Origin of the sequence: Clostridium sp. AM43-3BH (assembly GCF_003479985.1) — a bacterium.
Lineage (GTDB): Bacteria > Bacillota > Clostridia > Lachnospirales > Lachnospiraceae > Otoolea > Otoolea fessa.
The window spans coordinates 57,672-115,342 of the sequence record NZ_QUIH01000009.1 but is presented as its reverse complement, the minus strand read 5'-3'; the positions used below and the strand labels follow the sequence as shown (position 1 = coordinate 115,342).

Annotated in this window: 48 protein-coding genes, 1 pseudogene, 1 riboswitch and 1 other annotated feature (2 of these 51 cut by a window edge); of the genes and pseudogenes, 44 read left to right on the top strand and 5 right to left on the bottom strand. The window is 45.6% G+C overall.

The annotated features are described in order from the left end of the window. Together DW931_RS14100 and DW931_RS14095 are read left to right on the top strand one after the other, a co-directional pair. On the top strand, positions 1–661 hold the end of the coding sequence (locus DW931_RS14100) for an FtsW/RodA/SpoVE family cell cycle protein (RefSeq protein ID WP_118467334.1). The gene continues 680 nt to the left of window position 1, outside the view; the window shows 661 of its 1,341 coding nt (coding positions 681–1,341); the start codon falls outside the window, past its left edge; its stop codon occupies positions 659–661. Further along, positions 645–2,105 (top strand): penicillin-binding transpeptidase domain-containing protein, encoded by a 1,461-nt coding sequence (locus tag DW931_RS14095; RefSeq protein WP_118467336.1) that lies wholly within the window; start codon positions 645–647, stop codon positions 2,103–2,105. Before DW931_RS14100 ends, DW931_RS14095 begins: the two co-directional genes overlap by 17 nt. Before the next feature lie 74 nt (positions 2,106–2,179). Here the strand turns inward: DW931_RS14095 and aroA are convergent, their stop codons facing one another. Continuing rightward, the gene (gene aroA, locus DW931_RS14090; protein ID WP_118467767.1) at positions 2,180–3,457 is read right to left on the bottom strand and encodes a 3-phosphoshikimate 1-carboxyvinyltransferase; all 1,278 of its coding nucleotides are present in this window, start codon (positions 3,455–3,457) and stop codon (positions 2,180–2,182) included. Between the two features lie 66 nt (positions 3,458–3,523). After that, positions 3,524–4,630: a prephenate dehydrogenase gene (locus DW931_RS14085; protein ID WP_118467338.1), complete on the bottom strand. Its 1,107-nt coding sequence runs from the start codon at positions 4,628–4,630 to the stop codon at positions 3,524–3,526. A gap of 334 nt (positions 4,631–4,964) precedes the next feature. Here DW931_RS14085 and DW931_RS14080 point away from each other — a divergent pair, with 334 nt between their 5' ends. The 3 genes from DW931_RS14080 to DW931_RS14070 all read left to right on the top strand — a co-directional run bounded on the left by DW931_RS14080 (position 4,965) and on the right by DW931_RS14070 (position 9,084). Then, positions 4,965–7,055: an elongation factor G gene (locus tag DW931_RS14080; protein WP_118467340.1), complete on the top strand. Its 2,091-nt coding sequence runs from the start codon at positions 4,965–4,967 to the stop codon at positions 7,053–7,055. Between the two features lie 380 nt (positions 7,056–7,435). Continuing rightward, entirely contained in the window at positions 7,436–8,566 is a 1,131-nt protein-coding gene (locus DW931_RS14075) for a hypothetical protein (protein ID WP_118467342.1), read from the top strand. Then, entirely contained in the window at positions 8,563–9,084 is a 522-nt protein-coding gene (locus DW931_RS14070) for a hypothetical protein (RefSeq protein ID WP_117795011.1), read from the top strand. The genes DW931_RS14075 and DW931_RS14070 overlap by 4 nt, the downstream gene beginning before the upstream one ends. A gap of 158 nt (positions 9,085–9,242) precedes the next feature. Here DW931_RS14070 and DW931_RS14065 read toward each other — a convergent pair whose 3' ends face one another. Further along, complete coding sequence (locus DW931_RS14065; RefSeq protein ID WP_118467344.1) at positions 9,243–10,562, bottom strand: acetyl-CoA hydrolase/transferase C-terminal domain-containing protein; 1,320 nt, start codon at positions 10,560–10,562, stop codon at positions 9,243–9,245. A 404-nt stretch (positions 10,563–10,966) separates the two neighbouring features. Here DW931_RS14065 and DW931_RS14060 point away from each other — a divergent pair, with 404 nt between their 5' ends. The 22 genes and pseudogenes from DW931_RS14060 (at position 10,967) to DW931_RS13955 (ending at position 38,889) form a co-directional block, all read left to right on the top strand. Then, on the top strand, positions 10,967–12,322 hold the full coding sequence (locus DW931_RS14060) for an MATE family efflux transporter (protein ID WP_118467346.1): 1,356 nt from the start codon (positions 10,967–10,969) through the stop codon (positions 12,320–12,322). A 30-nt stretch (positions 12,323–12,352) separates the two neighbouring features. Then, positions 12,353–13,411 (top strand): MBL fold metallo-hydrolase, encoded by a 1,059-nt coding sequence (locus tag DW931_RS14055; protein ID WP_118467348.1) that lies wholly within the window; start codon positions 12,353–12,355, stop codon positions 13,409–13,411. A 160-nt stretch (positions 13,412–13,571) separates the two neighbouring features. After that, positions 13,572–13,856 carry a ferrous iron transport protein A gene (locus tag DW931_RS14050; RefSeq protein WP_243036959.1) on the top strand — a complete coding sequence of 95 codons (285 nt, stop codon included), beginning with the start codon at positions 13,572–13,574 and terminating at the stop codon, positions 13,854–13,856. A gap of 128 nt (positions 13,857–13,984) precedes the next feature. Beyond that, positions 13,985–14,223, top strand: a binding site (T-box leader). Positions 14,224–14,418: 195 nt separating this feature from the next. Further along, a complete protein-coding gene (leuS, locus tag DW931_RS14045) occupies positions 14,419–16,830 on the top strand; it encodes a leucine--tRNA ligase (protein ID WP_022360162.1) in 2,412 nt (803 codons plus the stop codon). Positions 16,831–17,519: 689 nt separating this feature from the next. After that, positions 17,520–18,215 carry a transcription termination/antitermination NusG family protein gene (locus DW931_RS14040; protein ID WP_118467350.1) on the top strand — a complete coding sequence of 232 codons (696 nt, stop codon included), beginning with the start codon at positions 17,520–17,522 and terminating at the stop codon, positions 18,213–18,215. Further along, a complete protein-coding gene (locus tag DW931_RS14035) occupies positions 18,175–19,185 on the top strand; it encodes a glycosyltransferase (RefSeq protein ID WP_117795023.1) in 1,011 nt (336 codons plus the stop codon). Before DW931_RS14040 ends, DW931_RS14035 begins: the two co-directional genes overlap by 41 nt. A 100-nt stretch (positions 19,186–19,285) precedes the next feature. Then, a complete protein-coding gene (locus tag DW931_RS14030) occupies positions 19,286–20,656 on the top strand; it encodes an exopolysaccharide biosynthesis polyprenyl glycosylphosphotransferase (RefSeq protein ID WP_118467352.1) in 1,371 nt (456 codons plus the stop codon). 151 nt (positions 20,657–20,807) lie between these two features. Further along, the gene (locus DW931_RS14025; protein ID WP_338126541.1) at positions 20,808–21,779 is read left to right on the top strand and encodes a glycosyltransferase; all 972 of its coding nucleotides are present in this window, start codon (positions 20,808–20,810) and stop codon (positions 21,777–21,779) included. Positions 21,780–21,891: 112 nt separating this feature from the next. Beyond that, a complete protein-coding gene (locus DW931_RS14020) occupies positions 21,892–23,622 on the top strand; it encodes a glycosyltransferase (RefSeq protein WP_118481879.1) in 1,731 nt (576 codons plus the stop codon). A 140-nt stretch (positions 23,623–23,762) separates the two neighbouring features. Beyond that, positions 23,763–24,545: an ABC transporter permease gene (locus tag DW931_RS14015; protein WP_118467358.1), complete on the top strand. Its 783-nt coding sequence runs from the start codon at positions 23,763–23,765 to the stop codon at positions 24,543–24,545. An 11-nt stretch (positions 24,546–24,556) separates the two neighbouring features. Then, positions 24,557–25,279, top strand: a pseudogene (locus tag DW931_RS16510) (ABC transporter ATP-binding protein); the annotation flags it as partial. Positions 25,280–25,321: 42 nt separating this feature from the next. After that, on the top strand, positions 25,322–26,710 hold the full coding sequence (locus tag DW931_RS16505) for a LicD family protein (protein WP_333491332.1): 1,389 nt from the start codon (positions 25,322–25,324) through the stop codon (positions 26,708–26,710). A gap of 17 nt (positions 26,711–26,727) precedes the next feature. Further along, positions 26,728–27,171, top strand: a complete 444-nt coding sequence (locus DW931_RS14005; protein ID WP_118467362.1) for an adenylyltransferase/cytidyltransferase family protein — start codon at positions 26,728–26,730, stop codon at positions 27,169–27,171. After that, a complete protein-coding gene (locus DW931_RS14000; RefSeq protein ID WP_147353093.1) occupies positions 27,168–28,028 on the top strand; it encodes a hypothetical protein in 861 nt (286 codons plus the stop codon). Before DW931_RS14005 ends, DW931_RS14000 begins: the two co-directional genes overlap by 4 nt. Before the next feature lie 77 nt (positions 28,029–28,105). Then, the gene (locus DW931_RS13995; protein WP_118467366.1) at positions 28,106–30,451 is read left to right on the top strand and encodes a glycosyltransferase; all 2,346 of its coding nucleotides are present in this window, start codon (positions 28,106–28,108) and stop codon (positions 30,449–30,451) included. Between the two features lie 47 nt (positions 30,452–30,498). Further along, positions 30,499–31,500, top strand: a complete 1,002-nt coding sequence (locus DW931_RS13990; protein ID WP_118467368.1) for a kinase — start codon at positions 30,499–30,501, stop codon at positions 31,498–31,500. Positions 31,501–31,612: 112 nt separating this feature from the next. Then, the gene (locus DW931_RS13985) at positions 31,613–32,644 is read left to right on the top strand and encodes an acyltransferase family protein (RefSeq protein ID WP_118481877.1); all 1,032 of its coding nucleotides are present in this window, start codon (positions 31,613–31,615) and stop codon (positions 32,642–32,644) included. A gap of 30 nt (positions 32,645–32,674) precedes the next feature. Further along, positions 32,675–33,589, top strand: a complete 915-nt coding sequence (locus DW931_RS13980; RefSeq protein ID WP_118467373.1) for a sugar phosphate nucleotidyltransferase — start codon at positions 32,675–32,677, stop codon at positions 33,587–33,589. 37 nt (positions 33,590–33,626) lie between these two features. After that, the gene (locus DW931_RS13975; protein WP_118467375.1) at positions 33,627–34,838 is read left to right on the top strand and encodes a hypothetical protein; all 1,212 of its coding nucleotides are present in this window, start codon (positions 33,627–33,629) and stop codon (positions 34,836–34,838) included. 241 nt (positions 34,839–35,079) lie between these two features. Then, the gene (locus tag DW931_RS13970; protein ID WP_118467377.1) at positions 35,080–35,985 is read left to right on the top strand and encodes a transposase; all 906 of its coding nucleotides are present in this window, start codon (positions 35,080–35,082) and stop codon (positions 35,983–35,985) included. A 391-nt stretch (positions 35,986–36,376) separates the two neighbouring features. Next, positions 36,377–37,273: a transposase gene (locus DW931_RS13965; RefSeq protein WP_117795049.1), complete on the top strand. Its 897-nt coding sequence runs from the start codon at positions 36,377–36,379 to the stop codon at positions 37,271–37,273. Positions 37,274–37,716: 443 nt separating this feature from the next. Continuing rightward, entirely contained in the window at positions 37,717–38,889 is a 1,173-nt protein-coding gene (locus tag DW931_RS13955; protein ID WP_207664454.1) for a hypothetical protein, read from the top strand. Between the two features lie 103 nt (positions 38,890–38,992). Here DW931_RS13955 and DW931_RS13950 read toward each other — a convergent pair whose 3' ends face one another. Next, complete coding sequence (locus DW931_RS13950) at positions 38,993–40,333, bottom strand: MATE family efflux transporter (RefSeq protein ID WP_118481876.1); 1,341 nt, start codon at positions 40,331–40,333, stop codon at positions 38,993–38,995. 298 nt (positions 40,334–40,631) lie between these two features. Between DW931_RS13950 and DW931_RS13945 the strand changes: the two genes are divergently transcribed. Then, positions 40,632–41,357 carry a DUF6198 family protein gene (locus DW931_RS13945; RefSeq protein ID WP_243015206.1) on the top strand — a complete coding sequence of 242 codons (726 nt, stop codon included), beginning with the start codon at positions 40,632–40,634 and terminating at the stop codon, positions 41,355–41,357. Positions 41,358–41,446: 89 nt separating this feature from the next. Further along, positions 41,447–42,187: a L,D-transpeptidase family protein gene (locus tag DW931_RS13940; RefSeq protein WP_118467382.1), complete on the top strand. Its 741-nt coding sequence runs from the start codon at positions 41,447–41,449 to the stop codon at positions 42,185–42,187. A gap of 140 nt (positions 42,188–42,327) precedes the next feature. Beyond that, a riboswitch (TPP riboswitch) is annotated at positions 42,328–42,433 on the bottom strand. A 46-nt stretch (positions 42,434–42,479) separates the two neighbouring features. Here DW931_RS13940 and DW931_RS16330 read toward each other — a convergent pair. Next, a complete protein-coding gene (locus DW931_RS16330; protein WP_233430273.1) occupies positions 42,480–43,280 on the bottom strand; it encodes a hypothetical protein in 801 nt (266 codons plus the stop codon). 185 nt (positions 43,281–43,465) lie between these two features. Here DW931_RS16330 and DW931_RS13930 point away from each other — a divergent pair, with 185 nt between their 5' ends. From DW931_RS13930 to tig, 15 genes are all read left to right on the top strand, one after another. Beyond that, positions 43,466–43,648, top strand: a complete 183-nt coding sequence (locus tag DW931_RS13930; RefSeq protein ID WP_107001618.1) for a hypothetical protein — start codon at positions 43,466–43,468, stop codon at positions 43,646–43,648. Between the two features lie 174 nt (positions 43,649–43,822). Next, positions 43,823–45,451, top strand: coding sequence for a response regulator (locus tag DW931_RS13925; protein WP_118472438.1), 1,629 nt, complete (start codon positions 43,823–43,825; stop codon positions 45,449–45,451). Beyond that, positions 45,451–47,250, top strand: a complete 1,800-nt coding sequence (locus tag DW931_RS13920; protein WP_107001616.1) for a sensor histidine kinase — start codon at positions 45,451–45,453, stop codon at positions 47,248–47,250. Before DW931_RS13925 ends, DW931_RS13920 begins: the two co-directional genes overlap by 1 nt. A gap of 31 nt (positions 47,251–47,281) precedes the next feature. Then, positions 47,282–48,256 carry a substrate-binding domain-containing protein gene (locus DW931_RS13915; RefSeq protein ID WP_243023439.1) on the top strand — a complete coding sequence of 325 codons (975 nt, stop codon included), beginning with the start codon at positions 47,282–47,284 and terminating at the stop codon, positions 48,254–48,256. Positions 48,257–48,280: 24 nt separating this feature from the next. Further along, positions 48,281–49,309 (top strand): galactose ABC transporter substrate-binding protein, encoded by a 1,029-nt coding sequence (locus tag DW931_RS13910; RefSeq protein ID WP_118467388.1) that lies wholly within the window; start codon positions 48,281–48,283, stop codon positions 49,307–49,309. Between the two features lie 247 nt (positions 49,310–49,556). Further along, positions 49,557–50,648, top strand: coding sequence for a substrate-binding domain-containing protein (locus DW931_RS13905; protein WP_181357250.1), 1,092 nt, complete (start codon positions 49,557–49,559; stop codon positions 50,646–50,648). A gap of 112 nt (positions 50,649–50,760) precedes the next feature. Next, positions 50,761–52,269: a sugar ABC transporter ATP-binding protein gene (locus DW931_RS13900; protein ID WP_107001613.1), complete on the top strand. Its 1,509-nt coding sequence runs from the start codon at positions 50,761–50,763 to the stop codon at positions 52,267–52,269. A 14-nt stretch (positions 52,270–52,283) separates the two neighbouring features. Then, positions 52,284–53,276 carry a beta-methylgalactoside transporter gene (locus DW931_RS13895; protein ID WP_107001612.1) on the top strand — a complete coding sequence of 331 codons (993 nt, stop codon included), beginning with the start codon at positions 52,284–52,286 and terminating at the stop codon, positions 53,274–53,276. Between the two features lie 374 nt (positions 53,277–53,650). After that, positions 53,651–53,938: a hypothetical protein gene (locus DW931_RS13890; protein ID WP_227589388.1), complete on the top strand. Its 288-nt coding sequence runs from the start codon at positions 53,651–53,653 to the stop codon at positions 53,936–53,938. 52 nt (positions 53,939–53,990) lie between these two features. Then, a complete protein-coding gene (locus DW931_RS13885) occupies positions 53,991–54,263 on the top strand; it encodes a hypothetical protein (RefSeq protein WP_107001611.1) in 273 nt (90 codons plus the stop codon). Continuing rightward, positions 54,247–54,525, top strand: coding sequence for a DUF4160 domain-containing protein (locus DW931_RS13880; RefSeq protein ID WP_107001610.1), 279 nt, complete (start codon positions 54,247–54,249; stop codon positions 54,523–54,525). Before DW931_RS13885 ends, DW931_RS13880 begins: the two co-directional genes overlap by 17 nt. A gap of 36 nt (positions 54,526–54,561) precedes the next feature. Further along, entirely contained in the window at positions 54,562–55,035 is a 474-nt protein-coding gene (locus DW931_RS13875; RefSeq protein ID WP_118467392.1) for a CYTH domain-containing protein, read from the top strand. Positions 55,036–55,067: 32 nt separating this feature from the next. Next, positions 55,068–55,751: a phosphatase PAP2 family protein gene (locus DW931_RS13870; protein ID WP_182435368.1), complete on the top strand. Its 684-nt coding sequence runs from the start codon at positions 55,068–55,070 to the stop codon at positions 55,749–55,751. A 127-nt stretch (positions 55,752–55,878) separates the two neighbouring features. Beyond that, on the top strand, positions 55,879–56,433 hold the full coding sequence (locus DW931_RS13865; protein WP_118467396.1) for a DJ-1 family glyoxalase III: 555 nt from the start codon (positions 55,879–55,881) through the stop codon (positions 56,431–56,433). Positions 56,434–56,632: 199 nt separating this feature from the next. Further along, positions 56,633–57,671, top strand: partial view of a trigger factor gene (tig, locus tag DW931_RS13860; RefSeq protein WP_118481874.1) — the 5' portion only. It continues 248 nt past the right edge of the window; 1,039 of the gene's 1,287 nt are visible here — the first part of the coding sequence; it begins with the start codon at positions 56,633–56,635; its stop codon lies beyond the right edge, outside the window.

Genomic DNA, 57,671 nt, shown 5'->3' with positions numbered 1-57,671 from the left:
GTTATCCAAGGATCTGGGAAGTGCGCTGATTTTTTTCCTCGCCTATGTCCTGATGCTGTTTATTGCAACCTCCAACTGGCTGTATCTGGCAGGCGGTCTTGGAAGCGGCTGTGCGGCTGCGATGCTGGCGTATAAGCTGTTTTCGCATGTGCGTGTCCGCGTGGAAGCATGGCAGGATCCGTGGAGTGACATCGCAGGAAAAGGGTATCAGGTTACGCAGGCGCTCTTTGCGATCGGCACAGGCGGCTGGTTTGGCATGGGACTTTACCAGGGGATGCCGAAGAAGATCCCGGTTGTCGAGAAGGACTTCATTTTCGCGGCGATCTCGGAGGAGCTGGGCGGCATCTATGCGCTCTGTATTCTCCTGATCTGTCTGGGCTGCTTCATGCAGTTCATGCTGATTGCGACCCGGATGCAGGCATTATTTTACAAGTTGATCGCGTTTGGTCTGGGAATTGAGTATGTGGTGCAGGTGTTCCTGACGATCGGCGGCGTGACCAAGTTTATTCCGTCCACCGGCGTGACGCTGCCGCTTGTCAGTTATGGAGGCAGTTCGATTCTCAGCACATTTATCCTGTTTGGCGTGATACAGGGACTATATGTCCTGAAACGGAATGAGGAAGAAGAGGAGGAGCAGCAGCTTGATGAGGCAGAAGGATGAAATGGAAAGAACTGAAAATGCGAGAGCGCGTTCAAACCGTCATATTCTGTGGCTGACCTATGGGATTGCGGCGCTCTTTATCGCGATGGCCGTTTATTTTGGCTGGTTTATCCAGTTTAAGAGTGAAAATGTGATCGGCAGCTCTTATAATGCGAGACTCGATCTCCTCTCAGACCGGGTGACCCGCGGTTCGATTATGAGCAATGATAAAACGGTGCTGGCGCAGACGAACGTTGCAAGTGACGGAAGCGAGAAACGCTATTATCCGTATGATTATCTGTTTGTCCATTCGGTCGGATATTCCGGCAAAAATGGAAAAACAGGTCTGGAGTCGCTGGCGAATTTCTACCTGCTTTCCTCCCATGTGAATCTGATTGAGAAAACGATCAATGAATTTCAGGGGCAGAAAAATCTGGGCGACAATGTGATTACGACGCTCGATGTGGATCTGCAGCAGACGGCATCCGACGCGATCGGAAAACACCGGGGCGCAGTGATCGTCATGGAACCGGATACGGGAAAGATTTTGACGATGGTTTCCCAGCCGAATTTCAATGCGAATCTCGTCGATGAGCGCTGGGCAGAGTTGACATCGCCGGACAACACGAAGGCGCAGTTAGTCAACCGCGCGACGCAGGGCTTATATCCGCCGGGATCGACGTTCAAGATGCTGACGGTGCTGGAATATATGAAAGAGAACCCGAATACCTGGCAGGACTATGTGTATAATTGTAATGGCTCTTACCAGAATGGCGATTATACGATTAAATGTTACCACGGGACGGCACATGGGGCGCAGAACCTGATTCAGGCATTTGCCAATTCCTGCAACGGTGCGTTTGCGGAGATTGGAATGCAGATTAATTCAGAAAAATTCCGGGCGCTGGCAAATCAGATGCTCTTTAATTCGGAGCTTCCGTACACACTTCCGTACAACCAGAGCACGTTTTCGCTCGACGGCAGTTCGGATGACTGGGAAAAGCTTCAGACCGCGATCGGACAGGGAAAAACCCAGATTACGCCGCTGCATAACCTGATGATCGTATCGGCGATCGCCAACGGCGGCACGCTGATGAAGCCATATATGATCGATCATGTTGAAAATGTGGGTGGTCAGACGGTCAAGAAGTTCCTTCCGTCCGCCTATGGAACCCTGATGTCTGCGAATGACGCACAGTTTCTGACACATCTCATGAGCCAGGTGGTCGAGATTGGTACAGGTTCCGCGATGCGGGGGGCATCCTATACGGTGGCCGGAAAAACCGGTTCCGCCGAGTTTGAGACAGGTAAGGAGACACATTCCTGGTTTGTCGGTTTCGCTCCGGCGGACAAGCCGAAGGTGGCGATCTGCGTGCTGGCAGAAGAGTCCGGTTCCGGCGGTGCGGTCGCTGCGCCGATCGCAAGACAGGTGCTGGATCGGTATTTTGCGAAATATGGGCAGTAGGACAAAAGAAAAGGGCAGGAAAGCGATTTGAAGCTTTTCCTGCCCTTTTTGTCTCAAATATGCATAGTCACATTTTATTTACACAGCCGTTCCAGATCCCCATAGAATCCCGGATAGGAGATGTTCACGCAGTCTGCATCCAGAATTTCGGTCTCGCCGGAAGCGCCGAGTGCGGCAACGGCGAAGGTCATGGCGATGCGGTGATCCTTCTTGCTGTCGATCACAGCACCGTGCAGCGGCTTGCCTCCGTGGATGATCATGCCATCTTCGGTCTCGGTCACATCCGCGCCCATAGCGGTTAAATTCTCTACCATGACAGCAATGCGGTTTGACTCTTTTACCTTCAGTTCCGCGGCATCGCGTATGACGGTGGTTCCCTCGGCATAGCACGCCATCGCAGCGATCACCGGAAGCTCGTCGATGAGAGTCGGGATGATCGCACCCTCGATCGCGGTTCCAGTCAGCTTACCGGAGCGGACGAGCAGGTCGGCGGTCGGTTCGCCGGAGGCGGTGTTTACATTGAGAAGTTCGACGTCCGCGTTCATCGCCTTGCAGACGCGCAGGATGCCGTCGCGGGTCGGGTTGATACCGACATTTTTAATTAAGATTTCTGAATCCGGTACGATGAGTCCGGCTGCGATAAAGAAGGCAGCGGAGGAGATATCGCCCGGAACCAGGATTTTCTGTCCATAGAGCTGTTTTGCCGGCTGTAAAATCGCGGTGGTTCCATCTGTGTGGATGTCTGCGCCGAATGCGGACAGCATCCGTTCACTGTGATCGCGGGAAATGTAAGGTTCGGTCACGCGGGTTTCTCCGTCGGCATACAGACCTGCCAGCAGAATCGAGGATTTGACCTGGGCGGAGGCAACCGGAGAATTATAATGGATGCTGTGCAGTGGTGAGCCGGTGATATGGAGCGGCGCGCAACCATTTCCATTGACACTCTCGATCTTTGCGCCCATCTGAGAGAGAGGATCGATGATGCGCTTCATCGGACGTTTCTGGATGGAAGCGTCGCCGGTCAGTGTTGTGTCAAATTTCTGGGCCGAGAGAATGCCGGAGATCAGGCGCGTTGTGGTGCCGCTGTTGCCGCAGTCTAAAACGGAGTCTGGGGCAGTCAGCCCATGCAGTCCACGTCCGTGGACGAGAACGGTCTCGCCCTGATTTTCGATCGAGATTCCCATTTTGGAAAAACAGGAGATCGTGGAGAGACAGTCTGCGCCCTGCAGGAAGCCGTGAATTTCGGTCAGTCCGTCCGCAAGAGCGCCGAACATGACGCTGCGGTGGGAGATGGACTTGTCTCCCGGAACGGTCAGTTCGCCCCGGAGAGAAGATGTATGGGTAAATTTCATTGAGTTCATAGTTGTACCTGCCTAAACATTAATGTTGAAAGTTAAGTTTGAAACATACATTGCAGTCTACGCGAACAGCGTGTAATTGTATTTCTTCAAACGCGCCCACGCCGCTTCCATCGAAGCCTTGTCGTAGAAGCTGATCCGCAGCGCGCCCTCGCCATGCTCACGGTTGTGGCTGATGCCGATATTTTTGATACTGATTCCTTTACCGGAGAGGATCGAGGAAATGATGGAGATAGCACCTGGCTCGTCCACCACGTCGGCGGAGAAGGCATATTCCGGCTGTATCGATCCTTTTGGAATTTCTGCAAACGAATTCCGGTAGTCGCGGGAGGACTCAAACAGCTGGTAGATGGCTCTAGACTGGTGGTCGGACAGTTCTTCCCGCAATGTCGTCAGGGAATCAATGTAGCGATCCAGCACCTCAGTGATATTGCCTGTGTTCGTCATGCAGATCTGTTCCCACATGACCGGAGAAGAGGAGGCAATACGGGTGATATCCTTGAAACCTCCGGCAGCCAGCCGTTTCATCATCTGATCCTCGCCGTCGCAGTCGTGTACCAGGTTGACCAGGCTGGAGGCGATGAGGTGCGGCAGATGGCTGATCGCCGCGACAATGAAATCATGACGATGGTAATCCAGCACCAGGGGCAGCGCACCGATCGCCTTTGCCACCTCCACCATACGGTCGGTGTAGGAAGCCGGGGTGTGCGGCGTCGGGGTAATGATATAGTACGCATTTTCCAGCAAATGGTCGGTTGAACTCTCGTAGCCGGTCTTTTCCGAGCCAGCCATCGGGTGTCCGCCGACGAAGCAGCTTTCCATGCCAAGCGCGGCAACGGTCTCATGAATGCTGGTCTTGGTGCTTCCGACGTCAGTCACAACCGCGCCTTCCTTTAAGAACGGCCGGATCTGGCGCAGATAGGATTCATTAAATTCAACCGGTGTGCACAGGAAAATGATGTCGCACTCGCTTAAATGCTCGTCCACGCCGTCCAGAATCAGGTCAACAATGCCGTCTGCATGTGCCTGTTCCAATTTTTCGCGGGTTCGCATATAAGCCATGATCTGAATATCCGGGGCGCTGCGTTTCAAACCTCTGGCGATAGAGCCGCCGATCAGACCGAGTCCGATGAAACCGGCGGTAAGATGATTAATCGGTGTATTCATAGCAATTACGCTCTCTTTCATAGGTAGTATAGTAAAAAATGAAACTAGAAATTATTGTAGAATAGAACAAGTCACTTGTCAACGATTTTACGCGTTGAAGTGAAAAAGAAATTTTTTTACATCTGTTTATTACTAAATTTGCGAAAATGCGATTGATTTCACCGCCTTTGAACAGGGAAATTGTCGCATTTTCAATGCTTTTCAAAATAAAACGAATAAATTTTGTATAAAGGTGTTGTTTTGCTTGAAATTTTCTCTATTTTCTTGTACAATATGAACAGAGGTTAAAATACAAGAAAAAAACATCAAAATAAATAGACGGGAGGACTTAACTATGAACGTGTATGGGACAAAACAAATCCGCAATGTAGTGTTACTGGGGCACGGCGGTGCCGGCAAGACAACGGTAGCAGAGGCGCTGGCACTGGTAACAGGTACTACCAAGAGAATGGGAAAAGTTCCGGAAGGAACCACCATCAGCGATTATGATAAAGAAGAAATCAAGAGACAGTTCTCTATCTCCACCACGCTGATTCCGTTGGAGTATCAAGGAGAAGATGGACCGATCAAGATTAACCTGTTAGATACCCCTGGCTATTTTGATTTTGTGGGAGAAGTAGAGGAAGCTATCAGTGTAGCAGATGCAGCAATCATCGTTGTAAACTGCAAGGCTGGCATCGAAGTCGGAACCGAGAAGGCATGGGAACTCTGTGAAGAGTACAACCTGCCGCGCCTGTTCTTCGTTACCAACATGGATGACGATCAGGCAAGCTTCCGTGAGCTGATCTTAAAACTGGAGAAACAGTTTGGCCGTAAGATCGCGCCGTTCCAGGTGCCGATCCGTGAAAATGAAAAATTTGTCGGCTTTGTCAATGCGGTAAAGATGGAAGGCCGCCGTTTCACCCATTTAAGCGAATATGAGAAATGCGAGATTCCGGAGTACACCAAGAAGAACCTCGGCATCATCCGTGATGCGCTGATCGAGGCAGTGGCAGAGACGAGTGAAGAATATATGGAGCGCTATTTCTCCGGTGAAGAATTCACACAGGAAGAGATCGCACAGGCGCTGCGTGAGCACGTAAGTGAGGGCAACATCGTTCCGGTTATGATGGGTTCCGGTGTCAATGCACAGGGCTTCGCATATTTGCTGCAGGCGATCGATAAATACTTCCCGTCACCGGACAAGTTCGAGTGTGTCGGTGTCGATGTATCGACCGCAGAGCGCTTTACCGCTAAATATAATGACGATGTATCCCTGTCGGCACGTGTTTTCAAGACTGTGGTTGACCCGTTCATCGGCAAATACTCCCTGATGAAGATTTGTACCGGTACCTTAAAACCAGATACCGTTATCTACAATGTAAACAAAGATGCTGAAGAGAAAGTTCAGAAAGTATATGTTCTCCGCGGCAAGGATGTCATCGAGGTTCCGGAATTAAAGGCTGGCGATATCGGCGCGGTTGCCAAATTAAACGTTACTCAGACCGGCGATACCATCGCAGTCCGCACGGCTCCGATTGTATACCACAAACCGAAGATTTCTACCCCGTATACCTACATGGCATACGCAGCTAAGACCAAAGGCGATGAGGACAAGATCTCCAGTGCACTGGCGAAGATGATGGACGAAGATCTGACACTCAGAAGCGTCAGCGATACCGAGAACCGTCAGACCTTACTTTACGGCATCGGCGAGCAGCAGCTCGAAGTTGTTGTCAGCAAGCTGCAGGCAAGATATAAAGTAGACATTGTGCTCAGCAAACCGAAATTTGCATTCCGCGAGACACTTCGCAAGAAAGTAGAAGCACAGGGCAAATATAAGAAACAGTCCGGTGGACATGGACAGTACGGCGATGTTAAGATGTCCTTCGAGCCGTCCGGCGATCTGGAGACACCATATGTATTTGAAGAGAAGGTATTTGGCGGTGCCGTTCCAAAGAACTACTTCCCGGCAGTTGAGAAAGGTATTCAGGAATGCGTACAGAAGGGTCCGTTGGCTGGATATCCGGTTGTCGGTGTGAAAGCAACCCTGTTAGATGGTTCCTATCATCCGGTTGACTCCTCCGAGATGGCATTCAAGATGGCAGCGACGCTGGCATTCAAGAAAGCGTTCATGGAAGCGAATCCAGTTCTCCTTGAGCCGATCGCATCTCTGAAAGTAACCGTTCCGGATAAATTCACCGGCGATGTTATGGGCGATCTGAACCGCAGAAGAGGTCGTGTTCTCGGTATGAACTCCAACCATCACGGCAAACAGATCATCGAGGCAGATATCCCGATGTCCGAGCTGTTTGGTTATAACACCGATCTTCGTTCCATGACCGGCGGTATCGGTGAATTCTCCTATGAGTTCAGCCGCTACGAGCAGGCTCCGGGCGATGTACAGAAGAGAGAAGTGGAGGCGAGAGCGGCAGAAGCTGAATAATGGCAGATGAAGTGCTTACCGTTTCGGTCAAAAATATGATATTCTTATATAAATAAGCAGAAAACCGCCGCAGGCGGCTGAGTGGATCGATACCGATTCATCAAGGCTGTCAGCGGCGGCTTTCTCTTTCTGGAAGGTCTTTCGGATCGATATGGTTATAGGCTGTGCTTGAATTGAACAAAGCGCTGTGAATGTTATCGATGGGACAGGCGAGAAGTTAAGGCAGTGAATGCGGATGCCAAATTGCTACGAATTGCGTGCTTTTGCAATTTTCAAAAAGAAGGCTATAAATTGTAAGAAAATAGAAAAGACTACCCACCTGTAAAAAGGTATAATGTTGCAAAGAGAACAACTTATACAGACAGGTGGGTGGCCTTTTTATGATAGAGAAAAATGAGAAAAGCGGGGAACTCATGGAAGTAAAAGAACAGGCAAAAACAGTTCGGAAACACCCGGAGCGGATGATCGTGCGTATCTGGCTGGTGCTGGCGCTTATTTGTCTGCTGGCGGGTCTGAGCGCCCAGTATACGTTCCGGCTGAAAGAACCGCTGTTTCTGCACTACAGCCAGTCGGCTTATCTGGGCTGTGGGCTGGACGGAGTAGAAACTTCGGAGGATGGAATCGTTTCATCTGTGTCAAGTGAGGCGCTTGAAGAAGAAAGTACCGATTCCGATGTGAAAGTTGGAGTTTTAGACGAAGGTGTGAAAGACCTGAATGCGAATATGGAATTGGAGAATACAGTGTTCTTATATGCGCTCGGGGAAGAAAGTGTGGATGAGACAGATGAAACTTCGGATGTATGGTATACACAGGTAAATTTTGCCTATCTGACGGATGTGACGGATGAGATCTGTGTGAGAGAAATTCGTTTTTCAGAGTTGCCTGAACTTCAAATGCAGGAAATGCGGGAGACAGTCCAGTCAGCGGGACAGTATGCGCTTCATCGCCTGGATGCTACGCTTTCGATTGAAGATCCGCAGCATAACGGGATCAGTCAGTGGAGAATCCTGACGCGGGCGCAGGTGCTCTATTCAGATGGAAACACAGCGGACGTAAAAATTGGTAATCTGGTACTGATTGCAAATCCGGAGGGCGGGAGCGCCCTGGAAAATCCAAGTTCCAGCGCCAATTCAGATGGAACGGCCACACAGGTTTACACCGTTCAGAAAGATGGAACCATCGAAGTAAAAGGTTGCATTGCGTCAGCCGGGGAGATGGAAAATTTTTCGATGACCTTAAATGGAGAGCCTATCCCAGCCCAAAAAGAAGGGGAAGATCCGAAACGGCTGACAGTAAAAACGGGTGATGTGCTGACGTTCCAGAGCCATTGGATTGGCAAAGAGGAAGACCAGTCACCGCAGGTATTTCATTCAGGAGTTGCAGTGCTTTCATATATCGGCAAAGATGGCGGGGAGCAGGTTCTTTCATTTGAAAATGAATACAGGAAGAGAAGGGAGCTTCGCTTTATTGATGTGTGGAAATATCTGCTGAAAGAGGAGGCATTTAAGTGAAAACGGGAGATCATAAGATTTTAGCCGGTCTGATTCTTGCTTCGATTCATATTAATCTGTTCCATGTGATGCTGCTGCCGCCCTGCATCGGGTTCCTGATTTTATATATCGGGATTCTCCAGAAAGAGCGACAGGCTGGATTTTTCCAGATGGATGTAAAAGAGATGAGAGTGTACCGGGCAGCAGGGGCGGCGCTTGTGCTGGTGACTGCTTTTTCTAGCTTTCTGTCCATGTTCTGGAGGCGGCCGGACGGAACCATCTGGTCGCTGATTCCGTGTATGCTGGAATATGTGGTGCTCTATGGACTGATGGAAAGCTACACCGCAGGTTCGCCCAGACATTCGTATCACTCCGAACTGTGCTGTGGATATGCTATGGTAATGGGAGCAGCACTGTGTGGGTACGCAGTCAGCCTGATTCTGCATATCGCGCTGTGGCAGCTCTTTGCGTCTATGATTATTCTGGTCTGCCGGTTTATGGTGGTTGTGGTTGTTATAGGGGCGAAGAAAGAGGCATAAAAAATAAAAAGCCGTAACCAGATATACTCGCCCATGGGATTAAACTCATGAGCGAAAGTATAAGGTTACGGCTTTTCTATGTTGAAAATTCTGGTTTTCAAAGAATCAAAGATAACATGGAATGTTGATGTTTCGGTTCCGATGTATCTTTCCAATTTTTATTTAAAATTCTCCTCCGCATACCGGCGCAACTCATCACGGAAATCCGGGTGTGCGATGGCGATCATGGCATCCGCTCGTTCTTTTAAGGTAAGCCCGGTCAGTTTTGCGATACCGTACTCGGTCGCCACGTACTGAATCATGGTACGCGGTGCAGATACGGTGCTGCCGCCCGGAATGAACGGTACGATGTTGGATTTTAAGGAGCCATCTTTTTTCTTGTGGGTGGAAGCAAGGCAGATAAAGCCCTTGCCTCCCTCGGAGCGGAATGCGCCCTCCAGGAAATCCATCTGTCCGCCGATACCGGAGAGCTGTCGGGTGCCGGCAGACTCGGCATTTTCCTGTCCCATCAGATCCAGCTCGACGCCACCGTTGATGCTGATGACATTTTTCATTTCACCGATGCGGTATGGGGAGTGGACGTAATCGACATCAGCCGGGTGGAAGAGCTGCGGCTCATTATCCAGCCAGTCATATAATTCCTGAGAGCCCATGGCAAGGTTCCAGGTAGAATAACCGTTGTCAATTTCCTTCTTCTTGTTGGTCAGCTTGCCAGCCTTATAGAGGGCTAAAAAAGCATCGCTGATGGTGCCGGTGTGGCAGCCGAGGTCGGTTTTGTCGGACTGTGCCAGCATATTGGCAACGGTAAACGGAACGCCGCCGACGCCCAGGGAAAGGACAGCGCCGTCCGGGATCTCCTCAACGACACGTTTGGCAATCTCAATATCAATGGCGCTCGGATCGCGGTAGGTGCGGATCGGAAGCGGCTCATGCTCGCCCTCGACGATGAAATCTGCCTCTGAGAGGTGGACACGGTGGGAACCATCGACGCCCTGTAAGCGCGGGAGGCGCTCATTGATCTCGAAGATGACGGTGCGCGCATTCTCAAAGATGGTGCGCCATGCATAGTTGGAAATACCCAGTCCGCAGCAGCCGTCCGCATCTGGTCTGGAAACCGGTACAAAGGCAACATCCACGCGAATGTGGTGGCGGTACATTTCCGGCAGGGAACGCAGCATCATCGGCATAAACTTGCAGAGCCCACGGGTCTGCAGCTTGCGCTCATAATCGCCGATGTGCCAGCTGTAGTAGCTGAATGCTTTCTGCTCCGGGTCGCTTTCGACAACCTCGATGCGCGGGCGGATGACTAAACCACCGCGGATCTTGACATCGGTCAGCTCATCCCTGCGCGCTGCCAGCGCACGGTCGAGAAGCTCCGGAAATCCAGCGCCAAAGCCATAATCCACCCAGTCGCCCGGTTGAACGGCCTTGACGGCGGTCTCAGCACTTACAAATTTGCCTGCGTAATTGTTAGACATAGTAAAAATCCTCCATCGGTATGAAATTCATAATTTTCTAGTTTCCATCATATCCCAGAAAGCGCTTTTTTGCAACTTCCAAAGACAATTCCAAAAGACAATTTTTAAGCTGGGTTTTAAGATGAGTTTAAGATAGGTTTAATACGGAAATAGTTGACAAAATAGGTGTTTATGATAAAATTAAGTGTTTATAAATAAGAGTTGGTCTTTTACACAGCAGGCAGAAGTGCCTGTATTTTTATGTAATAGGAAATTCCTTGGAATCCCCTATTACACAAAAAGGCACTAACGTGCCAATGATGTGCACTTGCGCGAAGCAGAAACATGTCGCAAGCGACCGCGCTCGGCGCGAGAATGTGACTGTAAAGAATACAACAAATATAGAAAGAGAGGAGTTACGACAAATGAAAACAAATACGGATTTATTTGAAAAAACACCCGTACCGAAGGCGGTCGCAACCATGGCGGTTCCGACCATGATTTCCATGCTGGTGGTTGTTATCTATAACATGGCGGATACATTTTTCATCGGTCAGACGAAGGATCCGCTGCAGGTGGCGGCAGTTTCGCTGGCAACGCCGGTCTTTATGATTTTTATGGCATTAGGCCATCTGTTCGGTATCGGCGGCAGCTCAGCGATATCGAGAGCACTGGGAGAACGCCATAAAGATCGGGCATGTCATATCAGTTCATTCTGCTGCTATGGATCCCTGGGGCTGGGCGTGATAGTGGCTATCCTGTCTGTACTTGGAATGGAAACCATTCTGCATCTCATCGGTGCCAGTGTAAATACGATCGGTTTTGCGAGACAGTACCTGGCGATTATTGCAATCGGCGCGCCGTTTATTATGTTTTCAACTGCATTTGCGAATATTCTGCGGGGAGAAGGCGCATCGAGAGAATCGATGGTCGGAAACCTGATAGGTACCGTAGTAAATATTATTTTGGATCCGATCATGATCCTGGTGCTTGGCTGGGGAGTGACCGGTGCAGCGCTTGCGACGATCATCGGCAATATTGCGGCCTGTCTTTACTATATTGCTTATTATCTACGGGGAAAATCGACACTGTCGATTCATTTCCGTGATTTTAAGATGGGAGATGGAATCGCTTCCGGCGTGGCAGGGATCGGTATTCCGGCATCCTTAAATAACATCCTGATGAGCTTTGCCAATATTATCCTGAACCAGGCGCTGGTCGGTTACGGTGACACACCGGTAGCGGCGATGGGGGTTGCGATGAAATCCAATATGCTTGTTGTCCTGCTGCAGATTGGTCTCTGCGTGGGAATCCAGCCGCTGATCGGTTATAATTATGGAGCGCGCAACAAGAAACGCCTGATGTCGGTATTCAAATTTACAGGACTTGTATCGGTTATTATGGGAACGATTCTGACATTGATTATGATTGTCGCAAGAAAGACAATGATTCAGATGTTTATTAATGATGCGGAAGTTGTCCAGTATGGTATTCAGATGGTGGTTGCCCTGCAGCTTTCTGCGCCACTCCTTGGTATCTTATTCCTCTGCATCAATACGATCCAGGGAATGGGAAAAGCGCTTCCGTCGCTGATTCTTACGATCTGCCGCCAGGGACTGATTTTTATTCCGCTGATTTTCGTGCTGAATGCGATGTTTGGCCTGGATGGAGTTATCTATGCACAGCCGGCGGCTGATTATCTGTCGATTGTGGTGGCGATTTTGATTTGTGCACATCTGTTCCGAACGATGGATCATAGAGAAGAGAAAGCAGAAGGCTGAGAAGATTCAATAGATTCAATAAGGAAAAATATGCTTAAAGAAAATAAAAGAGAAGAAATCACAAAGAACATAGAGAAGAGGGAAGCCCTTGTAGAACAGGTGGCAGATGGAATCTGGCGGATCGGTGTGGAATTGCCGCAGAATCCTTTGCGGGAACTCAACAGTTACCTGATCAAGGGAAAAGAAAACGAGCGTGATCTTCTGATTGACACCGGATTTCGGCGCGAGGAATGCCGGGAGGCGCTGTTTGCCGGGCTTCGGGCACTTGGAAGTAGCCCGGATCGGCTGGATATTCTTCTGACACACCTGCACTCGGATCACACAGGACTTGCCAGGGAGGCGGCAGGGGCGGACAGCCGCATTTATATCAGCGGAACCGATCTGGCGATTTTAAAGGACGGTTTTACACCGGAGCGTCCGCTTCGGCTGGCGGAGCAATTCCGTGCCGGGGGATTTCCGGAGGATGAGATGAAGAAAACGCAGGCGCTCAATCCGGCAGTCCGCTATAAGCTGGATCAGGTTGATGACCGTTTTGTTCCGATTGAGGCAGGCTGGAAATACACGGTAGGAGATTACACCCTGGAAATGATCTCCGTGCCGGGGCATACGCCGGGCAATGCGATGTTCTGGGCAGAGAAGCAGGGCGTCATGTTCACGGGCGATCATATCCTGTTTGATATATCGCCGAATATTACTTCCTGGCTGGAATCGGAGGATTCATTAGGTGACTATCTCGACAGCCTGCGTCTCGCCAGAAAATATCCGGTCCGCCTTGCCCTACCGGGACACCGGAAGACAGGCGATTATGCGGCGCGCATCGAGGCGCTGCTGGCACACCATGAGCGGCGTCTGGAGGAGACGGAGGCGCTGCTTGCCGAACATCCGGGTATGACGGCATATGAGACGGCTGGAAAGATGCGCTGGAAGATCCGTGCCGCCAGCTGGGAAGAATTTCCACCGTCCCAGAAGTGGTTCGCGGTGGGCGAGTGCATGGCGCATCTGGACTACCTCCGCCTGCGCGGCAGAATCCGCCGGGAGATGGACGGAGAAGTGTGGAGATGGTTCACGGTAACGGCTAAATACTGTTAGAATTAACTAACAATTATTACCATTGACTAACAATAGTCTGACTGCATATAATAATAGTAAAGAAAGCAGTAACTGTTCAGTAGGTCTGCGCATTTACTGCGCTGACCGTACGAAAACATGGACCAGCAGACAAAAATCCCATTGCCGTAGGCAATTTTTAATGGATTTTGCGCGTGACTGTGAAGGTACTGAACAGTTACAGAAAGCGGAATATCAGTCAGGAGGTCGTTGTATGCAGTCGTTGGCAAAGGTGCAGGCGGGAGAGTCCTGTGAAATCAAGTGGATGTTTGGAAATGCGGATGTGATGAACTTTTTGGAGCGCTATGGAATCAAAGAAGGAAGCCGTATCCGGGTCCTTGGACGTGTGCTGGATGGTCTGATCATCGGAAATGGAAAGGTTCGGCTGGCACTGGGCGATGAAGTGGCAGAGCGGATTCAGGTGTAGGTTTGACGGTGATTGAAAGATTGTCGAAAATGTCATGTATTGAAAGAACGTCGAATCTGTCACGTGCAAGTTTGAGAAGGTCACGTTACTTGACATTTCTTCCCATTTATGCTATTCTACCAGATAGCACAAATGCAATGAACGGAAGTAGTAAGCCGCGAAATTTCTACAGAGAGCTGCCGGATGGTGTGAGGCAGCGGAAGGAAGCCGCCGAACTGGTCCGGGAGCAGCCTGTTGAAAGAAGTGTTTTTGAATACCCGAGTAGACAGAGCCGGTCATCCGCCGTTACAGGACGATGAGGAGCACACGGATTCCGTGTGAAATAGAGTGGTACCGCGCAGTTGGAATTTTCGCCCTGCGTCTCTATACAGGTAATGTAGAGACGCAGGGCGTTTTTGACGTTACCGGATTGAAAGAATGTCCGCAAGGGTTGGATGTTATGCAACTGCCAACGGACCAGTCGATTGCAATAATGAATCATCATTTTAGAGACTGGAGCCGGATTTTGACAGGAAATAGCAAAAAATCAGCGTGGGTTAAGCAGAAAACAGGAGGAACAAAGATGTCACAGTACAATCATACCGCCATTGAGAAAAAATGGCGCGAGAACTGGGAAAAACATCCCATCAATGTAAACGATGGAAAGAAAGAAAAATATTACTGCCTGGATATGTTCCCATATCCGTCCGGAAGTGGTCTGCACGTTGGTCACTGGAGAGGCTACGTTATTTCAGATGTATGGAGCCGTTATCAGCTGCTGCGCGGCAAATACGTGATCCATCCGATGGGCTGGGACGCATTTGGTCTGCCGGCAGAGAACTACGCGATCAAGATGGGCGTACACCCGGCTATCTCGACCGAGTCCAACATTAAAAATATTAAACGTCAGATCAACGAGATCGCAGCCATCTATGACTGGGATATGGAAGTAAATACCACAGATCCGGCATTCTACAAATGGACCCAGTGGATCTTCGTCCAGATGTTCAAAAAAGGTCTGGCATACGAGAAAGAATTCCCGATCAACTGGTGCCCGTCCTGTAAGACAGGTCTGGCAAACGAGGAAGTTGTCAACGGCTGCTGTGAGCGCTGCGGTACCCCGGTTACCAAGAAAAACCTGCGTCAGTGGATGCTCAAGATTACCGCGTACGCAGACCGCCTCTTAAATGATCTGGACAAACTGGACTGGCCGGAGAAGGTTAAAAAGATGCAGACTGACTGGATCGGTAAATCTTACGGTGCAGAGGTTGATTTCGGCGTAGAGGGACGCGATGAGAAGATCACCGTTTACACCACCCGCCCGGACACCCTGTACGGTGCAACTTTCATGGTACTGGCTCCGGAGCACGCGATGGCAAAGAGCCTGGCAACCGATGAGACCCGCGAGGCAGTAGAGAAATACATTTTCGATTCATCCATGCGTTCCAACGTAGACCGTCTGCAGGATAAGGAAAAGACCGGCGTATTTACCGGAACTTATGCAATCAACCCGATCAACGGTGCGAAGGTTCCGATCTGGCTGTCTGATTATGTATTAGCTGACTACGGTACCGGCGCTATCATGTGCGTACCGGCACACGATGACCGTGACTTCGAGTTTGCAAAGAAATTTAATATCCCGATCATCCAGGTTATCGCAAAAGATGGCAAAGAGATCGAGAACATGACTGAGGCGTATACCGAGGCGTCCGGCACGATGATCAACTCTGGCGAGTGGAATGGTATGGAATCTTCCGTACTGAAAAAAGAAGCGCCGGAAATGATTGAGAAGAGAGGTATCGGTCACAAGAGAGTCAATTATAAGCTGCGTGACTGGGTATTCTCCCGTCAGCGTTACTGGGGCGAGCCGATCCCGATCGTACACTGCCCGAAGTGCGGCAACGTACCGGTTCCGGAGGATCAGCTTCCGTTAAAACTTCCGGAGGTAGAAAGCTATCAGCCGACTGGTACCGGCGAATCCCCGCTGGCAGCCATCGACGAGTGGGTCAACACCACCTGCCCGTGCTGCGGAGCTCCGGCAAAACGTGAGACAAACACCATGCCGCAGTGGGCTGGATCTTCCTGGTACTTCCTGCGCTATGTAGATAACAAGAACGATAAAGAACTGGTATCCCGTGAGAAAGCAGACAAATATCTGCCGGTTGATATGTACATCGGCGGTGTTGAACATGCAGTACTGCATCTGCTGTATTCCCGTTTCTACACTAAGTTCCTGTGCGATATCGGTGTTATTGACTTCGACGAGCCGTTCAAGAAGCTGTTCAACCAGGGTATGATCACTGGTAAGAATGGTATCAAGATGAGTAAGTCGAAAGGCAATGTCGTATCCCCGGATGATCTGGTACGCGACTACGGCTGCGATTCCCTGCGTCTCTATGAGCTTTTCGTAGGACCGCCGGAACTGGATGCAGAGTGGGATGACCGCGGTATCGAGGGCGTATCCCGTTTCCTGAACCGTTTCTACAACCTGGTTATGACCAGCAAGGACAAAGACATCAAAGAGACCAAGGAAATGGTTAAACTGCGCCACAAACTGGTATTCGACATTGAGCAGCGTTTCGAGCAGTTCAGCCTGAATACCGTTATCTCCGGTTTCATGGAGTACAACAACAAGCTCATCGATCTGGCGAAGAAAGAGGGCGGCATCGACAAAGAAACCCTCAAGACCTTCACTATCCTGCTGGCACCGTTCGCACCGCATCTGGGTGAAGAGCTGTGGCAGGAGCTCGGCGGCACCGACAGTGTCTTCCATGCTTCCTGGCCGGAGTGCGACGCAGAGAAGATGAAGGATGACGAGAAAGAGGTAGCCGTTCAGATCAACGGCAGAGTCCGTGCGACCATCACCGTACCGGCAGACATCTCCAAAGAAGATGCGATCGCCGCTGGTAAAGAGGCTATCAAGGACAAGCTGACTGGAAATATCGTAAAAGAAATTTACGTTCCGGGACGGATTGTGAATATTGTTATGAAATAAATAAAAATGGTATGGGAAGAAGCAGAAGAATCTGTGACTTTTCTATGCAGATAAGGTCAGCGGCTATACAGGGGAGAAAAACTGTGTGGCCGCTGTTTTTTTGCCCGCTCCTTTTTCACGTGCCTGCTATTTGATTTCTTAAATGATAAAATTAAATTGAATATGGGAATATTTGTCAACCCGGACAATTCGGCGTTTCAATCAGCCCTGAATGCAAAAAGCATTCTTGATGAGGAAAAACTCATATGGAATGCTTTTTGCTGTCTATACGAAACATTCCATATGGCGCTTCTGGGAGGAAGCGAAGGTGTGGAGTACTATCGTTCAATAAAATTGTCTAAAAAGTCTACCAATTCAAAAGATAAATTTTATATCATAAATGCAACATAATAGCTTGTAGCTAGAAAAATCAGAATAAAAAATTTCGCAGAATATCTAGTTCTGCGAAAATCTTCAATCATTATACGATACTTTCAAGGTTAATTCAATAGAAGTTTCTCCCAAGAATCTCTTATGAAATTATTAAGTCATCATTTCTGAACAAAAATTTCTGAAATTCTCATATAATATTTCCCTTTGCTTTTGAAGTTTTTGTCAATACGGCATTTGGGTTCTGCATATAAAACCTTTTATTTTCGCAGAACTAGATATTCTGCGAAAATCGCAAACATGAAAGGGAGAACGCCTGTATGTGGTACGTGGTGCAGACACCTGTGGGACGCGAGGCAGAAGCGGCAGAAAAACTGAATCATTTTTATCGGGATAAGGCTGAAAAGCCTTGTTTTGTGTTGTCCAAAGAACGGACCTGGCGGATGGGCGGTGTCTACTATGTAGATACGGAAGTCATGTTTCCGGGCTATGTGTTTGTGGACACGGCGGATGAGCCGGTTTTGGAAGACGGAGTGAAATGTCTGGCGGGGCTGGTTCGATTTCTGAATGCTGGTTCGGAAGCGCATCCATATGGAACGGCAGTCCCCTTAAAAAAAGAGGAAGAGAAATTTCTGAAAGAACTTCTTCGGGAGGATTCTTCTCACACCGTCCGGCGGTTTCTGGTGCGGGCAAATGACGCGGGGGAGATCAAATGGGCGGAAGGAGTGCTTGGTGAGATGCTGCCAAAGATCATCCGGAAGCGGCTGCGGAAACGAATCGTGACGATTCAGGCAGAACTGCTGAACGAAGCACGACAGGTAGAGCTGGCAATCCGGATGGAAGATGATCCGGAGGCAGTTTTCCCAAAGAAAGGACCCCTGAACCCTAAAAATCTTTCAGGAGATTTCCAGGAAAACGATTTTAGCCGGGTATCGGTCTCTGGAAAGAACCCATCAAAAAAGATAACAAGATTACATGGAGCGGAGAACGATGGAACAAAGCTGGCAGCAGAATAATGAGTATGAGTGTATGAAATATTCGGTTCTGATGCCGGTATATCACAAAGAAAATCCAGCGTATTTCTATCAGGCGGCAGCCAGCATGATGAATCAGACGATTCCTCCAGATGAATTTGTCCTGGTATGCGATGGACCGTTGACACCAGTGTTGGATGAAACGATCCAGACGATTGACCGGGAATGGCCGGGAGTTCTGCAGGTGCTTCGCCTTCCTGTATGCGGCGGAATCGCACGGGCGCTGGCAGCAGGTGTAGAAGCGTGCCGAAATGAATGGATCGCCCGCATGGACAGTGATGATATTGCCTGTCCGGATCGCTGTGAAAAGCAGCTGAAACGATATGCAGAAGAAGCAGCGGGCAAATTGCTGGGAAAGAAAGCAGAACAGGGGAAACTCGGACTTCTGAGCGGAAAAATTGCAGAATTTGCCGCAGCAGAAGTGCCAGAACAGGAAAATGTAGATAACCTAAATGCGCCAGATAGAGGTGAAATTGGAAGTGGGATGAATGGAAAATTGTTTCCGCCGGGCAGAATCACTGGAATTCGGTCACTTCCCTGCCAATATAAAGAAATTTTAACGTTTGCCAGAAAGCGCAATCCGATGAACCATATGGCCGTCATGATGCGGCGTTCAGCTGTGCTGGCGGTGGGAAACTATCATCCGGTTCCGGGGGCGGAGGACTATGAATTGTGGGTCCGTCTTTTGCAGGCAGGATATAAAGCAGAAAATCTTTCGGATATTCTGGTGTATGCGAGAACGGACAATGGGATGATCAAACGCCGCGGCGGTCTGTCCTATGCCAGGGCCGCTCTGAATCTGCAGAAAACGTTTTTTAAAAGTGGATTTTTAAATAGAAGAGAGTATCTGCGAAACTGCGTGATCCGCGTTACTGCAAGTCTGATTCCGGCATCCGTGCGTGGAATACTCTATCAGAAAAAATTGAGAGGAACGCTTTCTGAGGATGCTTAGTGTTCCTATAAAAAGAAACAGGCAGATTACCTGGAATAGAATTACACGTTGGGTTCTGTGGAGTTCGGCCTGAATAAAAACAAAAAGAAGAGGAACTATTTTGAGACAATATGAACCATTCAAACGACTGTTCCGTCTGATAGGTGCGCTGCTCCTGATGGGGGCAGAAGTTGGCGCTTATGGATATGTCTGGAACGGATATTTCAACAAAATGATCGAATTTCCGTTCTGGAGAAGAGGAAACTGGCTGATGATCGCCCTGTATGCGGGACTATTACTATTTTTCCTGCTGACTTACGGGGGATTCCGGATCGGATACCTGAAAAAAGGAAATCTGCTCTGTTCTCAGATCCTTTCGATCGGACTTTTAAATCTGATTACGTATATTCAGATTTCTCTGTTAGATAAAAAATTTCATGATCCCCGGATACTGCTTGGGATGACGGTTGTCCAGCTTTTGATTGCACTGATCTGGACGTTCCTGTTTCAGCAGATATACAGGATTCTGTTTCCGCCAAGAAGAATGCTTTTGGTATGCGGAGACCGTCCGGCCTTTCATCTGATGGAAAAGATTCATTCCAGAGAAGATAAATACTATCTGGAAACAGCCATTCATATCCGGGTTGGCATGAAAGCGATTCTGGAAGAAGCAAAAAAATACGACGCTCTGATCATCGGAGATATTCCGGCGAAGGATCGAAATGCGCTTTTAAAGAAATGTTTTGAGCAGGATATCCGGACCTACACGGTGCCGAAATTATCGGACATTCTGATCCGGACTTCCCAGGAATTAGATATCTTTGACAGTCCTCTGCTATTATCGAGAAATGATGGCATATCGGATCTTCAGCGATTTATTAAGCGGGCGATGGATTTCATCTGTTCGAGCATCGGAATCGTGGTATTATCCCCATTTTTCCTTCTGGTGGCGCTGTCGATCTACCTGACCGACCGCGGTCCGGTCTTTTACAAGCAGACCCGTCTCACAGAGGGCGGAAAAGAATTTCAGATCTGCAAATTTCGGACGATGATCCAGAACGCGGAGGCAAAAACCGGGGCGAGACTGGCAGCGGAACACGATGACCGGATCCTGCCGGTGGGACATTTCCTTCGGAGAACCCGCCTGGACGAGCTGCCGCAGCTTTTCAATATCTGGAAAGGTGAGATGTCGATCGTAGGACCGCGTCCGGAACGCCCGGAGCTGGCGGCGGAGATCGAGAAAGAAATCCCGGAATTCTGCTACCGCTTAAAGATGAAAGCCGGACTGACCGGATATGCGCAGGTCTATGGAAAATACAATACAACGTCCTATGACAAACTGAAACTGGATTTGACTTACATACGAAATTACTCTCTGCTTCTCGACCTGAAGCTCATCCTGATGACGCCGAAGATCATGATGCTCAAAGAGAGTACGGAAGGAGTCGCAGACAATGGAAAAGCTTCTGACAGTCGTCATCCCGGCGTATAACGCGGAAAAATATATCACATATACCCTGGATTCACTGTGCGCAGGATGCAAAGACCAGGATTTGAAAAAGAAAAATCAGAGCTGGACAGGAAATGAAACGGAATCAAACATTCAAACTGTATCAGCAAGAATGTCTGATTTTCAACCAGGTATGGATTGGTCCGAATACCTGGAAATATTGATTATAGACGATGGATCAAGGGATCAAACCGGTGCGATTGCTGATCAATATGCGGAGCGCTATCCGACCGTTGTCCGTGTCATTCATAAAGAAAATGGCGGTCATGGATCTGGGATCAACTGCGGCATCCAGAATGCATTGGGGCGATATATGAAAGTAGTCGATGCCGATGACTGGGTGGATCCGGAGGCATTGGATCATCTGATTGCTGCGCTGAAAAACTGTCGGGATGATGTGCTGGTCAGCGGTTTCTACTGGCGATTTGACAACCGAAGCGGAGAGGAAAGCTCCTTTCCGAAAAAAGCAGAAATTCCGGAACCATTTTCAGGGGTGAAATATGGGATTTCCTATGAATTCGATGGAATCGCAGATCAGATTTACATGAAAATGCATGGAATCACATGGAAAACAGAGATCCTGCGGAAGATGCCGCTTTCCATCGATGAACACTGCTATTACGTTGATGCCGAATACATCCTGTATCCGATTCCGTGGGTCAAGACCGTATCCTTTATCCCGGACTTTGTCTATCAGTACCGGATCGGCCGGGAAGGACAGAGTGTCAGCCCGGAGAAGATGATCAGGAATAAGGAAAATTATGACCGAGTGATGGAATCATTGCTGTCCTTTTACCGCCTGTATCAGGGCGGAACACTTACCGGAAAAGACGGAAAGAAGATTTCATGCACTCAGGAAAAGCTACAGTATCTTGAAAATGGAATCGCCAGGGTGGCAGCTGGGAGAGTGAAGATACTTCTGAGCCTTCCGGCTGGCAAGGAAGTAAAGCATGCATTGATGCAGTTTGAAGATGAATTACTTCGGGACTATCCGGAAATTTACCATGCGAACCGAAATAAGGCGGTGAAGCTGCTGCGGGTAAGCCGGTATGGGCTGTACCGGGCGGCGGTATGGGCGCTTGGGCGGAGCAGAAGGAAGTTCTAAATATGAAGATAGATCCGTCAGAGATATAAAGACAGATTAGAAACTATATAATTCTCAAAACATGGAATGAGGAACGGCAGTTCCTAAAAGGACTGAAAAGGAGACACAGCGGATGCGTCTACAAAATATACGATTTCCGGAAGCAGATATCTGTAGGGAAGAAGAACTGTATTTCCATCGAAATGGAGAATGGGTCGATTTCAATGGATATTTCAACCTTTTCTATATCGAAAAAAGGAAGAAGTACACAAACCAGGAAAGTTTGACGCTGCACCTGGAATTGAATGGCTGTCAGGCAATTCGTCTGATGCTGGATGAGAATATCATTCAGGAAAAGATGCTGACGGGGGGGAAAGAAACTCTGGATCTGGAGTTCCCATATCCGGAGACGGAAAAAGGAGTTTTCTGGTTTTCGGTGAAAAAGATAGGTGCCGGGAAAGAGACAGAATCGGAGAACGTGAAAAACGCGGAGACAGAATCAGCAGAAAATGCAGCTGCCAAAACGATAAAGGATACAAAGAAAAATATCGGTTTTGATATATCAAATCATATAAAAGGCTGGTATGAGGGAACTTGTCGGAATGAAAAACAGGTGCGGATCGCAGCGGTAGTCTGCACGTTTAAGAGAGAGCCGTATGTCCTCCGAAATCTGAAAAGTATCCTGCAATTTCTGGAACGACCAGAAATTGCTTCTTTAAAACTCTGCTATTGGCTGGTAGACAACGGAAGAACGCTTTCGGAACATGAAGAAATCAGCCGCCTGGCAGCCAGATATCCAGAAACCGTTCGAATCATACCAAACCGCAACGTCGGCGGCGCAGGCGGTTTCACCAGAGGCATGATTGAGGCGATCGAGGAAAAAGAACGTCTCGGATTAACGCATGTACAGCTGATGGATGATGATGCCGTCATGGATCCGGAACTGTTTGTGCGGGCGTATGGATTTTTGGGGATGCGGAAGGATGAGTGGGAGGATATCCGCTTGGGAGGTACGCTGCTTCGGGAAGATTATCCGTATATTTGTCAGGCGATGGGAGAGTGGTTTGAAGGATTCAATGTGACTAACCGCCTCGTCATGACAGATATGCGAAGTTTTCGTAACTGCCGGAAACCATTAATTGAAACACCGCAGGACGAATACCGGATGTATTCCGGTTGGTGGTGCTGTTGCTATTCCCTGAATACAGTTCGAAAAGATAATTTGCCGCTTCCGCTGTTTATTCACCGGGATGATATCGAATATGAGATTCGAAACAGAGAGACAGGCATTGTTTTCTTAAACGGATTCAATGTCTGGCATAAAGGGTTTGAAGTGAATTTTCTGGGAACAAACGCATATTACGATGTGCGGAATAACCTGATATTTGCGGCACTGCATGAACCGGATATGCCACGAATTCAGATGTGGAAATGGATCTCTAAATTTATCATAACAGCTGTTTTAAAGATGCGTTATGAAGAAGCCTATTTCTCCTGGCGGGGAGTGATAGATTTCATGAAAGGCCCAGAATGGCTGATGGGGACAGACGCAGAGCAGTTGAACAATCAGTTGAGAAAGCATCTTCCGGATACAGAGCCGATGGAAGTGGATGAGCAGCCAACATTAAAAGAATTACAGAGGTGCTATAACCCGGATCGGAATAAAAAACAGTTTTGGAAAAAGGTAACGTTCAACGGCTGGTTCCTGCCAGCAGATAAAGAAGTAGGTTTCTTACGTCCGTATGATGCACCGTTTTCGATTTTTCGAAAGAAGCGGATTGAATTGCGGGATACTGGGGCAAAAAGAAGAGAGTGGCAGTCCGGGAAGAAAGACAGCTTTTCAAAGCAGCTATGTATTGCATAAATACTTGGCGGATTCTGATGGTTCAATATGGAAAAACTCAAAAAGAATATAAGACAAAATACGAAATATTAAAAAACGGAAAGCTCTGGATTGAAAAAATATTAACAAATAGAGGTTAGTATCCATTAGGAGAATTGAGAATGGGAAAGAAACAAATAGAATTATTTAAAAAATATAAACCGCTCATGAAGCAGTTGGTAATAAAAGATATTAAATTGAAATACCGGAGAAGTTTTCTGGGATATATATGGAGCATTCTGAATCCATTAATGATTATGATCATTATGGTAATTGTATTTCGTCAGATGTTTCGCTTTAATATTGAAAATTATCCGGTATATTTGATTATCGGTTCTACATTGTTTAGTTTTATGTCAGATGCAACCAGTCAGGCCATGTGGTCAATTATAGGAAATAGTGCATTGCTAAAAAAGACATATGTACCTAAATATATATTTGCAATATCCAAAATAACAAGCAGTTTCGTAAATACTCTATTTTCTCTTGGAGCTATGTTGATTGTATTTGTTGTGTGCGGTGTGAAATTTAATTTTTATATGTTTTGGATTCCGGTTGTGCTGATACAAATTTATATATTTAGTATTGGACTTGGATTGCTATTGGCGCAGGGATGTGTCTTCTTCCGAGATATTCAGCATATCTATGCAGCGGTCTTAACAGCGTGGAATTATCTTACACCAATTTTTTATCCAATTGAGCAGCTTCCAGAACAAGTACAGCATTTAATTAAAATATTTAATCCAATGTATTCATATGTAGTACAATTCCGGACCATTGTTTTAAAAGGAGTATTCCCTGATATTAAGTGGATTCTTTACGGATTTACGGTAGCACTTATATCGCTGGTTGTCGGAAGCATTGTTTTTTCTAAAACACAGGATAAATTTATTTTATATATTTAGACGAGGAAAAAATGAAACAGAATGAAAAAAATGAAATAGCAGTTGAAGTAAAGAATGTAACAGCCAGATTTAATATGGCTTCTGAAAAGATAGATAATCTGAAAGAATATTTTATTAAGCTTGTAAAACGAGAATTAATGTTTGAGGAGTTCCTTGCATTAAAAAACGTATCATTCAGTGTAAAAAAAGGTGAGTCCTGGGGGATCATAGGAATCAATGGCTCTGGAAAATCGACGTTGTTAAAGGTGATTTGCGGAATTTTAAAACCATATAAAGGAACAGTAACGGTAAACGGAACGATTGCTCCTTTAATTGAATTGGGCGCCGGTTTTGATGGTGATTTGACGGCCAGGGAAAATATTTACTTAAATGGAGCTGTTTTAGGGCATGACGAACAGTTTATGAAAGAGCATTTTGATGAAATAGTAGAATTTGCGGAGCTGGAAAATTTTTTAGATATGCCGATTAAGAATTATTCTTCCGGTATGGCAGCAAGACTTGGATTTGCGATCGCGACGGTGGTTAAGCCGGATATTCTGATTTGTGATGAGGTTCTTGCGGTTGGCGATTATGCGTTTCAGCGAAAATGTGAGAAAAGAATGAAAAAGATGCGAGAAGAAGGAACGACACTTCTGTACGTATCTCATTCGATGGAATCGGTTCGAAAAATCTGTGACAATGCTTTGTGGTTAGAAAAAGGAGTTGTCAGAGGTTGTGGAACCGTCCGTGAAGTATCAAGAGCGTATTTAAACAGCTTAAGTGGAAATAAAGGAGAGATGAAGGAAAAGGAGAAGGAAAATCCTTTTACTGATGAGACCTGCAGCTCACTGAGTATTTTCAGCGCTCCGGAGGCGAAAAGAGAAGGAACAGGACTGGTTCATTTTACTTCGATTGAACTGCTGGACAAAGAAGGAAAATCCAGTGCTTGTTTTGATACCGGAGATAAGATAACAATTCGTTTTCAATATGCAAGCAGAACCAAAAATATGCCGTTAAGTTTTGCATTTGGAATTGTTACAAAGGATCATACACCAGTTTATCGGACATCAACCGCATTGGAATATAAAAAAATGATTTTATCTGAGCATTGCGGAGTCATGGAATGTCATATTGATAAAAATTATCTTTTGGATGGTCAATATTATTTGGAAGCACGTATATGGGGAGAAAATTTAGTTCTTCATGACAGTCTGACAGATTTTATTGTGTTGGATATCAAGACAGCTGAGCGAAAAGAGCATGGATTTTTGGTAATGCCGCATGGATGGAACACATATCCAATAAAGTCATTTTTTGATCCGGAAACAAAATTCGGTTTTGAAATAACAGAACAGCAGAAAAAAGTATGGGCGATTGAATTGGAGATGGCAGATCGCCTGCTGACGGTGTGCAGGGAAAATAATTTAAAAATCTTCGCAGATGCAGGAACTATGTTGGGAGCAGTGCGCCACAAAGGATTCATTCCTTGGGATGATGATATGGATTTTGCAATGTTCCGGGAAGACTATGATAAGTTATGTGAGATTGCTCCCAGATATTTCACAGAACCGTATTTTTTTCAGAATGTGTACACGGATAAAAAGTATGTACATGGACATGCTCAGATTCGAAATAGCTATACAACTGGAATCCTAAGCGTAGAAGAAAGACAGAATAAAGAATTTAATCAGGGTATTTTTATCGATCTGTTTGTTTTAGAGAATGTTTCAAATGATGTACAGGTTGTAGAGAAGCAGAGAAGGAACTGTGATGTATTAAAGCAATTTATTGTTGAAACGACAGATGGAAGAGAATTTGAATGGCCGGAGGATTTTGAAATTCCAGAGGAGTTGAAAGAAAATCTGAGTACAGACAATTGCTGGAAATATATAGATGATATGTTCCGGTCAGTCAAAGAGAAAGATGCAGATAAGGTGGCACCTTTAAACTTTATTTTTGATACAGAAAAGAGAATCAGAGACCGCCATATGTATGATGAGACAATTTGGATGGACTTTGAATATTTGAAAATGCCGGTACCGGCTGGGTATGACGCATATCTGACAAATAGGTATGGAGATTATATGACGCCTCAGAATGTATCGAATACGCATGGAGGGGTAATTTTCGATACAGAGATGGATTACAAGGAGTATCTAAGTAAACTGAAATGCGATGAAAATTAGTATAAAGGGATTGTTTTATGCAGAAAAAGAAATTCAAAATCGGGTATACAACAGGCACCTTTGATTTGTTCCATGTAGGGCATTTAAATATACTGGAAAAAGCAAAGGAAAATTGTGAATACCTTGTTGTAGGTGTAAGCACAGATGAACTGGTAAAAGAGTATAAAGGAGAATTTCCCATTATTCCTTTTGAAGACAGACTTCGTATTGTAAAGTCATTGAAATGTGTAGATCAAGTAATTCCGCAGAAAACAATGAACAAGCTGGAGGTATTAACGGAAATTAATTACAACGTTTTATTTCATGGAGACGATTGGAAAAATACGAAGATGTACAATGAAATAGAAGAAAAATTGAAACAAAAGGGAGTTTCGTGTGTTTATTTTCCATATACAAAATCAGTTTCTACAAAAAGTATTAAAGAAAAAATAAGGGAAGAATATAAAGGCAGCGAAAGATGAAATGTTGGAAATACATATTAATGTTATGCGGATGCTGTGTATTATGTTCCTGCAGCAAACCAACTCAGGAAGCTAAATTTTATGACTATAATGTGATTGCTCATGCTGGAGGGGGAATAGATGGAAACATATATACAGATTCGTTAGAAGCACTCAATCAGTCCTATCAAAATGAGACAAGGCTATTTGATATTGATTTGAGGTTTACTTCGGATGATGAAATTGTACTGAGGCATGACTGGACACAAGTAGACTTAGGGCAGCCTGAATTTGAATATTTACAGCAGATTGAACGCCAGCCGAGTGAATATCTTCAAGAGCAGATACCAAGAGAATACCTGCCGACTTTAGAACAATTTAAACAAGCTCGCATCTTGTCAAAATATACACCGTTATCATTCAGAGATGTTGTAGATTGGATGAAATCCCATTCGGACGCGTATATGGTTTTGGATGTAAAAGAGGATGCAAAAGAAACATATACGTGGATTATTGAACATTTTAAAGAAAATGATGAAATGCTGAATCATTTGGTTGTTTCTTGCTATGATGTCCAGGACTTAGAGGATGTATTAAAAATATATCCATTTAAGAATATTATGTTAAGACAGCATGCAGTCTATCCAGACAAGTTTGATGAATTGCTTTCGAATTGTAATAAATACAAAGTTAAAGCAGTTAATATAAACTTACAATATGCTGATGATGAGAAAATAAAAGATATTAGGAGAGCTGGAATTAAGATTTTTTGGGCGGTGGAAAATGACTTTGAGGAATATAAAAGTAAATATTTAGGTGATGGAGTTGTGAGCGATTGGATTACGGAAGATGAAATAGGTAATGTGATAAATAAATGATATTGTGCTGATGTGATCAGTGCTTTATATGAAAGTGCAAAGATTTTGATAATGAGGTAAGTTATAAAGGAGAAAAAATGGCTTTAATATCAGTAATAATGCCGACTTATAAAGTCGAAGAATATTTTCAACAATGCATTGAGAGTGTATTAAATCAAACGCTAAAAGATATCGAAATTATTCCAGTTGATGATGGTTCGCCTGATAAGTGCGGAGAAATAATGGATTATTATGCTGAAAAAGATCATCGTGTAAAACCTATTCATCAGAAAAATGGGGGTTACGGAAAAGCTGTTAATAGTGGATTTGATAAGGCTTCAGGAAAATATGTTGCAATTGTTGAAACAGACGATTTTATTGAGCCCAATATGTTGGAAGTTTTATACAAAGCAGCTGAAAAACATCAGGCCAATGTTGTTAAGGCGGGGTTTAAAAAACTATATCAAGATGGTGGAAGTTGTGAAGTAAAACCCCCATTTCCTTTTTATGAGCCTGAGGTGATAGTAGAGCCATGTTATTCTAACGATTTGATGTTAATGGAATCATCTATATGGGCGGCACTTTATCGCAGAGATTTTTTAGAGAATAATCAAATTAGAATGATTGAATCGGCTGGAGCAGCGTATCAAGATGGAATTTTTAAATTTATGATATATTCATCCACCAAAACAGTTGTGTGTATACCTGATGCGGTATATGACTATCGAGTTATGACAACAAATTCTTCAAGTAAATCATCGAAGAACTGGGATGCAGAATTTAAGAATTATGCACAGATAAAAAAATGGCTGATGGAGCATAAAAAATTTGAGATTTTTAAAAATGCTTTTTATTTGCATGGGTATTTTGATTTTTTGTTCCATTATAATCGTTTGGATGATAAAACGCAAAAAAAATTTTTAGAGAAGGCAAAAGAATTTTATAAAGAGGGAAAAGAAGCTGGAGTTGGATTAGATAATGCACGATTCCAAAGATGGGAAATGCGAGATTATTATTATAAAACTGTATATCCATTTTTAAAACAATTTGAAACAGGGATAGTTGTAAATGAAGATGGTCGTAGAAAACATGATTTAACGAAAAATATTCTAAGGGTCATGTATCATACAAGAATGGGTGATTTTATATGGACAAAATTTAATCAATTCATGCATAGACCTTTTATATGGAATAAATTACATGAGGGAGAAGTTCAAATAGATGGTAATTCAAATCGATTATATTGCATGGATTTTGATACAGGAATATTTGAATTAGAACCTGTGGGAGAAGGGAAAAAAGCACTTGTAATTGTGCCATGGTATTCTGAAAATGCAGCAATTCATAACATTGAAAATATTGCCGAAATGTTAAAAAAGAGAAAATATCAAATGCATTTGTTTTTGTATTATAATGAGTTTAGACCTGATAATATAAATAGAAAAGTTTGGGATAGAGTTTTTTATCAACATGCATCAAATCCATATTTTTCGCATACTAATGTTTCACCTAATTGTGCGGATGGGGATTATATAGATGATTGGGTTGATGATGAATTTTTACAATCGATAGTCCGAATGAATGAACATTATCATTACGATCTTTGCATGGCAAATTATTTATTTTATTCAAAAGCATTTGAGGTTTTGCCAAATGCAAAGAAAGTATTATATACACATGACAAATTTACAAAACATAATGAATCATTAAAAAAAGCGGGTTTTCCAGAGTGGAGTTTTTGGTTTGGGGTAAATACGGAAAGAGAAGAAGCACGTGCACTTAAACGGGCAGATATTGTTTTGGCATCACAGGAAGAAGATGCAACGTTTTTTAGAAAAATAACAAATTATCAAACGAAGGTAATTACATATCCATTCGTTCCTGCATGCCATTATATTGATGAAAAAAGGAATGATAATAAATATGAAGAAGATTTAATAAAAGTAGGATATTTGGCTTCTTCAAATCCGCCTAATTATTTTGCTATTAAGAAATTAATATCGGATCTTGCAAATAACAAAAAAATACAATTAAATATTGCGGGTGGGGTTTGTAATATGCTTTCATCATTAAAGGTTCCAGATAATATAAGAATTTTAGGATATATTGATGACTTGAAAAAGTTCTATTCCTCATATGATATATACATCAATCCTGATACTTTTTATTCTGGATTGAAGTGTAAGACATTAGAAGCAATGTCATATGGAGTGGCTATTATTTGTACAAAAATTGCAGCAACTGGACTTGGATTAAAAGAAAAATATCATCAATTAGAAAGTGAAAAAGAGTGTGCTAAATATCTTATGGAACTTACAAATTATGAAGATGATGTTCGGAAAAAGACTATTGATGATATTAGAAAAGAGAGTATTCATCAATACAATTTATTTATTGAAAGATATCCATTGGATAAACTAATGGATGATATTCTAAAAAGCTAATTGTCTTCATAAAATATGAAGTTTGAATTTATATAGGAGAAAATTATATGATAATTACAAAAACACCATTTCGGATGTCTTTTTTTGGCGGTGGAACAGATATCCCAGAACATTTTTATGAAAATAGAGGGGCAGTTTTATCTACGACGTTTGATAAATATTGTTATGTAAATGTCCGTCATTTACCGCGTTTCTTTGAATATAAAACACATTTGACGTATTCGAAAATGGAATATGTAAATGAAAATAATGAGATAAAGCATCCGGCAATTCGAAATGCAATGAATATGCTTAATATGCATGAGATACGTTTAGTATATGAGGCAGATTTGCCAGCTAGATCGGGACTTGGAACAAGCAGTTCTTTTGCGGTGGGAATGTTAAATGCTTTTTATGCATTAAAGGGTAAATATGCGGATAAAAAGAAATTAGCAGATGAAGCTATTTATTTGGAGCGAGAACTTTGTAAAGAGGCAGGCGGATGGCAAGATCAAATAGCTGCGTCATTTGGAGGTTTGAATCGGATCGATTTTTCTGGAAATGAATATGATGTAAGGCCAATTGTGATTTCACCGGAAAGGAAGAAACAATTAGAAAATAATTTGTTGTTATTTTTTACTGGTTTCACGCGATTTTCTTCTGAAATACAAGCAGTTAATAATGTGGCTGCAAAAAGTAAATCAGAATATCTTTCAGAAATGTATGATTTGGTAGATGAAGCGGAACAGGTATTGGTAAATAAAAATAGAAATATTGATGATTTTGGAAAATTGTTAGATACTACATGGAAGTTAAAAAAGCAAACGGGCTCGAAGATATCTACTTCTTCTATTGATCGATTATATGAACTTGGAATAAAAGAAGGTGCTTTTGGAGGGAAACTTTTAGGTGCTGGAGGAGGCGGATTTCTTGTTTTTTATGTTCCGGAAGAACGACAAAGTAGAGTGAAAGAAGCAATGAAAGATTTGGTACATGTCCCATTCAAGTTTGAAGAGGGTGGTACAAAAATTATTCATTATACACCAGAAGAATACACAGAGACAAGATAAAATAGTGAAAGCTATTAATAAAAAGTATGAAGAAAAAGTTTTAATATTTTATTTATAGACAGAATTGTGTACATGCTTTGTGTGTGCAAAAGTAAAACGTATAGGAGAATGAATGAAAAATAAGTGTGAATATATTGAATTGTGTAGGTTTGTTGGCGCAATTATAATATTATGTCATCATTCATATACATTGATGGATCGTACGATTTTTTTGGGAGGATGGGCATTTGTAGAGTTCTATTTTATATTAACGGGATATTATACAACGAGTCATTTTGTCAAAAAAATGGAAAAACATAAAGTTGAGTACGATGAAATGTTTTTTTATGTAAAAAGTAAAATAAAAAAATTGTATCCTTATGCAGTAGGGGGGGTGCTGTTCAGCTTTTTGAATGTTATTACAAAATGCTCTGAAAATGACAGAGGCGTAGCTTCCTTTTCATTAATATATAATTTATTATTGTTAAAAGGAAGTGATATAGCAAATTCTTCTTATACCTATGATCCACCTTTGTGGTATATTACGCATTTGATTTTGTTTTTGCCGTTGATTATAATTTTAATGGTCAAAAATGAAAAAATTTATAAGTATTTTTTATGCTGGTTTATTCCTATTATGTTATATGCATTGTGCATGGATTATATGAAAAAAATTGCAATTTGGGAAGGCGGAATATTTCAGTGCTTTAGAGGAATCGCTGGATTGACTGTTGGAAGCGCATTGTTTTATATGACAAGATATTATAAAGAAAAAGATGATTTCCCTAAAATGTTATTTCGTATAGCGAGTGTGATTGGATTTATAGGCTTTATTTTTATTACTGTTTTTTTTAGAAATGGTGGAATTGATATTTCAGCGGAGATAATTATAGTGATGTTTTTTACATTAATGAATGATGAAAATTATATAAAAAATAAGCATATTTATTCGATATGCATTCATTTGGGTGAATTGGCACTTCCAATTTATTGCATCCATTATCCTATTCAAGATTGGATTCAAAGATTATTTCCTTTAAATGGATATTGGTTAAAATTAGGAATGTCAATCGTTTGGTCGGTAATGATTTCAGAATTGATGCTGTTAGTCTGTAAAAAATGGGGAGAACAGAAGAGAATAGTTCAGAAAGAAACAACTCTGTAAATTTGCATCTTTATAGTTATGGAGGAAAACATGAACACAACCCTCATCATCATGGCTGCCGGTATAGGTTCCCGTTTTGGAACCGGTATCAAGCAGCTGGCTAAGATGGCTCCGAATGGAGAGATTATTATGGATTTTTCGATTTACGATGCGAAGGAAGCTGGTTTTACAAAAGTTGTATTTGTAATTCGGAAAGCCATTGAGAAAGAATTTAAAGAAGTGATTGGAAATCGCTTATCTAAGGTTATGCCTGTGGAATATGTCTATCAAGAGTTAGAAGACTTGCCTGAAGGCTATCATGTTCCAGAAGGACGAGTAAAACCATGGGGAACCGGGCAGGCAATTCTGGCTTGTAAAGATGTTGTGAAAGAACCATTTGTGATCATCAATGCAGATGATTATTATGGGAAAGAAGCTTTTTCGAAGCTTCATGAGTTCCTGCTTTCTGGAAATACAGATGCGGATAAGATAAATCTGGCAATGGCAGGCTTTTCTTTAAAGAATACGCTGAGTGAAAACGGAGCGGTTACCAGAGGTGTCTGCGTGGCAGATAAGGCGGGATTCTTGAAAGAGGTCGTTGAAACGACGGGAATTCAGTGTGTAGATGGAAAAATCCAGTGTGATAATGCGAAGGTAAGCAAATGGATCACACCGGATACGATGGTATCCATGAATATGTGGGCCGGATATCCGGATTTTTTGCGGTACATAGATGAAGGATTTGCCAGATTCCTTGATGCATTAGGGGAAAATCCGGAGAAGAAGGAGTATCTTCTCCCAAATATTGTGGCGGAATTGCTTGAAAAGAAGTTAGCTTCCGTAAAAGTTTTGAATACGCCGGACAGATGGATTGGAATTACTTATAAAGAAGATATAGAACCGGCGCAGGAGGGATTCCGACAGATGATAGAGAGTGGATTATATCCGGAAAATTTGTGGGATTAGGATAAAGTAAGAACAAATGAAATTAGAGAGAAACAGGATGGTTGAAGTTTTATTTTACACAGCCGTCCTCACCAAACAATTCTACCTTCTCCCCAGCGGCAGCATCGGCATCGCGGATCTGTTTTTCGCCTTGTCCGGTGCCCTGGCGCTTATCATGGCGTGGAGAAGTGGTAAGAAAATCTGGTATCAGGAAGATTTTCCCTGGGTGGTCTTCCTGATATTTGCAGCTGTCATTAATGGCATTTATTTTGTTCGGACAGGAAAAGGAAGTTTTCCGTTACATACGCTTTATTGGATTTATTCTGCATTCCTGATCTGGGCGTTCCGGACACTTTATTCGGATTCGTTTATGCGGGGACTTTGCTGGATATGTCGGATCAATCTGGTGTTTCAGACAATTGTTTTGATTTCCGGACGAGGACGCTATTTTCATGAGAGCTGGGGCGGTTCTCGGTTTATGGGAACGTTTAATGATCCGAACCAGTTTGCTTTTTTCATCTTTACGATGATTCTGGTGCTTTTTATGGAATACCGGCGGAAGGCAGAGTATACAGTCAAGACACGGATTGCGTGCTGGGGAATGTTTTTTTGGGGAGTTCTTCTGATTGGAAAAGCAAAATCAACCGGTATGTTTGTGGGACTGCTTGCCTTTTTTGTAATACTGGCATGGCAGTTTTTCTGGGAAAGATGCACGCACTCAAAGTATAAAAAACTCTGGTGGTTCGGCGGGGCAGCTGTTGTAGTGATGCTGGCGCTGGGCGTCTATCGGATCTGGCCAGGGGCAAATTTTGATGTTTCGCAGACGGATTATACGCTTCTTTCCAGAATCCAGCAGAAAATATGGAAGCTGGCAAATGGAAATCTCTATGATCTGCTGTATGACAGAAGTGCGGAGCGGCTGGTATTGACGCCTCAGTATTTGTTTTATGGAGCGGGAGAGGGTTTTTTTGAACGTTTTATTCCGTATGATGGATTTGAGAAGCTTCTGAGTCCGGGCGTGTTTGATGTTTTTCATGTTAATGAGATTCATTCCAGCTTTTTTGATGTCTGGTTTTCGTATGGACTGATTCCTACCACATTTCTGGTGTATTGGATTGTGAAAAATGTGATTCGGTGTGAGAAAGCGCAGAGGGCGGCGGTGCTGGCACTTCTGGCAGAGAGTTTTACGCTGATGAACTGCAGGCAGCCGTTTTTCTGGTTTGTTATTGTGATGGCGGGGATGTCTGGGAAGAAGGGAAGAAGGACATGAATTTGAAACATCAAAAGTTTGTTAAAAAAGGATGTTATTCTGCTTGCATCTCCTGTAAGGATATGCTACATTTAACATAACAAGCATATATTTTTCTTTACCACATTTCATATATTTATCTATATTCTAAAAATAATCTAAGAAAATCTTATGCTTATCCAAGTCAACAACAATTGAAGAGCAGGAGATTTTCAAAGGGTTAAAAGAAAAGTGGAAATTCTCCTGCCAGAAGGGAGAATGAATGAGAAGTAGGAATTCTGTAAAAGTGAAGCGGAATCACAAGGATACGCTGTTTCGGATGATTTTCAGCACGAGGGAGAATCTGCTGAGTCTTTATAATGCGGTGAATCATTCGCATTACACAGATGCATCGGAGCTTGAGATTGTGACGCTGAAAAATGCGGTTTATATGAACATGAAGAATGATCAGGCGTTTCTGCTTGATATGCAGCTGAACCTTTATGAACATCAGTCCACCTGGAATCCGAATATGCCGCTGCGCTTTTTGATGTATGTGGCAAAGGAGTACCAGATGCTGGTGCGGAATCAGACGCTTTATGCATCGGCGCTGGTAAAGGTGCCGACACCGCATTTTGTTGTGTTTTATAATGGGGAGACGGAGCAGGAGGCGGAGACGATTCTGAGGCTGTCGCATTCGTTTCAGCAGAAGACGGATAAACCAGAGCTGGAATTGATGGTAAGGGTGTTGAATATTAACCTTGATAAGAAACAGGAAGTGTTGGAGGCGTGCCAGCTTTTGAAAGAATATATGCTTCTGGTGAATAAGATTCGTAGATATACGGATGAGTATAAAGATATTAATCAGGCAGTCGAACAGGCAGTGACGGAGTGTATCGAGGAAAATATACTGGCTGATTTTTTAAGAAAGAATCGGGCGGAGGCGATTGAAATGTGTATTTTTGAATATGATGATAAGCGGGAGAAGGAGCTGATCCGGAAGGCGGAGTATTCGGAAGGTATGAAAGAGGGAGAAAGGATTGGACGGGAAGCTGGAAAGAAAGAAGAAGCCGAACGGATATTTAAAATTTACCAATTATTTCGCGCGAACTACACGGAAAACCAGATTAAAGAGAAGCTGGGGATGAATGTAGAAGAAGTACGGAAAATTTTGGAACGATTTAAATGATTTTTAGCTTAGACGGGAGTGTCTTTCGGAGGGAGGGCACTCCTTATTTGAATACGAAAGTTATGACAGATGCACCGTTGGATATGGAAATGCGGAAACGGTATCTGGGAATGTTCTGGGGCAGTTACTGTTCACTCATGTGTGAACAGTAATCTGGGGCATAAAATAGGAATATAAAAGAAATAAATTCTTCTTGCATCCTATATGCGGATATGCTACATTTATCTTATCAAGCATATATTTTTCTTTATCAGCAATTTAAGCGGTATCTAATATTCTAATTTTAATCTGAGAAATCTTATGCTTATCCAAGTCAACAATAATTGAAGAGCAGGAGATTTTCAAAGGGTTAAAAGAAAAGTGGAAATTCTCCTGCCAGAAGGGAGAATGAATGAGAAATATGAATTCTGTAAAAGTAAGGCGGGATCACAAGGATACGTTGTTTCGGATGATTTTCAGTACAAGGGAGAACCTGTTGAGTCTGTATAATGCGGTAAATCATTCACATTATACGGATGCAAAAGAGTTGGAGATCGTGACGCTGGAAAATGCAGTTTATATGAATATGAAAAATGACCAGGCATTTTTGCTGGATATGCAGTTGAATTTGTATGAACATCAGTCAACCTGGAATCCGAATATGCCGCTGCGTTTTCTGATTTATGTGACGAAAGAATACCAGATGCTCATTCGGAATCAAACGCTGTATGCGTCAACGCTGGTAGAATTGCCGACCCCACACTTTGTTGTATTTTACAATGGAGAAGAGGAGCGGGAAGCGGAAAGTGTTCTGAAACTGTCACATTCATTCTGCCAGAAGGCGGATGAACCAGAGCTGGAATTGATAGTGAAGGTATTGAATATTAATCTGGATAAAAAACAGAGGATTTTGGAAACTTGCTGCCTGTTGAAAGAGTATATGCTTCTGGTTGACAAGATTCGTAAATATGCGGCAGAGTATAAGGACATAAACCGGGCGGCAGAGCAGGCTGTGACGGAATGTATTGAGGAAAATATACTGGCTGATTTCCTGAGAAAGAATCGAACGGAGGCGATAGAGGTGTGTATTTTCGAATATGATGAGAAACGGGAAAAGGAATTGATTCGGAAGGCAGAGTATGCGGAAGGTAAGAAGGAAGGATTAAAGGAAGGTCAGAAGCAGGGTGAAGAACGAGTGTTTGGAATTTATAGATTATATCGAGATAAATATACAGAAAACCAGATTGCAGAACAGATGAAAATAGATGTGGATGAAGTTAGGAATATTTTGGAAAAGTTTAAGGAATAGGTGCGGCGGTTGGTTATACATATGCTGATATTATCATTGAACCGCAAAATCCGGATAATGGCATTATCTTTGAATTTAAGCATTCCAAGGAAGTGTCAGGATTAGATAAGACCTGTGAAAGAGCGCTCAAGCAAATCAGAGATCGAAGGTATTCTGAGTATCTGAAAAATGATGGTCGCCATAATATAATGCTTTATGGCATCGCTTTTTACAAAAAGAGATGTAAAGTAGTGGTTGAGAAACTGAAAGAAGCATAATGTTGATCAGCCCGCTTACTATAATCGTATACGATTTGTAGGTGGGCTTCTTTTTTGATGCTATGTCAATAGTTGGGAGAGAGTATGAAATTTCTAAAGATAAGTGCAAAATTATGTTTGATGCTGCTTGCAAGTCTGTTTGCAGGCATATTTTTACTATGGTGCGTATTTTTGCTGCCGGATCGTTTGACCCAGACGCATGCAGCCCGATCGGCGGAAACATTTTCTTATGAAGGGATAGGTGCGGCGGTTGGTTATACATATGCGGATCAGCTGGATAACTGGACGGATGCGCTTATGATTGGAAATGCCTGTTATCAGAAAGAAGATGCCAGTGCGTTGAACCGCGCGGCTGCAGCCTACCGACCAGATTATCAGAATGGAGATCCGATTACTTCGTTAGATGCATACGTGAAGGCGGAGGAGGACGTTGGCAGTATTGCGTACCCGCGTTATTGGCATGGCTATCTGGTGGCGCTTAGGCCGCTTTTGATGGTAACCGATTATTTGGGTATACGGTCAATTAATACAGTCTTTTTTGCGGTTACAATATTATTACTGGTGTTGGTTATAATAAAAAGAAAACAATATCAGTTGTTCCTGCCGTTGGGGATTACGATTTTATTTTTGCGTCCATTAGCGATTATTCATTCGCTGCAGCTTTCGACGGTATTTTACCCGACGATGCTGTCGGTTATTGTGTGTATTTATTTTCAGAAATGGATGTGCAGGGAGGGACATTTTCTTTATCTGTTTTTGATGAATGGGATTGTGATTGCATACGCGGATTTGCTTACATATCCGGTCGCTTCATTAGGGGTATTACTGACTGTTTTTATGATGATTCAGGAAAAAACGGCGCCTGCAGAGAAGATTCGGCAGATTGTGGCTGGTTCAGTCGTTTGGGGATTTGGCTATTTTGGCATGTGGGCAGGAAAATGGCTGATTTCTTCGATTATTTTACGTCAGAATGTTTTGGCAGATGCCGTTTCGCAGGCACAGGTCCGCGTTTCCAGCAGCTATGGAGAAAATCATTTTTCCAGAGTGATGGTATTTATGCGGAATATAGGTGCCGGATTTATAGGTGTTCTGGTATTAGCGGCGGTTGTCTTTCTTCTGTTGACGATTTTTATGCTGTGGAGAAATAGACAAAGCCTGCATGTTCGGAGTGGCTGGCGGGAGCTCTTCCTATGTATGTTGCCATATCTTATGATTTGCCTGATTCCGTTTGCCTGGTATAGTGTGTTTGTGAATCATTCTTATATCCATATCGTGTTTACATACCGGGCACTGGCAGCAGCGGTGTGCGCGTGGAGTGGAATGTGCATGGTAAAAATGGAGTTTGTGTTTTATAGATAGTAGTGTGCTAAAATTTTAGGAGCGGGTAAAACGCGAAAAAGAGCTTTAAACGAAATAAGGATGGAAGAAATCACCCCCAAAGTAAATTCTTCCATCCTTTTTCTTACTCTTTTACAATTCGAAACTCCCTCCATTTTCCGCTCCGGTAGCGCATCACAACTACGAAGCAGGCGATCAGCCATGCGGGCGGCATGCTCACATAGTAGCAGCGGAAGCCAACCGGGGTGAGCGCCAGCAGGAAGGAGAGCGCGAGGCGGATGCCCAGGTTGATGAAGCCGGAAGCTGCCGGGATCTTGACATCGCCTGCACCCTGCAGAAAACCGCAGGTGATGTTGGTGATCGTGCTGGTCCAGATGAAGAACATCAGGATGTCGAGATGTTCCTTTGCGCGCCGCAGGGACTCTCCGGTGATGTTGAAGATCTGGAGAAGCGGCCGGTCAAAAAGCAGAACTACGATACTGATGGAGATACTGATCAGGACGCCCATCAGGATGGTGGTGCGGTAGCCGCGGCGGGCACGGTCCAGTTTTTCAGCGCCGATATTCTGTCCGGCGAAGCTGGAAATGGCGACGTTAAAGCTCTGGGACGGGATGTGCGCGAGCTGTTCGACCTTCAGCATGGCAGCGTAGCCCTCGATGCTGGGAGCGCCGAAGGAGTTGATGAGACGCTGCAGGATGAGGAAGCCGATTGAATTGACGCCCGTCTGCAGCATGATCGGAATACTCAGGCGCATCAGCAGCGCCCCCTGTCCCTTCCAGGCGTAGAGATAACGCCGTTTCGGCAGCAGATCCGGGAAAATGTGCCGCAGATACAGGAAACTGGCGATGGCGGAACCTGCCTGTGCGATCACGGTCGCGGCAGCCGCGCCGGAGACACCCATATGAAAGATGGAGATAAACACACAGTCCAGCACGATGTTCAGGGCGGCGGAGATCATCAGGAAAATGAGTGCGCCGCGCGAATCACCGTGTGCCCGCAGGATGCCATAGGTAACATTGTAGAGCAGCTGGAAAATAATTCCACCGCTGTAGATCAGAAAGTATGCCATACTGTCGAAACGCATTTCCTCCGGTGCCTGCAAAAAACCGAAAATAACTGGACGGGCTGCCAGAAAGCAGGCGGCGGTTAAAAGTATACTTGCGATTATGGCAATCAGATAGGAGACGGAGATGGATTCCTGTATGTCTGTCTCTTTTTTGGCACCGAAATACTGGGCAACTGCGATGTTGACACCGGCACCGATGGAGGTGCAGATGGCGGTCAGAAGCCAGATCATGGAGCTGGTTAGTCCGACGGCTCCAAGGGCGGTTGCGCTGATGAGGTTTCCGACGATCACGCTGTCAGCGAGGTTGTACAAAACCTGCAGCAGGTTTGCCCCCATGATAGGCAGGGAAAAGAGCAGGATGGAGGACCATTCCCGCCCTTCGGTCATATCTTTTTTCATATGTATAAAACTCCTTTGATACAGCTAAAATCATGAGTTTAGTGTAGCATAGAGGATGGAAAAAGTAAAGAGAACGGAAAGCGCTTGTCAAGTGGAAAGAGGAGGATCTATAATAGAATAGATTTAATGTAACTGTTCAGTAGGTCTGCGCATTTACTGCGCTGACCGTACGAAAACATGGGTCAGCAGGGAAAAATCCCATTGCCATAGGCAATTTTTAATGGATTTTTGCGCGTGACTGTGAGGGGACTGAACAGTTACGATTTAACGAATATTAAGAAAAAGGGATGAGGAAATCTTGAATCACAACATGGAAATGACGGAGAAACCGACGGGAAGCGGGGTAGCACGGTGGAGCTTCTATCTGATGGGGCTTCTGATTCTGGCGATGGGGCTTACACTCAATACCAAAGCAGGACTCGGAGTGTCGCCGATTATTTCACTTTCGTATGCAGCGTCCGTGATCTGGAACCGGAATTTTGGTGATATGACCTTTGTCCTGTATGGTATCTTTGTCTTGATTCAGGCGGCGATTCATCTGCGGGAGAAAGGAGAAGCAGGACGCAGCTTGCTTATGAAAGATGCTCTGCAGTTTCCATTGAGTATTGCATTTACAAGATTTCTGAATGTATTTTCAGCGTGCATACCGCCGCTGGAAGAATGTGGACCGGCGGCTTCTGGACTTTTAGGACGCATGGGCGTGCTGGTGCTTGCCCTGACTTTTACAGGCGTCGGCGCAGCGATGTCCCTGTCAATGCGGCTGGTGCCAAATCCGGGTGATGGTCTGGTGCAGGTGCTGGCGGACACCTTTGGAATCGACACAGGTCTGATGAAGAACTGTGTCGATGCAACCTGTATCGTTTTGTCACTGCTCATGGGACTTTTGTTTGCGGGAAAACCGGTGGGAATCGGCATTGGAACGGTCTGTGCTGTCATGCTGGTGGGGCGCGTGATTGCGCTGTTTCATCATATTTTTGGAAAGGCGATGCTGCAGGCGGCTGGACTGGAAAGTGGCAGGAACTGACAGAGTGTGTGGAAAAAGGTGTGCGAAAGATAAAAGCAGCCGATTTTTGAGTGAAATTCAGATACATAAAATAATAGGAGATAAATAAGATGAAATTGAGAATGAAGCGGAAAGCAATGGTAGTATTGGCAGCAGGCATGTTGATGAGTGCGGCAGCTCCGGCGGCTGCGATGGCGGCGGAGAAAGCGACAGGACCGGCGCTTACGGCAAGCTACAACGGGGATGTAAATACACTGGAGGCGGCGAAGGATGCAACGCAGCTGATTGTGGTGATTGGCAACCGCCAGGATCCGGCGAAGAGCCGTCTGGACTGGTATAAACGCGATGCAGATGGAAAACTGGTGCAGGTGATGTCGAAAGAAGCGGTCAGCGGCATGAACGGTATCACGATGCAGAAGCAGGAGGGCGATAAGAAGACGCCGGCGGGTGTGTACCGCTTTACGATGGCATTTGGCCTGAAGGCAAATCCGGGAACGATTCTGCCGTATCACCAGATCGTGGACGGCGATTATTATGTGGATGACGGAAACAGCCAGTATTATAACAAGCTGGCAAATACGAAGCAGGTACAGAAGGACTGGAATTCGGCGGAGGATCTGATGGCGCAGGCGCCGCAGTATAATTATGGCCTGGTACTGGATTATAATCCGGAGTGTACACCGGGAAAGGGATCGGCGATCTTTCTGCATTGCCCGAAGAGCTGGAATAATACGGGAACTTCCGGATGCATCAGTATTCCGGAGGAAGATATGAAACAGGTTGTGTGCCAGGTGGATACCGGGACGAAGATTGTGGTGGTGCAGGATGAGAGCGATTTAGCAAATTACTAATTAGATAGGCTGTGAGAGTCAGATCTCATTTGGGGATTTTTATCTGGAAGCAGATAGGAACCCCCAGATGAGTTTTTTTGTTTCATAGGACATAATTTCCTAATGAAACCCAAAAACGCCGGACAATATCCGGCGCTCAGGTGTCTCAAAATATTTGTCCCTACGTTGGCATTATCCAAATCAGGTTTTGGGTCGAAACTTTTGGTTCCCTCTCAGCCTGCATCACAAGCTCCCCATTATCGAAATGAATTGTAGCATGATTTGGAAAAAAATAGCAATGGCAACTCTGGTTTTATGATTTATTTGCCCCGCCCATCTGCCGGCTCAGCATCCGCAGCATTTCCGCCTGCCGTTTCTGCGCTGGGGGCATTTGGTCTGTCAGGATCGAAAAAAGAGTGTCCATTTCTGAGGTTGAGAATTGCGGGGAACCGTTGCTGCCCCGGAGACTCATGAGAAGCGGCAGAAGCTTGTCTTGCGGCGTGTTTCTTGCCTGATCGGCTAACTGTTCCATCTGTTTTATTTTGTCTGGATCCATGGAGCGGAGTCTCGGATCCTGTTTCCAGTTTTGAAATTCCATAGTGTGTGCCTCCTGTCTGTTTGAAGTGGATGTGCCAGATGCACGGTCTGTGGTTTTTTTCTGTCTGCGGGAATATTCGGCTTGCGGGTAAAGGACAGATGCCGGAACTGCATCAGAATTGGGTGAATCATTCTGGATATCTTGCGAAGTCGGAAAGGATGCTGTCTGCGGCATATTTTGCCAGTAGGATTCATAGAGGCGGGAACCTTCGATAAAATTTAAGACCAGATCGATCGAACTTTGCTCTTCCTCTGTGCCATACGGCTTGATCGCTTTCAGCATATCAACCGGCGAATCCTTGTCGCGTTCGCCCACCGAGCAGATTCCGATCTCACCGTCGGCCGGATCAGCAAATAGCTGCATCGTCTTTTCTAGTTCGCGGAATTTCACAAACAGGGAGAAAAAACGCTGTTCCGGGATGTGAATATAGGGAAGCGCCGCCTTGACAAGCTGCATATGTGGGAGTGAGGTCAAGCGGTCTAACTCGGTCATTTTGAGAGAAACATCTTGGTTCACGAAAAAAACCTCCCAAATCTTTGTCTCAATATATGCAGATGAGAGGAAAAAAAGACGTTTTGGTTCACGGGTAGGCACTTTTGGAATCGAAAAAGAACGGGAATGTTTAAAGAAAAAAAGCTCCGGGACAGGAAAAACCACATATAGTATATTATAAAAAATAAGAAAGAAAAGGATTCAGAGCTATGAACACCCGGCTGATCATTGATGGAAATGCCGTTTATGAAATAGATGAAGACTGTCTCGCCTGCCGCGGACGGCGGACTGGATGCAGACGCTGTGTGGAACCGGGTTCCCGCACCCGGGGACGAAGCACGCCTTTACAGAAATTGGAACCTGCCAGTGAAAAATCACAAACTCACAAATAAAGAAAGATGTGGTATAATGTAAAGAAAGAAATTCCCCTCATTCCAGCCTGCCCAGCCACTTCCTCATGAGGTGTCAGGGAAAGCTGGAATGGGGATACCGTAGCAGAGCTCCAGAGTCCTAAGACAAACTGGCTCACAACAACATTGCATCAGGAACTGAAAGGACGAATCCATATGAACCCATATAAAATCATGCTGGTAGATGACGAGGAGGAAGTACGGACAAGCATCATACGCAAAATCGACTGGCAGGATGCCGGATTCGAGGTGATCGGGGATGCGGAGAACGGGAAGGAAGCGCTGGAAAAGATCGAGCAGAATGAGCCGGATGTTGTGCTGACAGACATCCGGATGCCATATATGGACGGGCTGGAGATGGCGGAGAATATACGGCAGAGATATCCGTCCATCAAGATCGTGATTTTTTCTGGTTTTGATGAATTTGAGTACGCCAAAAAGGCGATCAAGCTCAATGTGATCGAATATATTTTAAAGCCGGTCAATGTCGAAGAGCTGACGGCGATTTTAAAGAAAATCAAGAAAAATCTCGATGAGGAGATCGAGCAGAAGCGGAATGTTACCCTGCTTCGGGAAAGTTATATCAAGAGTCTTCCGGCGATCCGGGAACATTTTTTGAATGACCTGATTCACGGCGGCATGGAGGAAGCGCAGATTGAGGAAAAACTGAACGAATATGCGATCGACGTTGCGGGTGCGGTCAAATGGGTGATTGCGGCGATCCATCTGGAACCGGATGAGAAGGTGGACAAGGCAGTTTCGCTGCATCAGCAGCGGGAGCTGATTCCGATTTCCGTCCGCAATCTGATTGAGGAAAAACTGGAAGGGCAGTACCGTTTTATTGTGTTCCACTCTTCCTTTGAGACGATCCTTCTGGTGGCGATCGACAAAGACAATACGCAGACCGGACTGATTGCCCTGCTGGGCGATATCTGCAAGGAGACGAAGAAAATTCTGGAGGTATCGGTTACGATCGGCGTGGGTGAGAGCTGCAGTTCGCTGACGGATTTAAGCCGCCCGTGCCACACGGCACTCAATGCACTCGGTTACCGTGCGATCACAGGTTCCGGCGGTGTGATCTGCATCGGCGATATGGAGCCGTCCGGGCATGAAAAACTCCGGTTCGACAGCCGGATGGAGTCGGAGCTTATAGCGGCAGTCAAGTTTGGACCGAAGGAAAAGATCCGTTCCGTGATAGACGGGATTGTGAGCCGGATGGAGGATGCGCGGGTGCATTACCGCCAGTATCAGGCGTATGTGCTTGCGATCATCAATGTGCTGACACAGCTCTCCCAGCAGTATGATCTGCGGATCAGCGAGATGTTTGGCGTGGAAAATGATTATTTCGAGATTCTGGGGCGCGTCCAGAAGATGGAGAATGTCCGCCCGTACCTGACCGAGGTGGCGCTCAAGATGAATGCCGGAATGGAAGAAGAGCGGAGCAATACGACAAAAAACGTGATCCGCGAGGCGAAGCAGTACATTCAGGACAATTTTCAAGATCCGGAGCTGTCGGTGGAGAAGATCTGCCGCCATCTGCATATGAGCCCGGCGTATTTTTCAACGATGTTTAAGAAGGAGACGGGACAGGCGTACATCGCCTATCTGACCGATGTCCGGCTGGGGCGCGCGGTCGAGCTTCTGATGGCAACTGACGACAAGACGTATATCATCGCGGAAAAGGTCGGCTACCCGGAGCAGAACTATTTCAGTTACGTATTTAAGAAAAAATTCGGTGTTTCCCCGACGCGGTACCGCACGGCACACCGGAGCGGGGAGGCATAATGGGTAAAAAAAGGACGATCTGGAAGAAAAAGCTTTTTGACGACGCCAGCATCCGGTCTATGATCTTTATCTATTTTACGATCACGGCGCTGGCGGCGAGCGTGCTGATCTCCCTGTCGCTGTACCAGAGAATGTCACGGCAGGTCACGGAAGTAGTACAGGAGGAGAGCCAGAACCTGATCGCGCAGGTGGGGCGCTCTGTGGAGTCGTACCTCCGCACGATCATGAAGCTGTCCGACTCGCTTTATTATGGCACGATCAAGAATGCCGATCTGTCGAGCCAGTCGCTTGGAAGTGAATTTACGCTTCTCTACGATAATAATAAGGATAATGTGGAGAATATTGCCCTGTTTTCGGAGGATGGGGCGCTTCTGGAGGCAGTCCCGGCGGTGCGTCTGAAAAATGAGGTGGATGTGACGCAGGAAGAATGGTTCCGGAGCGCCTTAAACCGGACGGAAAACCAGCATTTTTCCCTGCCGCACGTACAGTATGTGTTTGACAATGCGGAAAATCAATACCGATGGGTCATTTCGCTGTCCCGGGCGGTCGAACTGACACACGGAACCTCGACCTCTCAGGGCGTCCTTCTGGTCGATATCCGCTATTCGAGCCTGGAACAGCTCTTTGGCGGCATCACGACGGGGCGCGGCGGTTATTTCTATATGATCAGCGGAAATGGCGAGATTCTTTACCACCCGCAGATGCAGCTTCTGGATTCCGGCTGGGTGCAGGAGAACAATGGACAGGCAGCCGGCTATTCGGACGGAAATCATGAGGAGATATTTGCCGGAAAAAAGCGGATGGCGACGGTCAAGACGATCGGCTACACAGGCTGGAAGGTGGTCGGGGTGACGCCGGAAAATGCCGTGTCGCTCAACACGATCAAAACCCGGCTTTTTATCGTATTTGTCATTGCCCTCATTTTGTGCATTCTGGCTCTGATTAACTCTTATATTTCATCGAGGATCACGAATCCGATCCGCGAGCTGGAAAAATCGGTCGGCGTCCTGGAGGCGGGCAATTTAAGCGCACCGGTGTACATCGGCGGTTCGTATGAGATCCGCCATCTGGGAAAATCGATCAGTGATATGGCGGGTCAGATCCGCCTCCTGATGCAGGATATTGTGCGTGAGCATGAGGCGAAACGCAAGCAGGAGTTTGATACGCTGCAGTCGCAGATCAATCCGCATTTCCTCTATAATACGCTCGATATCATTGTCTGGATGATTGAAAATGAGCAGAAAACGGAGGCGGTCAAGGTGGTGACGGCGCTGGCGCGGTTCTTCCGTATCAGTTTAAGCCGCGGCAAGAGCTTAATTACTGTGAAGGATGAGCTGGAACACGTCCGGAATTACCTGATGATCCAACAGATGCGGTTTAAAAATAAGTTTACTTATACGATCGAGTCAGATGATGAGGTTTTGGAACTTGCAAGTTTAAAACTGATGCTGCAGCCGCTGGTGGAGAATGCGATCTACCATGGCATGGAATATATGGACGGCGACGGCGAGATCTTCGTGCGCGCCTGGCAGGAGGAAAAAGAGCTGTATCTGGAGGTGCGGGACAATGGGCTTGGCATGACGGAGGAACAGGTCGAGAGCCTCTTTACCGATACGGCGCACGTGGCATCCAAGCGCGGATCCGGCATCGGGGTACGCAATGTCAACGAGCGGATCAAGCTGTATTTCGGCGCGGAATATGGTCTTTCGATCGAGTCGGAGCCGGATGAGGGAACCGCGGTGAAGATTCATCTTCCGGCAGTGCCTTACGAGAAAGTGCTGGAAGAGAAGAAAGTGTAAAAGTGGGGGCGACAGATCAATGCGATATGGAGTGAGAAAAAAAAAGGAGCTGGCGCTCTGGGGAATCCTGTGTGTGGGACTTATTTTGCTGTATCTCCTTTCCTCCACGGATTGGATCATCAAGGAAAAAGAGGTGGAGGTCTACCCGGTGTCCCTGATTATCAGCGATACTTCGGATGATGATTACGTCAACTTCCGCAAGGGCGTGGATCAGGCGGCGGTTGAGTATAATGTAGATGTCAGCTTTATTACCCTGTATGAAAAGGATAATCTGGCACAGCAGATGGAGCTGGTGCGCCGGGAAGCGGCAGACGGTGCCGGGGTAGTGATACTGGAGCCGGTTGATGAGCTGGAATGCCGCCAATATCTGGAAGAAAATACATATGGAACGCCGATTATCCTGCTGGGTGAATTATCACCGGATGAGGAGGTCAAGGGGGCGGTTCATATGGACTGGACGGCAGCCGGGAGAAAGCTGGGCGAGGCGATTACGGCGGAACAGAGCCCCGATCTTCCTGTCTGGATCTTTGCAGATAACCCATATATCGGCAAGGCGGGGGAGATGAAGCAGGGGCTGACGGAGGTGCTGGAAAAACAGGGCTTTTCCTATACCATTGTGCCGCGCGGCACCGATGATACTTACCGTTCCGTCATTGAAAAAACAGTTTATCCGGGCAGCGGCACGGCGGTGGTGGCGGCACTGGATTTCGCCAGCACAGCGGAGGCGGCGGAGATTGTCGGCGGAAGCAGCGTGTACGGAAAATACATTTCCGGGCTATACGGCGTCGGGATGATGCCGTCCCTGCTGGATCAGCTTGACAAGGGGACAATCCGGGGGCTGGTGGTGACAAACCAGTTTGACGCGGGCTATTTTGCGGTCAAAAAAGCAGTGCAGGCGATTGAAAAAGAGCAGGAGAGAAGCCAGCTTTCATTGGAATCCTACTATATAGAGAAGGATGAGCTGCGCTCGAAGAAATATGAGAAGATGCTGTACCCGATTGATTAAAAATCCGGGAGGGAGTATAGAAAGATGAAAAAAAACGGAAAAAGCATTCAGATGGCGCTGGCACTTCTGGCAGTGGGCACACTTCTTTTAAATGGATGCAGCGCGGCAAAACCGGCAGAAAAAAAGAGCATCCGTATCGGTGTAACGCTGTACCGGGGCGAGGATGCCTTTATCAACAATATCCGTTCCAGCCTGGAGGAAAAGGCGAAGGAATATGAGCAGCAGACGGGCATTAAGGTCAATCTGGAAATCATGGATCCGAAGGGAAACCAAAATACGCAGAACAGCCAGGTAGATCGTTTCCTTTCCCTGGAATACGATGCGATCTGCGTCAATATGGTGGATCGCTCAGCAGCATCGTATGTCATCAACAAGGCGATGGATGCCGGGACGCCGGTCGTATTTTTCAACCGCGAACCGGTCGAGGAGGATATGAAACGATGGGAGCACCTCTATTATGTAGGGGAGGACGCGCGGGAATCGGCGGTTCTGCAGGGAGAACTTCTGGTGGATGCGTATCAGGAAAATCCGGGCAGTCTTGATTTAAATGGGGATGGAACCGTTGGATATGTGATGTTGGAGGGCGAGCGCAGCCATCAGGATTCGCTGATCCGCACAGAGTGGTCGGTGCAGACGATGCGCGACGGAGGTATTCCGCTGGAAAAACTGACCGGTGGTTCGGCAAACTGGGATCGGAGCCAGGCGGCGGCGCTGATGGAACAGTGGATCCGCCAGTTCGGGGATGCGATCGAGGTGGTGATCGGCAACAACGATGAGATGGCGCTCGGAGCTGCCGAGGCGCTTGAACGCGCCGGTGACACAAGGGGTGTGAAGGTGGTCGGCATCGACGGAACCCCGCAGGGAATCGAGGGGCTTAAGAGCGGAAAACTGTATGGAACAGTCCAGTGTGACAGCGACGAGTATGCAGAAGTGATTTTTGAGATAGCTGCCGCTGAGGCACTTGGTCAAAATGTACAGGAAAAGGTCGAATTAGAGGAAGGAACCTATTATCAATGCAGTCAGAAAGCGTTGACTGTTGCTGATTTACCATAAAATCCCACAGTTTCACACCGGAAAAACAAGAATATGTGAATAAAATCACAAAGGATCTAAAAAAATTTTATATAAGAACCAAGAAAATTATATGGAAAAGTGTACAAACGATCCGTATAATAAAGGTGTCGATAAGAAAAAATGACGAATCGGCGAAACTGTATAATGTGTGTATGCGGAAAATTTAACTGTTCGGTGGATCCGGACAGCGCAAACGGATACGCAAGTTTAAGGGAGGACAAACATTATGAAACTGAAAAAAGTAGCAGCACTTGGTTTGGCAACTGCAATGGCATTTTCCGTAACTGCTTGCTCCAGCAAACCGGCAGAGACAACTGCAGCGGCAGAAGAGACAACAGCAGCAGCTGACGCAGCAGAGACTGTTAAAGAAGCAATCGAAGGAAAAGATCCGGCAGAAGTTAAAGTTGGTATTTCTATTTACCAGTTCGCTGATAACTTCATGACACTGTATAGAAACGAACTTCAGAAATATTTAGTAGATGAGCTTGGCTTAAAGGCAGAGAACATCTCCATCATGGATGGTAAGAATGACCAGTCCGAGCAGATGAACCAGATCCGTAACTTCGTTACCCAGGGATTTGATGTTATGATCATCAACCTGGTTCAGGCTTCTTCTGAGCCGGATGTAACCAACATCTGCAACGAAGCAGGTATCCCGGTTGTTTACATCAACCGTGAGCCGGATGCTGAGAGAGAGCAGGCTTGGGTTGACGACGGCATCAAAGCTACTTATGTAGGTGCTGATGCTAGACAGTCCGGTACATATCAGGGTGAAGAGATCGCTGAGCTTGAGAACAAGGGTGATGCAGACGGCGACGGCGTTGTTCGTTACATCATGGTTCAGGGTGATCCGGAGAACGTAGATGCTCAGTACAGAACTGAGAAATCCGTTGAGGCTTTAAAGGCAGCTGGCGTAGAGGTTGAAGAGCTGACCAAGCAGCGTGGTGATTGGGATCAGACAAAGGGTCAGGAGATCACTGCTAACGCTCTGTCCCAGTACGGCGACAAGATCGATGTTGTATTCTGCAACAACGATGCTATGGCTCTTGGTGCTCTGCAGGCTATCGAGGCAGCTGGAAGAACTGTAAACAAAGATATTTACCTGGTAGGTGTTGATGCTCTGGTTGAGGTTGTTGAGAACGTTATGAACGACAAGATGACCGGTACCGTATTCAACGATTACTTCGGACAGGCTCATACAGCAGCTGACAAAGCTCTGGATTTCGTAAACGGCAAAGATGTTGACAACGTATACATGGTAGACTATGTAAAGGTTACAACTGAGAACGCTGGCGATATTCTGGAAATGATTAAATAATTGTAGCTGTTCAGAGAAGGACGGTTATGAACATATCACTCCCCTGCGGGGGAGTGAATAAAGTGTCGGGTGTGCAGATGGCACACCCGATTTTATGAAAGGAGAGAATGGGATGGCAGAGTACAGATTGGAGATGCGCGGGGTATCGAAAAGCTTCCCTGGCGTAAAAGCTCTGGACAAGATAAACCTCAAAGTACGTCCCGGCACCGTCCATGCACTGATGGGAGAAAACGGCGCTGGTAAATCCACCTTGATGAAATGTCTCTTTGGTATTTATCATATGGATGAAGGTGAGGTATATCTGGATGGAGAAAAAGTGGAGATCCACAATCCGGATGAAGCCCTTCACAGAGGACTGGCCATGGTACATCAGGAGCTGCAGCCGATACCTGAGAGAACGGTAGCAGAGAATATGTACACCGGTCGTTATCCAACCAAGAAATTTGGTCCGATTCAGGTCATCGACCATAAAAAGATGTTTGAAGAGACAGCAAAATGGCTGGACGATGTTAAGATGCCGTATAACCCGAAGGCAAAACTGGGAACCATGTCCATCGCCCAGATGCAGTCTGTCGAGATTGCCAAGGCTGTATCCTTAAATGCCAGAGTTGTAATTCTGGACGAGCCGACTTCCTCCTTGACGGATAATGAGGTAGAGGCGCTTTTCCGCATTGTCCGTGACCTGAAATCACGAGGCGTATCCCTTATCTATATTTCCCATAAGATGGCGGAGATTCGTGAGATTTGTGATGATATTACCATCATGCGAGACGGCACCTATGTTGGTTCCTGGCATATGGACGAGATTTCGGATGATGAGATCGTCAAACAGATGGTTGGTCGTGAGCTGACCAATATCTATCCTCCGAAGAATGATACAAAAGCCGGAGAGGTACTGCTGGATGTCAGAGGATATTCCAGTATCCATGATCGTTCCTTCCAGGATTGCTCCTTCACCCTTAGAAGAGGCGAGATTCTTGGATTCGGCGGCCTGGTAGGTGCTCAGAGAACGGAACTGATGGAAGGTATCTTCGGTATGCGTCATATTAAATCCGGAGAAGTTTATATTAAGGGTAAGAAAATGAACATTAAGCGTCCGCAGGATGCAATCCGGGGCGGTATCGGTATGATTACCGAGGACCGACGCGGAACTGGTATTCTGGGATGTCTGTCCATTGCAGATAATGTATCAATTTCCTCCCTGGATCAGTATTTACACTATGGTATCAAACTGAATAAGAAGAAGATTGAGCAGCTTGTCAAGGATAACGTGGCAAAGCTTTCAATCAAGACGCCGAGCAGTAAGACACTGATTCAGTCACTTTCAGGCGGTAACCAGCAGAAGGTTCTGATTTCCCGCTGGCTGGCCAACAACCCGGATATCCTCATCATGGATGAGCCGACCCGTGGTATCGACGTTGGTGCCAAGTACGAGATCTACCAGATCATGATTGACCTGGCAAAGCAGGGCAAAGGTATCATCATGATTTCATCTGAGATGCCGGAGCTGATTGGTATGTCGAACCGTATCCTTGTCATGTGTAATGGTCACATTACCGGTGAGGTACAGGGTGAGGAAGCAACTCAGGAGCGTATCATGAGCTACGCGACTAAGTTCTAAAGGAGGAAGAGAGAATGGATAAGAAACAACTGAATGTAAAAGATATATTGATCAATAACGGTATCGTTATTCTGATCCTGTTGATGGTTCTCTTTGTTGGTGTAACAAAACAGAACTTCTTCAGCCGTAGCAACTTTAGCAACATTTCCATCAACGTAGCATGCCGTTTCATCATCGCAGTCGGCGTATCCGGCTGTCTGATTACGAAAGGTACCGACCTTTCTGCAGGACGTCTGGTTGGACTTTCTGCCTGCCTGGCAGGTACTCTGCTCCAGAAGAGTGATTACAGCGGACATTTTGAACTTACCAAAGGATTTGGCGAGCAGAACGTATGGCTGATTCTCCTTATCTGTATTGCTATCTGCTGTGTATTTGGTCTTATCAATGGTATCGTAGTTGCTTACCTGAATGTACCGGCTTTCATCGGTACCCTGGGTATGCAGATGATCGTATACGGTATCAACCTGGTTTACACAAAATCCGTTCCGTTAGGCGGTTATCGTCAGGAGTATACCATCATTGCAAATGGTAACTTCTTCGGTATTCCGTACCTGTTCATCATTGCATTTGTCATCGGCGCGATCATGTGGTTCGTATTTAACTACACCCGCCATGGTAAATATATGTATGCAATCGGCGGCAACGAGGCAGCAGCAGAGGTTGCTGGTGTAAATGTTAAGAAAACCAAGATCATCATCTATGTAACAGCTACTGCACTGTATGCTATCGCAGGTTTCCTTCTGGGAGCTAAATCTGGTGGTGCCGGTGTAAATACCGGTAACGGTTACGAGCTGGAGGCTATTGCAGCTTGTACCATCGGTGGTGTATCTGTAAACGGTGGTATCGGACGTATCTCCGGTGTTATCATCGGTGTACTTGTATTCGAGTTCTTAAAGACCTGCTTACAGTTCCTCGGCATCGACCCGAACTATCAGTATATTGCACAGGGTATCGTTATCGTTGTTGCGATTGCGCTGGATATCCGTAAGTATATTGCGAAGAAGTAATAAGATTAACTGTGTTCTGACGAGAATGTATGTACCATATGAAAAGTCGTCTGAAACCGTACATAAATATAAGTTCGAAAAGAAATCAGAAACTCCCTCTCCATGGATGCATGGCGGGGGAGTTTTTTATAATAGGATAATCCGTTGGAATCTTCTATTATATAAACTGCCGGGCAGGATTTTTTCTTGTATAAATCTGAAAAGTTGTAATCGGCAGGGGGATGGTGGACGAGATGGCGTGCCAGCGCTTGCTTTGACAGTGACGGAAAAATATTTTTGGATTGCCTGAACTTATTTTTATGGATATAATAAGAGAAGAGGCTGTTTCAGAGTGAGCAGCAGAGAAAACAAGCCATATTCTGAAAGGAACAAGGATGAGCGAAAACGAAATGCTGGAAAAGAATGAGACGATAAAAGAAACAGTGAGCGAAAAACTGGAGACGGCGAAAGAAGCGGCAGAGGAGACGGCAGATAAAACTCTGGAGGAACTGGAAGCGGAGAATGAAAAGCTCCGCCGGGAGCTGGAACTCATGAAAGAAAAGACCATCAAAGAGCGCATCTATGACCATGTGCATGTCTCTGTGCGGACGATGGATATTTTTATCGGCGTGATGGTGGTACTGTTTGTGGTGGTTGTGGTGATGGGGATGCTGAATAAGTAGAAAGCAGCCGTGGTTAAAACTGTTTTGAGGATAAATGAGAGGAGGAAGAAAGATGATGTACCCATTTATGACCTTAAATGATGATACGGAAATTACCCATTCTGAAATGCGGGCAGATGGCAGGGTTAAAGTTTATATAGAAACACCCGATGAAAAAGATGGATTTCACAATGCGATATGCTATTTGCCAGATTACAAGTGGGAGAATATAAATGGTTATTCAGATATGGAAATGAGTTATTTCAAGAAACTGATTCGGGAAAATGCACACTTGATTATGGAGTTTTCACAAGAGGGAGGAATTCTGAGTGCCGCAAATTTTTAGGATTGGACCATATATTGTATATTTTTGGTCGAATGAAAATGAGCCGCTGGAACCGGTGCATGTCCATATTGCAGAGGGAAGAGCAACTTCAAATGCGACAAAAGTGTGGATAACCAGTACGGGCAAGGCATTGCTCAGCCACAATTCTTCCAAAATATCAGCCCAAATTTTGAACAGTATGATTCGGGTGATAGAGGCCAACAGTGAAGAAATTATAGAAAAATGGCTTTCTCATTTTGGAGAAATACGGTACTTTTGTTAAGACTTTTTAAGAAATATAAAAAGGACAACTAATTTTATGGAAATCGAACGCAAATATTTAATTAGTCACATTCCATTTGATATAGCCGGATACCCCTTCCACCAGATCGAGCAGGCATATCTAAGCACTGCCCCGGTTGTGCGTGTCCGTCAGGAGGATGACACCTATTATCTGACCTACAAATCCAAAGGACTGATGGCGCGGGAGGAATACAATCTGCCGCTGACGAAGGAATCCTATGAGCATCTCCGCTCGAAGGCTGACGGCAGGATTCTGACGAAAAAGCGTTATCTGATTCCGATGGAAGGAACGGAGTACACGATTGAGCTGGACATTTTTTTAGGTGAATATGAGGGATTGAAGCTGGCGGAGGTTGAATTTCCAAGTGAGGAAGCCGCACATGCCTTTGTGCCGCCGGAATGGTTCGGGCGCGAGGTGACGTTTACGGGCGAGTACCAGAACAGCCGTCTGGCGCTGGCGGAAAACCTGGTATTAAAAACGAAAGAATAAAAACGAAAGAACAATACAAAGGTATATTATTAATGATAAAACAAGTAATGAATTGGATCAAAACGCACCGCTACTGTCTGGCAGGACTCTATATGCTGGTGTTTCTGTCAGGATTTTTTCTGCTGGAGCTGCATGAACCATCGGATGTTCATATTATACACTGTGCGGTCGATGACCTGATACCGTTTAATGAATGGTTTGTACTGCCGTATTTTCTGTGGTACGCGTGGGTGCCGGTGTTTATGCTTTATTTTATGATCAAGGATCGGGAGGCATATCTGCGGCTTTGTTTTGTGATGTTTGCAGGAGCAACCTTTTGCTTATTTGTCTACCTGCTGGCACCAAACGGTTTAAATCTGCGGCAGGAGATCACATCACAGAATTTCTGCGCGCAGATTGTGCGGTTTCTGCGGAGGGTGGATCCGCCGAACAATGTCTGCCCGTCGATCCATGTATCGAGCACTGTGGCGGTGCATCTGACGATCTGCCACGCGGCAAGTGTGCGGAACAAGAAACCGATCCGTACACTTTCGTGGATTGTCACGATTCTGATTTGTCTTTCAACCATGTTCATCAAACAGCATTCGCTGGTCGATGTGCTCTGTGGCTGGATTTTGAGCCTGATTCTTGACGAGGCAGTGAATGTGTGGGTGCTAGTAAAGGCATTTTCAAAAGGAAAAGCTGGAAAAACAACGAATGCGGTTCATGAAGAATAAAAAAGTGAACGAATTGAACAGTTGCAATGATTTTCTGATATCTAAAAAGAAAAAATGATTACTTTGTGGAAAATAAAAAAATTAATATAAAAAGTCTTATAAAAATAAAGAACAGGAGGAAATAATCATGGCTGTAGTATACGCATTTTTAGCAGATGGACTGGAAGAAGTGGAATGTCTGGCGACGGCAGACGTGCTGATCCGCGCGGGTGTGAAGGTAAAACTGGTTTCGATTACGGGTAAAAAAGAGGTGAAGGGCGCACATGGATTTGGCATTCATGCAGACACCCTGCTGCATGAGATTGATCCGATGAAAGCGGATCTTCTGTTCCTTCCGGGCGGTATGCCGGGAACGAAAAATCTGATGGCGTGCAAACCGCTCTGCGATGCACTGGTGCAGTCAGATGCTGCTGGAAAGCGCCTGGCAGCGATCTGTGCGGCTCCGAGCATTCTGGGGCAGCTGGGGCTTTTGAAGGACAGGAAGGCAACCTGCTATCCGGGCTTTGAGGATGCCCTGACCGGTGCGAAGCTGACGGGTGCGGGCGTTGTGACGGACGGCAATATCACAACGGCGCGTGGACTTGGATATGCGCTGGATCTGGGAATTGAGCTGGCATCGCTCTTAGTCGATCGCCCGGTAGCATTACAGGTCAAAGATTCAATTCAGTATGACCAGGTGTAGTTTCAACTAAAAAACACACAGAAAATACATCAAAAATGGCATAAAACCCACCTAAAACCACTCATAAACCCGCAAAAAGTGAACGCAAAATTATATTTTCCGCTAGTATTTAGCACGCAGATATGCTATAATGCTATCTTGAAGTGTAACGCCCGGTAGAATGGCGGTTCACATATAGAAGCAAGGAGGACCCCTTAAAATGAGTTTACAGGTAGAAAAATTAGAGAAGAACATGGCAAAGCTGACCATCGAAGTTCCGGCTGAAGAGTTTGATGCAGCAATCAAAAATGCGTACAACAAGAACAAAAACAAATTCAGCATCCCGGGATTCCGTAAAGGTAAAGCACCGTTAGCTATGCTGGAGAAGATGTATGGCGCTGGCATTTTCTATGAGGATGCAGCAAACGAAGTGATCGACGCATCTTATCCGAAGGCAGCAGAGGAGAGCAAGGAAGAGATTGTTTCCACTCCGGAGATCAAAGTAACTCAGATCGAAAAAGGTAAGGCATTCATCTACGAGGCAACCGTAGCTCTGAAACCAGAAGTAACTCTGGGCGAGTACAAAGGCGTAGAAGTTAAGAAGGCAGAAGCTGTTGTGACAGACGAGGATGTAGAGAACGAGCTGACTGCAGCACGTAAGAAAAACGGCAGACTGATCGACGTAGAAGACGGCGCAATCGAGGACGGCGACAACACGATCATCGACTTCACCGGCTACATTGATGACAAGACATTTGACGGCGGCGCTGGTACAGATTATCCGCTGGTAATCGGTTCCCATTCCTTCATCGAGGGCTTTGAGGATCAGTTAATCGGCAAGAAAAAAGGCGAGACCTGTGACGTAAACGTTACTTTCCCGGCTGAGTACCATGCAGATGAGCTGGCTGGCAAACCGGCTAAGTTCGTTGTAACCATCAAAGAAGTTAAGAGAAACGAGCTTCCGGAGCTGAACGATGAGTTCGCAAGCGAAGTATCTGATTTCGATACTCTGGATGAGTACAAAGCAGACATCCGCAAGAAACTGCAGGAGAAGAAAGAGCAGGATGCTAAAGTAGAGAACGAGAACAACGTAATCGAGAAAGTAATTGAGAATGCTCAGATGGAACTGCCGCAGCCGATGGTTGACACTCAGGCAAGAGAGATGGTAGAGAATTACGCTCGTCGTCTGCAGAGCCAGGGCTTAAACATCAACGATTACATGAAATATACCGGCATGACACCGGAGAAGCTGATGGAGC

Excerpts from the sequence above, each read along its gene's own strand:
- DW931_RS14095 (WP_118467336.1), top strand. The coding sequence starts at position 645 with ATGAGGCAGAAGGATGAAATGGAAAGAACTGAAAATGCGAGAGCGCGT.
- aroA (WP_118467767.1), bottom strand. The coding sequence starts at position 3,457 with ATGAAATTTACCCATACATCTTCTCTCCGGGGCGAACTGACCGTTCCG.
- DW931_RS14085 (WP_118467338.1), bottom strand. The coding sequence starts at position 4,630 with ATGAATACACCGATTAATCATCTTACCGCCGGTTTCATCGGACTCGGT.
- DW931_RS14080 (WP_118467340.1), top strand. The coding sequence starts at position 4,965 with ATGAACGTGTATGGGACAAAACAAATCCGCAATGTAGTGTTACTGGGG.
- DW931_RS14075 (WP_118467342.1), top strand. The coding sequence starts at position 7,436 with ATGATAGAGAAAAATGAGAAAAGCGGGGAACTCATGGAAGTAAAAGAA.
- DW931_RS14065 (WP_118467344.1), bottom strand. The coding sequence starts at position 10,562 with ATGTCTAACAATTACGCAGGCAAATTTGTAAGTGCTGAGACCGCCGTC.
- DW931_RS14060 (WP_118467346.1), top strand. The coding sequence starts at position 10,967 with ATGAAAACAAATACGGATTTATTTGAAAAAACACCCGTACCGAAGGCG.
- DW931_RS14055 (WP_118467348.1), top strand. The coding sequence starts at position 12,353 with ATGCTTAAAGAAAATAAAAGAGAAGAAATCACAAAGAACATAGAGAAG.
- DW931_RS14050 (WP_243036959.1), top strand. The coding sequence starts at position 13,572 with ATGGATTTTGCGCGTGACTGTGAAGGTACTGAACAGTTACAGAAAGCG.
- leuS (WP_022360162.1), top strand. The coding sequence starts at position 14,419 with ATGTCACAGTACAATCATACCGCCATTGAGAAAAAATGGCGCGAGAAC.
- DW931_RS14040 (WP_118467350.1), top strand. The coding sequence starts at position 17,520 with ATGTGGTACGTGGTGCAGACACCTGTGGGACGCGAGGCAGAAGCGGCA.
- DW931_RS14035 (WP_117795023.1), top strand. The coding sequence starts at position 18,175 with ATGGAGCGGAGAACGATGGAACAAAGCTGGCAGCAGAATAATGAGTAT.
- DW931_RS14025 (WP_338126541.1), top strand. The coding sequence starts at position 20,808 with ATGGATTGGTCCGAATACCTGGAAATATTGATTATAGACGATGGATCA.
- DW931_RS14020 (WP_118481879.1), top strand. The coding sequence starts at position 21,892 with ATGCGTCTACAAAATATACGATTTCCGGAAGCAGATATCTGTAGGGAA.
- DW931_RS14015 (WP_118467358.1), top strand. The coding sequence starts at position 23,763 with ATGGGAAAGAAACAAATAGAATTATTTAAAAAATATAAACCGCTCATG.
- DW931_RS16505 (WP_333491332.1), top strand. The coding sequence starts at position 25,322 with ATGAAGGAAAAGGAGAAGGAAAATCCTTTTACTGATGAGACCTGCAGC.
- DW931_RS14005 (WP_118467362.1), top strand. The coding sequence starts at position 26,728 with ATGCAGAAAAAGAAATTCAAAATCGGGTATACAACAGGCACCTTTGAT.
- DW931_RS14000 (WP_147353093.1), top strand. The coding sequence starts at position 27,168 with ATGAAATGTTGGAAATACATATTAATGTTATGCGGATGCTGTGTATTA.
- DW931_RS13995 (WP_118467366.1), top strand. The coding sequence starts at position 28,106 with ATGGCTTTAATATCAGTAATAATGCCGACTTATAAAGTCGAAGAATAT.
- DW931_RS13990 (WP_118467368.1), top strand. The coding sequence starts at position 30,499 with ATGATAATTACAAAAACACCATTTCGGATGTCTTTTTTTGGCGGTGGA.
- DW931_RS13985 (WP_118481877.1), top strand. The coding sequence starts at position 31,613 with ATGAAAAATAAGTGTGAATATATTGAATTGTGTAGGTTTGTTGGCGCA.
- DW931_RS13980 (WP_118467373.1), top strand. The coding sequence starts at position 32,675 with ATGAACACAACCCTCATCATCATGGCTGCCGGTATAGGTTCCCGTTTT.
- DW931_RS13975 (WP_118467375.1), top strand. The coding sequence starts at position 33,627 with ATGGTTGAAGTTTTATTTTACACAGCCGTCCTCACCAAACAATTCTAC.
- DW931_RS13970 (WP_118467377.1), top strand. The coding sequence starts at position 35,080 with ATGAGAAGTAGGAATTCTGTAAAAGTGAAGCGGAATCACAAGGATACG.
- DW931_RS13965 (WP_117795049.1), top strand. The coding sequence starts at position 36,377 with ATGAGAAATATGAATTCTGTAAAAGTAAGGCGGGATCACAAGGATACG.
- DW931_RS13950 (WP_118481876.1), bottom strand. The coding sequence starts at position 40,333 with ATGAAAAAAGATATGACCGAAGGGCGGGAATGGTCCTCCATCCTGCTC.
- DW931_RS13940 (WP_118467382.1), top strand. The coding sequence starts at position 41,447 with ATGAAATTGAGAATGAAGCGGAAAGCAATGGTAGTATTGGCAGCAGGC.
- DW931_RS13930 (WP_107001618.1), top strand. The coding sequence starts at position 43,466 with ATGAACACCCGGCTGATCATTGATGGAAATGCCGTTTATGAAATAGAT.
- DW931_RS13925 (WP_118472438.1), top strand. The coding sequence starts at position 43,823 with ATGAACCCATATAAAATCATGCTGGTAGATGACGAGGAGGAAGTACGG.
- DW931_RS13920 (WP_107001616.1), top strand. The coding sequence starts at position 45,451 with ATGGGTAAAAAAAGGACGATCTGGAAGAAAAAGCTTTTTGACGACGCC.
- DW931_RS13910 (WP_118467388.1), top strand. The coding sequence starts at position 48,281 with ATGAAAAAAAACGGAAAAAGCATTCAGATGGCGCTGGCACTTCTGGCA.
- DW931_RS13905 (WP_181357250.1), top strand. The coding sequence starts at position 49,557 with ATGAAACTGAAAAAAGTAGCAGCACTTGGTTTGGCAACTGCAATGGCA.
- DW931_RS13900 (WP_107001613.1), top strand. The coding sequence starts at position 50,761 with ATGGCAGAGTACAGATTGGAGATGCGCGGGGTATCGAAAAGCTTCCCT.
- DW931_RS13895 (WP_107001612.1), top strand. The coding sequence starts at position 52,284 with ATGGATAAGAAACAACTGAATGTAAAAGATATATTGATCAATAACGGT.
- DW931_RS13890 (WP_227589388.1), top strand. The coding sequence starts at position 53,651 with ATGAGCGAAAACGAAATGCTGGAAAAGAATGAGACGATAAAAGAAACA.
- DW931_RS13885 (WP_107001611.1), top strand. The coding sequence starts at position 53,991 with ATGATGTACCCATTTATGACCTTAAATGATGATACGGAAATTACCCAT.
- DW931_RS13875 (WP_118467392.1), top strand. The coding sequence starts at position 54,562 with ATGGAAATCGAACGCAAATATTTAATTAGTCACATTCCATTTGATATA.
- DW931_RS13870 (WP_182435368.1), top strand. The coding sequence starts at position 55,068 with ATGATAAAACAAGTAATGAATTGGATCAAAACGCACCGCTACTGTCTG.
- DW931_RS13865 (WP_118467396.1), top strand. The coding sequence starts at position 55,879 with ATGGCTGTAGTATACGCATTTTTAGCAGATGGACTGGAAGAAGTGGAA.